This window comes from Ramlibacter sp. G4-7, from assembly GCF_057784995.1.
Map to the genome: position 1 here is coordinate 55,002 of NZ_JBYNTT010000004.1, position 56,378 is coordinate 111,379.

Here is a 56,378-nt window from a genome sequence, read left to right on the forward strand (position 1 = left end):
GGGGAGCCGCCCAGCCGCCGGTTGCGGCCGTCGAACCTGCCCTGTTCCCGCGATTGAAGGAGCGCATGGCCGCCACCTTCCGCCAACGCTGGGAAAACGAGTGGGGCTCCCGTCTGCCCACGCAGGGGCGCAATCCCGCTGCGGACGCCGTGCGCCTGGACGGCAACGACTACCTCGCGGTGACGGGCCACCCCGACATCGCGCAGGCGCAGGTCGATGCACTGCGCCACAACCGCGAGTTCGTGGTGCAGTCGGTGGTGTTCCAGCAGGACGGAAGCCCCAGCTCGCGGCTGGAGGCCGCGCTGGCGCAGTACCTGGGCAAGGAGCGCGCGATGCTGGCCCAGTCCGGCTACGCGGCCAACGTGGGCCTGATCCAGGTGATCGCCGACCCCGAGACGCCGGTGTACCTGGACAGCCTGGCCCACATGTCCCTGTGGGAAGGCGTGCGCGCGGCCGGCGCCACGGCCCACGCCTTCCGCCACAACGATCCCGAACACCTGGCGCGGCTCGCGCAGCGGCACGGGCCCGGGCTGGTGGTCGTCGACTCCGTGTACAGCACCACGGGTGCGGTGTGCCCGCTGGCGCGCATCGTGGAGGTGACCGAGCAGCAGGGTTGCATGCTACTGGTGGACGAGTCCCACTCGCTCGGCACGCATGGCCCGCAGGGCAGGGGACTGTGCGCGGAGCTGGGCCTCACCCACAGGGTGCACTTCATCACCGCCAGCCTGGCCAAGGCCTTCGCCGGCCGTGCCGGCGTGTTCACGGTGCCGGAGGTGCTGCGCCCTTTCATGGTGGCGCACAGCTTCCCCGGCATCTTCAGCTCCTGCCTGCTGCCGCACGACATCGCCGGCCTCGCCGCCACGCTGGAGGTGATCCGCGACCACAGCGACGTCGCCCGTGCGCGGCTGCACGCCAACACCCGGCGCCTGCGCGCGGCGATCGCCGAGGCGGGATATCCGATCCACCAGGGCAGCGAGCAGATCATCGCGCTGGAGGCGGGCACGGAAGTGGACATGCTGGCGCTGCGCGATGCGCTGGAAGCGCGCGGCGTGTTCGGCGCCGTGTTCTGCGCGCCGGCGACCAGCCGCAACCGCGCGATGGTGCGCCTGACGCTCAGTGCCGGCCTCACGGACGCGGAGATGGAGCACGTGGAGCACGTGCTGCGCGAGGTGGCGCCGCTGGTGAAACCCTGGGAGTGGCCCATCGCCCGGCGGGCACGCGCGCGGCGGACGGACCAGGCGGTCGCCAACCCGGGCGCGCCTCAGTCCTGCACGTAGCGCTTCGGCTGCCGGGACAACCAGCGGTTGTAGCTGTTGTCCGGGTCGGGACCGTTGGGCGTGTCGACCGGGAACACGGCGCCCAGCACGCTGCCCGGGTCGCCGACGGCGAAGGCATTGACCAGCGAGATCGGCTGCGTCGACGACAGCGCCTGGCGCAGTTCGATGTCGGCCAGCTTGGTGCCGGCACGGATCTCCTCCACGTCCGCGGGGGCGACGCCGGCGACCTCGGCCACCTCGGCGAGCGCGTGCAGGCCCTGGCGCGTCTCCAGCTGCAGCCAGGCGACCTTGCCGTTGGCGTCCATGCCCAGCACGCCGAAAGGCGCCCCGATCACCACGTGCTCCACCCAGTGCTTCTGCGTGAACGCGCCCAGCCAGGCGTCGACGCCGGGGGACCGCAGCAGGGCGTTCTGCTCCTGCGTCAGCGTGGAGCGCCAGGTCTGCGCATGCCGCGCATGGGAGGTGAAGAGCAGGTGCTCGACGGCCTCGCGCAGGCGCCGCGAGATGTCCTGGGTCTGTTTCGGGATGAACTGGTCGATGAGTCCGCGGTTGAACGCGCGCACGGCCACCTGTTCATCGGCCTGCCCCGTGAGGAGCACGCGCGCGCCCGGCCAGTCGCCGAGCTCAGAGAGCACCTGCAGGCCGTCCATGCCCGGCATGGAGAAGTCCACCACGCACACGCGCGAGAGCGCGTAGCGCTCCGTGTACCGCGACCAGTACGCCAGGATCTGCGGGATCAGCGGCTTGCCTTCGCGCCAGAGGCTGATCAGCTGCTGCTGGTTCCACGCGTCGGCCTCCCAGAACGGCGGCTCCTGCATCAGGTGGGCGATCGCGTCGGTGGGCCGCAGGAACAGCTTGAGGTGCCAGCTGCGCGGGAGCACCAGCGCCAGCATCTCGAGGTAGTCCGGGTCGTCGTCCAGGAAGACGACCGTCCCCGGACGGTGGAACAGGGGAAACGTCATGGGGGGCGGGCGATCCGGCATGGTCTAGGCGACGGGCAGCTCGATCGTGAAGACCGCGCCCTGGTGGGGCGCGCTCTTCGCGCGGATGGTGCCGTGGGCGCCCTGCACGACCCGCTGGCAGAACGCCAGGCCGAGGCCGTGGCCGGTACCGCGGTCGGTGGAGAAAAAGGGCTGGAAGATGCGCTTGCGCAGGTCTGCGTCCATCCCGACCCCGTTGTCGGTGAAGACGATGCGCCCGCGCTGGCCCTGGGCGCCGATCTCCACCAGGAGGTCGCCGGGCTGGGGCGAGGACGACGCGGCCGCGAGCGAGCGCAGCGCGTTCTTGGTCAGGTTGTCGATGACCTGGGTGAACATGTCGCGCGAGCCGAAGAACTGGAAATCGCTGTAGACCCGCAGCACGATCGCCTGGCGCTCGCGCGTGCTGCGATAAGGGTAGGCGTCGATCGCCTTGCGCACCAGGTCGGCGGCCGACAGGCGTTCGGGATTCCCGATCGGCCGCATCAGGCGCGCGTTGGTGATCTGCATGTCGATCTGGTGGTTCATGTTGCGCACCAGCGTGTTCAGTCGCGTTCCCAGCTGCATCAGGCGTTCACCGCTTTCGCCGGCATGCTGGGGCGCGTCGTTGCGCACGGCTTCGGCGATCAGCTGCATGGTGGCGAGCGGCGTGCGCAGTTCGTGCGCCATGATGCCCATGGTGCCCAGGGTGTAATTGAGCTGCTCCCGGCGCAGGTTCGACGACGACAGGCCGAGGACGACGCCGGTGTACCAGCAGAAGGCCAGCACCACGGAGTTCGTTAGCGCGAGTTCGTCGCTCATGGGCGGGGTCTGGGGCCCGAAGGCCTGGAAGGCGAGCCAGGCCACCACCATGCCGGTGGCCGCGCCCAGGGTGGCCAGGCGCCAGTCCGTCAGGTGGTAGTAGATCAGGAGCATGGCGCCCGTGCTGGCCAGCCAGACCGGGTTGCCACCGTTGCAGAAATACATCCAGAAGAAGAACCAGGGCAGGGTGAGCCAGAAGATCGCGAACGAAATCATCGCCGCGGACCGGCTCGGCGGCGTGGTGCCCAGGCTGGGGATGACCAGCAGCGCCAGCCCTCCCAGTGCCACCAGCACGCGCAGCACCAGGCTTTCGAAGGGCTGCGGCAGCAGGTGGGCCCAGATCAGGTAGAAGACCGGGTGGCCCAGGAGCATGGACACGCCGATGGCCCGGATGCGCCAGGGCGAGGGATGCAGCACCGGCTCCATGAGCGGCTGGATCACCTCCTTGGACGTCCAGAAACGCAGCCGATGCGACATCGACCCGAGCATTGCGCGGGGCGGCGTCGAATAGGGGACCCGGTGCAATTCCTCGCTCATGATTGGTGGCCTGAAGGTGATATTGTCACAGCCCGGCAGCCGTACGAACGAATGGGCATGGGGATCCCTGTTAACTTTGACAGTGTCAGCCTGGACGGGATCCTCAGCGACTGGGTGGCCGCGTTGCGCGAGTTCTCGGTCGAAGCCGTGGTGGTGCTGGGTCCGGACCCGTTCGGCGGCTCCGACGACCGACAGGTGGTCGCGGCCCATCCACCCCTGGTCGCCGAGGCTGCGGCAGCGTTGGCCGAAAGCCGCGACTTCGGCGCCCGCTGGCGCGACTCCGACGCGCCGCTCGTGGCCTGGCAGACCATCGCCAAGTCCGATCCGCTGCACACCAGCCGCTGGCGCCTGCTGTGGATGGCGCACGGTTACCAGACCGTCGTGCGGGTGGAGTTCTCGCTGCCGGCCGGCCGCGCCTTCGAATGCTTCATGTTCAGCCCGCGCGAGCTGACCGACCGCGCCGACGCCGCCCTGCTCGCCTGGTCCGCCCTGAACATCTGGCCGCTGGTCAAGCGCTCGATCGCCACCGCCCGCTCGCGCCTGAGCCCGCGCGAGCGCGAATGCCTGGAGCTGGCCTTCCAGGGCAAGACCGCACGCGAGACCGCGCAGCAGCTGCAATGCACCGAGCGCACCGTCAACTACCACCTGGCCAACGCGATGAACAAGCTGAAGGTGGACAACAAGATGGCCGCGATCCAGCGCGCGTGCTGGCTCGGCGCCATCTAGGGCTGGGCCGCGGCGCGCGCGCGGTTTACCATTGCCGCCCATGAGCCAACCCGACGATGACCGCACCGCGTCCCTCATGACGCCCGCCAGGCTGGCGCAGCTGAAGGACCGGCCTGCGACGGCGGCCTCGCCGGGCGCCTGGCTGGACCAGATGGCCTCGGATGCCGGAAGCGGCCACGTGCGCCGCCTGATGGAGCTGCGCCAGCAGCTCGAAGCGGAGGTTCGCGCGCGCGAAGGCGACTTCCGTCCGGTCGCGGCGACCTGCGCATCGTTGCATGGCGCGCTGGAGCAGCTGGACCTGTCCCTGGTGCAGCCGCGCGGCTGGCTGGCGCGCGCCACCGGCAAGGGCAAGGAGGCGGCGGCCGGCTTCTCGATGCAGCACGGCAAGGTCACCCACGGCGCCGAGGACCTGGGCGACGAGGTGCGCGGGCTGCAGAAGCAGCTCTCGGCGCAGGCGACCGCGCTGGACAAGCTGGCGCTGGAGATCGACGCCGAGGTCCGCGCGCTCGAGAAGATCATGGACCAGGGCGCGCGCTGGCTGCAGGACATGCGCAACCAGCTCAAGGCGCGGCAGGCGCCCGCCGACGACCCGGACGAGGCGCGTTGCCAGGTGCTGGTGGCCCGCCTGAAGGTGCTGCGCACCGTCGTCTCCGCCACCCAGCAGGCCGTCGAACGGTGCAAGGCGGCCGGCGCCCGGCGCACCAGCGTACTGGCCTCCTTGCAGCAGGTGCTGGACGAGGACTGGAAGTCGGCGCAGCAAAAGCTCGCGGCCGTGGCCGGCGGAGCCGAGGGAGGGGGCGCCGCCGTCGACGTCGTGGAACGCGCCGAGCGCGCCCGCGAGACGCTCAAGTTCGGCCTCCGGCAGGCCGAGCAGGATTGCACCAACGTGCAGGCGATGGAGCAGGCGGCCGCCGACGAAGTCGCCGCCCTGCAGGTGCCGCTGCAAGCCGCGGCCTGATCCGCACCGGCCGCATGAGCTTCCTCGCCGTCGACATCGGGAACACGCGCCTGAAATGGGCCGTGTACCCGCAGGCGGTGGTCGGCGCGCAGCCGGTCGCCAGCGGGGCGGAGTTCCTGGAGAACATCGACAAGCTCGCCGACGGCGAATGGGCAGAGCTCGCCGTGCCCCAGCGCATGCTGGGATGCTGCGTGGCCGGCGACGCGGTCAAGCGCCGCGTCGAGGAGCAGATGGAGGAGCTGTGGGTCGTGCAGTCGCACTGGGTCGTGCCCAGTGCGGCCGAAGCGGGGATCAGCAACGGCTACGACCATCCGACGCGCCTGGGTGCGGACCGCTGGGTCGCCATCATCGGCGCGCGCCAGCGCATGCTCGCGGCCGGTCCCGTGCGGCCGATGGTGGTGGTGATGGTGGGCACTGCCGTGACGGTGGAGGCGGTGGACGCCGAGGGCCACTTCCTCGGCGGCTTCATCCTGCCCGGCCACGGCATCATGTTGCGGGCCCTGGAAAGCGGCACCGCGGGACTGCACGTGCCGACCGGCGAAGTGTGCGAGTTCCCGACCAACACCAGCGACGCGCTCACCAGCGGCGGCACCTTCGCCATCGCCGGCGCGATCGAGCGCATGGTGCAGCACGTGCGCGAGCGCTGCGGCAGCGAGCCGGCCTGCTACATGACGGGCGGCGCCGGATGGAAGATGGCGCCGCACATGCTGGAGCGTTTCGAGCTGGTGGAAAGCCTGATCTTCGACGGCCTCCTGGTGATCGCCGAGTCGCGGGCCGCGGGCTGACGCGTTCGCTCAGGCCTTGGCGGCGAGCGGATCGCCGCGGGCAGCAGTGTCCAGGCGCGGCCCTGCTCGCGCGGCGGATTTGTCCACCCGGGACTGCCGGTAGCGGTCGAGGGGCGTGCCCACCAGCAAGACGATCAGCGTGGACAGCACGAGCGAGCCGAGTACCGGGTAGATGTTCCCGGGGCCGAAAGACCCGTTGCACATCGGGATGACGATCAGGTGAACCAGGTACACGGGATAGGACAGTTCGCCGGCCCAGCGGTCGACCCGGCTGGACCTTGACAGGTGGAACATGGCGGGGAGGGACATCGCGACGGCCAGCAGGAAGGCCAGCTGCCCCGACGCAAAGCCGGGAACGATCGAGGGCGCGGTCGGCAGCCCGCGATAGCCGATGGCCAAGCCCCAGACGATCGCGAGACAGGCCCAGCCGATGTAGCGGTTCGCGAGAAATCCCACCGACCTGTAGGCGCGGTAGGCCAGCCCGCCCAGGACGAACAGCGCGAGCTCGAAGGGGAAGAAGCGGTAGGTCCACGGGTCGTTGTCCAGGCCGTGCCGGTACGCGAAAGCCCGCGCCGCCGTGCTCGCGAGGACGATGGCCAGGAGCACGAGCCAGCTGCGCCGGAATACGAAAGGCGCGATCAGGTACACGGTGAGCTCCACCCCCAGAGTCCAGGCCTGGGGCACGAAGGCGAAGTCGGACGCGCGCGGCCGGTGGGCGAGGGCGTCGAGTGCCGGCCGCACGTGCGCGCCGTCGAAGCGCAGGAACTGGGCCCAATCCATGCCGAACAGGGAGAGGTTCGTGACGGCCAGATAAAGCTTTGCATCGAGCCCGAGCTTGTCGGACTGACCGGAAAAATTCGCGAGGACCCCCAGCGTATGGATCTCGGGTACGTCCCCTTCCAGCAGCGAGAGCAGGCAGGCGATCGCGAGGATCAACCAATAGATCGGGTAGATGCGCAGGAAGCGGTTCGAGTAGAACAGCTTCGTGCCGGCCGTTCCGCTCTGGTACTTCTCGTTGAGGATCAGCGAGATGTAGAAGCCGGAGATGACGTAGAAGGCCTGGACGGAGACCATCCCGCCGGTGAACGTCAGGCCGAGCAGCGGCGCGGAATGCGCGATGACGACGGCGATGGCGAGCAGCAGGCGAACAGACCCCAAACCGGCTCCTTGCAGGGGAAGACGGATTCTAGGCCTCGGTCAGGTCGTGGCTGTCGAGTGTGTCAGTCCTTTTACCGCCTGCAACAGCGCCTCGCGCGCCTGCGCCAGGATCCGAGCGCGCCACGCATCGGTGTCTGTATAGAACGCTTGCAGCATCCGCTTCCGGATCGCCGCCGCGAGCTGCGGTGGCGCGTCGGGATGGTTCGTGAGCCACTGCTCGCCGCGCAGGGCGTGGAACACGTCCATCACGGGCAGCGTGCCGTACTCCATCGCCATCCCCGTGTACTCCGCCTGCGGGCACTCGTCCTGGACGGCCCGGAACATCAGGCCGGTCAGCCGTGACGAGGAAGACGAGCCGTCGTAGAAGGACACGACAGGCGTGCGGCCCTCGCCTGCCCACCACTGCCGGGCGCGGGCGATGGCCACCGGGTCGTCTTCGCCGGCGTAGATGCGCTCCCCGACCCCGCTGGGGCCAAGGCCGGTGTGGATGTCGATCCAGGCGATGCGCCCGGCGCGCCGGCCATGCGTGCGCAGCACCTCGCGCAGCGCCAGGTTGCTCCACGTGGGTGCGCGGCCGCCGAAGTAAAGGCCATCCGGGAATTCGTACTGGCCGCCGGAGACCACTGCCTGGAAGCCCTTTTCCCCGTGGCGCGCCACGTAGCGCCCGATCTCCCTTTCGTTCTCCGGCGTGGGCGGCCACTCTGGCGGGACCAGCAGCGGGTGCAGCTCGCGGAAGGCCGTGTTCTGCGGCAGCGGCGCCGAGAAGTCGTGGAAGTTGCGGTTCAGGTCGACGTTTTCGTGCGTCGTGCGGCGGATGTGCGAGAAGCCGTAGGGATTGAGGGCGTGGACGTAGAGCACCGCCACGCCGCGCTCCGCCGCGCGCTGGCGGAAGCCGGCATCGCGCAGTGCCGAGACCTGCACGCCGCTGCCGCAGTAACCTTCCACGCCGTGGCAGGCGCTGCTTAGGACGAGCAGCCGGGCCGCACTGGGATGCCCCTCGCGCGCCACGTCCATGGCCAGCGGCTCGCTGGCGATGCCGGGCAGGGGGTGCGGCTTGGCTTCGACCTGCAGGCCGGCGTCGGCGGCCGCCTGGAGGAATTTCTGCCGTGCCTCGGCGTAGCTGCGCGAGAACGGGCTCGCGCCCGTCACGCCCGGCCCTTGGCCAGCCACTCCTCGGCCAGACGCACCCAGTACGTGGCGCCCAGCGGGATCAGGTCGTCGTTGAAGTCGTAGCTCGGGTTGTGCAGCATGCAGGGACCGGCGCCGTGACCGAACTCCCGGTGGGAGCCGTCGCCGTTGGCGATGAAGCAGTAGGCGCCCGGCTTGGCCTGCAGCATGAAGGCGAAGTCCTCGGCGCCCATGGTGGGCTCCTGCGGCAGCACGTTGTCCTCGCCGACGATGCTGGCCATCACCTTGCGGGCGAACTCCGCTTCGGGGGCCGAGTTGACTGTCGGCGGGTAGTTGCGGTGGAACTCGAACTCGCAGCGCGCGTCGTGCGCCACGCACAGGTTCTCGGCGATCTGGCGCATGCGTTTCTCGATCAGGTCCTGCACCTCGTCGCGGAAGGCGCGCACCGTGCCCTGCAGCTCGCAGCTGTCCGGGATCACGTTGGTGGCTTCACCCGCGTGGATCATGGTGACCGAGACGACACCAGCGTCGATCGGCTTGATGTTGCGGCTGACGATGGTCTGGAAGGCCTGGACGATCTGGCAGGCCACCGGCACCGGGTCGATGCCCAGGTGCGGCATGGCGCCGTGGCCTCCCTTGCCACGGATCGTGACCTTGAATTCGGCGGTGGACGCCATCACCGGGCCGGGGCCCACGGCAAAGCGGCCAACCTGGCCACCCGGCCAGTTGTGCATGCCGAAGACCGCTTCCATCGGGAACTTCTCGAAGAGGCCGTCCTTGATCATCTCGCGGGCGCCGCCGCCGCCTTCCTCGGCGGGCTGGAAGATCAGGTAGACGGTGCCGTCGAAGTGGCGGTTCTTCGCGAAATGTTTCGCCGCGGCGAGCAGCATGGCGACGTGGCCGTCGTGGCCGCAGGCGTGCATCTTGCCGGCGTGCTTGCTCGCGTGCGCGAAGGTGTTGAATTCCTGCATGGGCAGGGCGTCCATGTCCGCGCGCAGGCCGATCGCCCGGGTCGAGGTGCCGTTCTTGACGATGCCGACCACGCCGGTGCCGCCCAGGCCCCGGTGCACGGGGATGCCCCATTCGGTGAGCTTGGCCGCGACCAGGTCGGCGGTGCGCACCTCCTCGAAACATAGTTCGGGATGGGCGTGGATGTCGCGTCGAACGGCGACGATGGACGCGGCTTCGGTGACGATGGAGTCCAGGAGCTTCATGGTGATGCGCGGGTGTCCTGCAAGGGGCTGCCAGTCTAGCGAGCGGCGGCAGCCGTGCCTATGAGGGGAATTCCGTGACAATGCGGCGCATGGCTGCACCCCTTCCGGCCCCGCGCGCCCTGGACCTGGCGCGCACCCTGGTCGGCTTCAACACCGTCAGCGCGAATTCCAATCTCGCGCTCATCCACTGCATCCGCGACGAACTCGCCCGGCTGGGCGTCAAGAGCCGGCTGAGCTACAACGCGGACAAGACCAAGGCCAACCTGTTCGCGACGCTGGGCGAGGGCAAGCCCGCCGGCCTGATCCTGTCCGGGCACACGGACACCGTCCCCTGGGACGGGCAGGACTGGTCGGTCGACCCGCTGGGCGGCGTGGTGAAGGACGGGCGGCTGTACGGGCGCGGCTCCGCCGACATGAAGGGCTTCATCGCCACCGCCGTCGCGCACGCGGAGCTGTTCCTCAACAGCGCCGCGCCCTTCGCCATCCACTTCGCCTTCAGCTACGAGGAAGAGATCGGCTGCTTCGGGGTCAAGGAGCTGATCGCGGACCTGCGCGAAGCCGGCATCGCGCCGCTGGCCTGCATCGTGGGCGAGCCCACGAGCATGGTGCCCGCGATCGCCCACAAGGGGGTGTACCGCTACCGCTGTTGCGTGCGCGGCAAGGAGGCGCATTCCTCGCTGACCCCGCACTCGGTGAACGCCATCGAGATGGCCGCGCGCGTGGTCGGTCGCGTGCGCGACATGGCCGAAGGCCTGGAGCGCGAGGAGCCGCGCTACGCGGGGTTCGACGTGCCGTTCACCACGGCCAGCGTGGGGCAGTTCCACGGCGGCATCGCGGACAACGTGGTGCCACGCGACGCGGAGTTCCGCTACGAGTTCCGCGACCTTCCGACCGCCGACGCGCGCGCCCTGCAGGCGCAGGTGGTGGCCTATGCCCGCTCGCTGGAGCCGGCGATGCAGCAGGTCGCGCCCGACACCGGCTTCCGCTTCGACACCATCTGCGAGATCCCCAGCTTCCTGGGGTCCGAGCAGGACGGCGTGACGCAGCTGGCGATGCGCCTGGCCGGCGAGCCGCGCACCACCAACGTGGCCTTCGGCACGGAAGCCGGCATCTTCAAGAACGCCGGGATCCGCACGGTGGTGTGCGGCCCCGGCAGCATCGCCCAGGCGCACCAGCCGGACGAGTACGTCAGCCTGGAGCAGCTCGCGCGCTGCCAGGCGTTCATGGAGGGGCTGGGCGAGGTGCGGGCGATCGGGTGAGGATCAAGTCCGCACCTTCCCGTCCCCCGTCAGCATCGACAGCTCGACGAATTTCGACGCCACGTGGTCGTTCGGCGAGAACGACACGTTGAACCCGCCGAAGTCCTCGTTGCCCAGCGACTCCAGCCCGGCGACCAGGCCTTCGTGCGTGGGCTTGCCGCGGCGCAAGCCTTCGGCCAGCACCCGGGCCGCCAGGTAGCCCTCCATGCTGGAGAAGTTGGCCTGGTGCTCGCCGCCCGCCTTCTTCACCGCGGCGAGGAACTCGCGTGTGACCGGCCGCGCGGCGTTGTAGGGCGAGGGCACCACCTGCGTCACCACCACGCCGGTGGCGTCCTTGCCCAGTTCGTCGGCCAGCGCCTGCGTGCCCACGAAGGACACGTTGAAGAAGGTGCCGCCGAAGCCGGCGGCGCGCGCCTGGCGGATGAACGCGGCGCAGGCCTTGTAGGCGCCGATCTGCACGATGGCGTCCGGCTGCGCCGCCACCAGCGCCTTCACCGCAGGGCCGACCGCGACCGAGTTGCGTTCCACCGTCGCCTGTCCCACGGTCTTCATGTTGCGCGACTTCAGGGCGAGTTCCACGCCATCGAGGCCGGCTTTGCCGTAGGCGTCGTTCTGGTGGAAGACCGCGATCTTGTGCACGTTGAGAGAAGTCAGCTGCCGCACGATCAGCTCCGTCTCGTCGTTGTACGAGGCGCGGATGTGGAAGGCCCAGCGGTTCAGCGGCTGGCGCAGCGCCATGGCGCCGGTGAAGGGCGCAACGAAGGGGATCCTGGCCGCCGTGGCCAGCGGCAGCGCCGCGACGCTCGTCGGCGTCCCGATGTAGCCGAACAGGGCCAGCGGTTCGTCGGCGATCAGCTTGCGGGTGTTCTCCACGCAGCGGTCCGGTTCGTAGCCGTCGTCCATCTTCACCAGCTCGATGGCGCCGCGGTGCACTCCGCCCTGCGCGTTGAGCTGGTCGAAGTAGAGCCGGGCGCCCTGGTGGAACTGGATGCCCAGTTGGGCAGACGGGCCGGTGAAGGGCGCGGACTGGGCGAGCAGGATGCGGTCGCCCTGCGCGCGCAGGGCGGGCGCCGCGACCAGCGCCACGGCGGAAGCCGCAGCGCGGGTGAAGGTGCGTCGGTTGAGCATGCGCACGATTCTCGCGAGCGGCGCTTGCGATTCGCTGAAGCGCAGCCGAAGGTATTAAAGGCGCCGTGCCTGGGGTGCGACAGGGGCTTGGTTACCATGCGCAGTACTGCTCGCCCCGCTAGCCGACAATGAGCCCCATGCTGGATCCGGCCGCTGCTTCCCCCGCCCGCCAGGTGCTGGGCGCCTGCCCGCACGACTGCCCGGACACCTGCGCGCTGGTCACGACGGTGCAAGATGGCGTGGCGGTGCGCCTGCAGGGCAATCCGGCGCACCGGCCCACCGACGGCGTGCTCTGCAACAAGGTCTCGCACTACCTGGAGCGCACCTACCACCCGGAGCGCTTGCTGCAGCCCTTGCGCCGCGTGGGCCCCAAGGGCTCGGGCCGGTTCGAGCCCGTCTCCTGGGACGCCGCGCTGGACGACATCGCGCGGCGGCTGTCGGCGATCGCCGCGCGCGACCCGCAGGCCATCCTGCCCTACAGCTACTGCGGCACCATGGGCCTGGTGCAGGGCGAGGCCATGGCGGGCCGCTTCTTCCACCGGCTGGGCGCGTCGCTGCTGGATCGCACGATCTGCGCCTCCGCCGGTGCCGAGGCGCTGACCCAGACCCTGGGCGGCAAGGTCGGCATGAAGGTGGAGTTCTTCGCCGAGGCGGGCCTGATCCTCGTGTGGGGCAGCAACGCCATCACGAGCAGCGTGCACTTCTGGCGGCTGGCGCAGGAAGCCAAGCGGCGCGGCGCCAAGCTGGTGTGCATCGACCCGCGCCGCAGCGAGACGGCGGAGAAGTGCCACGAACACCTGCAGCTGCTGCCCGGCACCGACGCCGCGCTGGCCCTCGCCTTGATGCACGAGCTGGTGGTCAACGACTGGCTGGACCACGACTACATCGCGCAGCACACGCTGGGATGGGACGGCCTGCGCGAACGCGCCCTGCGCTGGACGCCCGAGCGGGCGGCCGACGTCTGCGGGATCCCGGCGCAGCAGATCCGCGGCCTGGCGCGTGACTACGGGACGATCCGGCCCGCGGCGATCCGCCTGAACTACGGCATGCAGCGCGTGCGCGGCGGCGGCAACGCGGTGCGCGCGGTCGCCTGCCTGCCTGCGCTCGTGGGCGCATGGCGGCATCGCGCCGGCGGCCTGCTGCTTTCCAGCTCCGGCTTCTTCCCCGCCGACCGCGAATGGCTGCAGCGGCCCGACCTGCTCGGGCAGCGCAACCCGCGCACGATCAACATGGTCACCATTGGCGACGACCTGCTGCGGCCCGCGTCGCCCGCGTTCGGCCCGGCCATCGAGGCGGTGGTCGTCTACAACAGCAACCCGCTGGCGGTGGCGCCGGAGTCGGGCAAGGTGGCGCGGGGCTTCGCGCGCGAGGACCTGTTCACGGTGGTGCTGGAGCAGTTCCACACCGACACCGTGGACTACGCCGACTACGTGCTGCCCGCCACGACGCAGCTGGAACACTGGGACATCCACACCACCTACGGCCACACCGACGTGATGCTGAACCGGCCGGCGATCGCGCCGGTGGGCGATGCACGGCCCAACACCCAGGTCTTTCGCGAGCTGGCCGCCCGCCTGGGCTTCGACGAGCCCTGCTTTCGCGACGGCGACGAGGCGCTGTGCCGCCGCGCTTTCGGCGACCAGGTCGATTTCGGGCAACTGCTGGAGCACGGGTTCGCCAGCCTGCGCGTGCCGGACGCTCCGTTCGCGCAAGGGCGCTTCCCCACGGCCTCGGGCCGCTGCGAGTTCTTCAGCGAGCGGCTCGCGCGCCAGGGACAGGACGGCTTGCCCGACCACGTGCCCAACTACGAGGCGGCGGGGAGCTCGCCGCGTTATCCGCTGGCGATGATCTCGCCGCCGGCGCGCAACTGGCTGAACTCCACCTTCGTCAACGTCCGCAGCCTGCGCGACATCGAGGGCGAGCCGCTGCTGGAGATGCACGCCGACGATGCCGCCGCGCGCGGCATCGCCGACCGCCAGCTGGTGCGCGTGTTCAACGACCGCGGCGAATACCACTGCCGCGCCCGCATCTCGAGGCGCGCGCGCCCCGGCGTCGTCAACGGCCTGGGCATCTGGTGGCGCAAGCTGGGAGCCAACGGCACCAACGTCAACGAGCTCACCAGCCAGCGCCTGACCGACATGGGCCGCGCGCCCGTGTTCTACGACTGCCTGGTCGACGTGCATCCCGCGTGAGGAAGAAGGCACTGTTCATGGGATTGGCAGGCGTGGCGGGACTGGCGGTGGCGGCGACGCTGTGCCTGACGGGGTGTTCCAACCTGGGCTACTACTGGCAGTCGGTGACCGGCCACATGAACATCATGGCGGCCGCCAAGCCGATCGACGAACTGCTGCAGGAGCCCCAGACCTCCGAGCGGCTGCGCCAGCGCCTGAAGCTGGCGCAGCGCATCCGCCGCTACGCGGTGACCGAACTCGGGCTGCCGGACAACGCGAGCTACCACCGCTACGCCGACCTGCACCGCACCGCGGCGGTCTGGAACGTCACCGCGGCGCCGGCCTATTCCCTGGAACTGAAGACCTGGTGCTTCCCCGTCACCGGCTGCGTGGGCTACCGCGGCTACTACGACGAGAAGCGCGCGCGCAGCGACGCCACGGACCTGGAGCAGCAGGGCTACGAGACGAACGTGTACCCCGTCACGGCCTATTCCACCCTGGGCTTCATGAACTGGGCCGGCGGCGACCCGCTGCTCAACACCTTCATCGGCTACCCCGAAGGCGAACTGGCGCGGCTGGTCTTCCACGAGCTGGCGCACCAGGTGATCTACGCCAAGAACGACACGACCTTCAACGAGTCCTTCGCCACCGCGGTGGAGCGGCTGGGCGGCGAGCGCTGGCTGCGCACGCAGGCCGACGAGAAGGCGCGGCAGGACTACGCGGCGTACGACGGCCGCAGGCGCGCGTTCCGCGAGGTTTCGCGCCGCACGCGCGAGGCGCTCAAGGCCCTCTACGAGACGCCGGGCATGACGCCGCAGGCCAAGGAAGATGGCAAGCAGAAGCTGATGGCGCAGTTCCGCGAGGACTATGCGCGGATGAAGGCCGGCGCCGGCGGCGAGCCCACCGCCTGGCGCGGCTACGACCGTTGGGTGCGCGAGGCGAACAATGCCTTCTTCGGCGCCCAGGCCGCCTACGACGAACTGGTGCCCGGCTTCGAGGCGCTGTTCCATGCGCAGGGCGACGACTGGACGCGCTTCTACGCTGCTGCCAGGCAACTTGCCACCCTCCCCAAGGAGGAGCGGCACCAGAAACTCAAGGAGGCCGCCGGTGGCTGAAATCCGTATCGTGCGCGAGCACGCCCTGGGTCTGGAGCAGGCGCGCAAGCTCGCGAGGCGCTGGATGGAGGTCGCCGAGGCGAAGCTGGCCCTGGAGTGCAGGTACGAAGAGGGCAAAAGCCATGACCGGGTGCGCTTCGAGCGGCCCGGCGCGCAAGGCGCTCTGGAAGTCAGCGCAGACAAGTTCCAGCTGCATGCCAGGCTGGGCCTGCTGCTGGGCGTCTTCCGCACGAAGATCGAGACCGAGATCGTCAAGAACCTCGACGAGCTGCTGGCGCACCAGGATCCGCTGCATGCCTTCGAGCAGGGGCTCGCCAAGCACGAAGCCAGGCGCGCCGCCAAGCACGCGAAGCCGCATGGGGAGTTGCACAAGCCCGCTGCCAAGGTCGCGGCGAAAGCGCCGGCCAAGACGCCCGTGCGAAAGAAACACTGAGGATGTCATCCCGGCCCCGGAGCCGGGATCCACGGGGCGCCAGGGCGAGGTCCATGATTGCGGGTCCAGCCCGCAATGACAGGATTCCCGTCAGCTCAGGGACTGGATCAGCTCGATGTACTGCCGCTTGGCGTCATCGCTTTCCGTGCCCTTGCAGCCGTTCCACGCATCCCACTTCGCGCGGCCGATCATGTCGCCGAAGCCGGGCTTCTTCTCGGTGACGTCGCCGCTGGTGGCCTGCTTGTACAGGCCGTAGATCTTCAGCAGCGTGGCGTTGTCCGGCCGCTGCGACAGCTTCCTGGAATTGGCGACGGCGGCTTCGAAGTCGGCGTTGAGGTCGGCCATGGGGTCTCCTGCGGGTTCTTTGGGGGCGCTATCTTAAGTGCAGCGCTCCGCTGCGCACCGGACCGGACGTGCCGGTGCGGACCTCACGCTTCCTGCTTGATGCGAAGCGTCATGAACTCCGCCTCGTAGTCGCGCCCGAGTTGCGTCTTCTGCTCCTCGCTGAGCACCTCGCCAGCCTGCGGGAAGAACTTCTGCTCCTCCTCGTTCAGGTGGTGCTCGATCTTGTCGCACAGCTTCTGGCAGCATTCCAGCCATTCCGCGGCGTGCGGATCGAGCTCGTCGAGGTGCTCGACCATCTCGTCCATCTCGTGGTGTTCCGCGATCGCGTGGCGCGAGAGGTCCACCGACTGGTCGAACTCGAACAGGGGGACGTAGAAGCAGCGCTCCTCCGCCGTCTCGTGCGCGGCCAGTTCGGCCTTGAGCTCCTCGAAGACGTGCTGCCCCTCCGGCGTGGTGGGCTGGCTTTCGAGCAGGCGCGCCGCCAGTTCGCGCTGGGTGCGGTGACTCACGAGGAGTGCCTGGAAGATGTTCTGTGGCTCCATCCGCCGGGATTCTTCCGCACGGACGAGACTGCGCCTGTAGTCTGGCGTCGCCAGCGCCCGTAGGGCGCTGCTAGGGCCCCCGCTAGACCTTGAGCTCTTCGCGGGCCATTTCCACGTCCAGCCATTCCTTGGCGTCCAGCGGCTCCATGGCGGCCGCCTGCTGGTACAGGCGCGTCGCCTCCTTCATCTTCTTCTCGCCTTCGAGCATGACGAGGCCGTTGGCGTATTCGATCAGCGCGATGGGCGAGCGGGCGTGCAGGCGCAGGCCCTCCTGGAACAGCTGCAGCCCCGCCTCCTTCTTCGCGCCGTAGGTCATGCCGCCGATCAGGGTCCCGACCTTGTCGATCACCTCCGCATGGAAGGCGCCCAGCGCCACGTGCGCATCCGCATGCTGCGGCTGCAAGGCGATGGTGCGCTCCAGGCTGGCCTTGACCTTGCTCCCAAGGCCCTGTGCCAGCGCCTTGGCCACGCTGATGGCCTGGCTGTAGCGTCCCAGGGCATAGGCGTGCCAGTACCAGGCGTTGGCGTTGCCCGGGTCGTCCTGCGACTGGCGCTCCGCGCGCTGCGCCGCCTCCTGGAACAGGTCGAGCCGGTTCTTTTCCTTCTTCTCCAGGTAGTTGGCGTAGATGCAGGCCGCCTTGTTGGCCACGGTCAGGCCCGCGCCGCCGGCGGCCAGCCCGGCCTCCACCGCCTGCTGGAACTCCCCGTTGTGGAACAGCACCCAGGCGGCGAGCACCCTGGGGTCGGACGGCAAGGGCTCGGCGTCGCCTCCGTGCAGGCGCGGCCACTCGCGGCTCACGCTGGCGGCGTCGTGCCGGTAGCTGCCCGGCTGTGGGAAGGCCGTCCACTTGCCCATCTCGTCTTGCCCTTCTGGCCCTGCGTTCGCGCCGCGGCCGGTTCCCCCTGGGCGCCGGCCGCTCGCAGCAGGTGCGTGCCTGGCGCAGGTTCCGGATAGCGTACCAGCAGATGGAGCAGGCGGTTTGCGCTTCGCAGCAAGCCAGGCCACTGCGCCGCCTCCGGCCTCGCGCGGGGCCCCTGGGAGGCGATGCGATAATTGCCGGGCAAAGAGAAGGGCCTCGCAGTGATTCTCGTGACTGGAGGAGCCGGCTTCATCGGCTCGAATTTCGTGCTTGACTGGCTGGGGGCCGGCAACGAGCCCGTCCTGAACCTGGACAAGCTCACGTACGCCGGCAACCGCGAGAACCTGCGTTCGCTGGATGGCGATGCGCGGCACGTGTTCGTGCAGGGCGACATCGGCGACCAGGCGCTGGTGGAGAGCCTGCTGGCCAGGCACCGGGTGCGGGCCGTCGTCAACTTCGCCGCCGAGTCGCATGTCGATCGCTCCATCCATGCGCCGGGCACCTTCATCGAAACCAACGTGGTGGGCACCTTCCGGCTGCTGGAAGCCGTGCGTGCCTACTGGTCGGGCCTGCAGGGGGCCGAGCGCGAGGCCTTCCGCTTCCTCCACGTCTCGACCGACGAGGTCTACGGTTCGCTCGCGCCCACCGACCCGGCCTTCACCGAGGACCACAAGTACGAGCCGAACAGCCCGTACTCCGCGAGCAAGGCAGCGAGCGATCATCTGGTGCGTGCGTACCACCACACCTACGGGCTGCCGGTGCTGACCACCAACTGCTCGAACAACTACGGGCCCTACCACTTCCCGGAGAAGCTGATCCCGTTGATGATCGTCAACGCGCTCGCGGGCAAGCCGCTGCCGGTGTACGGTGACGGGCAGCAGGTGCGCGACTGGCTTTACGTCACCGACCACTGCAGCGCGATCCGGCGCGTGCTGGACAAGGGCCGCCTGGGCGAGACCTACAACGTCGGCGGCTGGAACGAGAAGCCCAACCTGGAGATCGTGCATACGGTCTGCGCCCTGCTGGACGAACTGCGTCCCCGCGCCGACCAGCGCAGCTACCAGGAGCAGATCACCTTCGTGACGGACCGCCCCGGCCACGATCGGCGCTACGCGATCGACGCGCGCAAGCTCGAGCGCGAGCTGGGCTGGAAGCCGGCGGAAACCTTCGAGACCGGCATCCGCAAGACCGTGCAGTGGTACCTCGCGAACGGCGAGTGGGTGCAGCGCGTGCAGAGCGGCGCGTACCGGGAGTGGATCTCCCGCCAGTACGCCAGCGCCGCTTGAGCGTGAAGATCCTCCTGTTCGGCCGCAATGGCCAGGTGGGCTGGGAACTCCAGCGCAGCCTCGCCCCTCTGGGGCAGGTGATCGCCCTGGACCGCGCGGGCGAGGGCGGGCTATGCGGCGACCTGACGGATGCCGCGGGCGTGGCGCGCACCGTCGGGGCGGTGCGGCCCGATGTCATCGTGAATGCGGCGGCCTATACGGCGGTCGACAAGGCCGAGACCGAACAAGGCCTGGCCGAAGCGGTCAACGCGGTCGCGCCCGGCGCCATCGCGCAAGCGGCCCGGCGCGTCGGCGCCGCGCTCGTCCACTTTTCCACGGATTACGTTTTCGACGGCAGCGGCACGCGGCCCTGGCAGGAGACCGACCCCACCGGGCCGCTGGGCGTGTACGGCGCCACCAAGCTGGAAGGCGAGCAGCGCATCGCCGCCGCGCTGCCGCGGCACCTGATCCTGCGCACCAGCTGGGTCTATGCGGCGCGCGGCGGCAACTTCGCCAGGACCATGCTGCGCCTGGCCCGGGAGCGCACGGAGCTGAAGGTGGTGGACGACCAGGTGGGCGCGCCCACCGGTGCGGACCTGCTGGCGGACGTCACGGCGCAGGCGCTGCGTCCCTTCCTGGAGGGAACGGCGCCCGCCGGCATCTATCACCTGGCGGCGGCCGGAGAGACCAGCTGGCACGGGTATGCCCGCTTCGTCGTCGGGGCTGCACAGGCAGCGGGCGCCGAGCTGAAGGCAGGACCGGAGCAGGTGTTGCCGATTCCCACCAGTGCATTTCCGACCCCGGCGCGGCGCCCACATAATTCCCGGCTGGACACCACCCGGCTGCGGACCGCGTTCGGGCTTGCGCTGCCGCCGTGGCAGCAGGGCGTGGCCCGCATGCTGCAGGAAATCCTCTGAACACCATGACCCGACGCAAAGGCATCATCCTCGCCGGCGGCTCCGGCACGCGCCTGCACCCGGCCACGCTGGCCCTGAGCAAGCAGCTCCTGCCGGTGTACGACAAGCCGATGATCTACTACCCGCTCAGCACGCTCATGCTGGGCGGCCTGCGCGACGTGCTCGTCATCAGCACCCCGCAGGACACCCCGCGCTTCCAGCAGCTGCTGGGCGACGGTGCGAACTGGGGCCTGAACATCCAGTACGCGGTGCAGCCCAGCCCCGATGGCCTGGCCCAGGCCTTCCTGATCGGCGAGCGCTTCATCGCCAACGACCCGAGCGCTCTGGTGCTGGGCGACAACATCTTCTACGGCCACGACTTCCAGCCCATGCTGCGCGAAGCGGGTGGGCAGCAGGACGGGGCAACGGTCTTCGCCTACCACGTGCAGGATCCCCAGCGCTACGGGGTGGTGGACTTCGACGCCGCCGGCAAGGCCAGCAGCATCGAGGAAAAGCCGGCCCAGCCGCGCAGCAACTACGCGGTGACCGGCCTGTACTTCTACGACAACGCGGTGGTGGACATCGCCAAGTCCGTGAAACCCAGCGCCCGCGGCGAGCTGGAGATCACGGCGGTGAACCAGGCCTACCTGGAGCGGGGGCAGCTTTCCGTGCAGATCCTCAAACGGGGCTACGCGTGGCTGGATACCGGCACGCACGAGAGCCTGCTGGAGGCCGGCCAGTTCATCGCCACGCTGGAAAACCGCCAGGGCCTGAAGATCGCCTGCCCGGAAGAGATCGCGTGGCGGGCGGGCTTCATCGACGACGCGCAGCTGGAACGGCTGGCCGAGCCGCTGAAGAAGAACGGGTACGGCCGCTACCTGCTGAACCTCCTGCGCGACGGAAAGCAGGCCGCATGAAAGTCGCGCGGACCGCGATTGCAGACGTGCTGGTGCTGGAGCCCAGGGTGTTCGGCGATGCGCGTGGTTTCTTCCTGGAAAGCTACAACCAGCGTGCCTTTCACGAAGCAACCGGGACGGACCCGGTGTTCGTGCAGGACAACCATTCCCGTTCCGGCAAGGGCGTGCTGCGCGGCCTGCACTACCAGGTACGCCAGCCGCAGGGCAAGCTGGTGCGGGTGGCGCGGGGCAGGGTGCTGGACGTGGCCGTCGACATCCGCCGCTCCTCACCGACCTTCGGCCGCTGGGTGTCCGCCGAACTGTCCGAGGAGAACCAGCGCCAGATCTGGATCCCGCCTGGGCTGGCGCACGGTTTCTTGGTCCTGAGCGACTCCGCCGACTTCCTTTACAAGACGACCGACTACTACGCGCCGGAGCACGAACGCTGCATCGCCTGGGACGATCCCGCCATCGGGGTCGACTGGGGGCTTGCGGCAGCGGGGATCGAGGAGCCGCTGTTGTCGGCCAAGGACCGCGCGGGACTCTTGTTGTCCCGTGCCGAATTGTTTCCATAAAGCCCGTGCCGAAGCCGGGCTGACTGGCGGAAACGATAAAATAGCGCCCGACCTGCCGCAGAGCTGGCAAAAGCGTTCCCGCCCCGGCCCAGCCTGGCCCGGCCCGACGTGCCGCCGAAACGCGCGATCCGCTCGCATCCCTGTCGGCGGCCGTCGTGGTTGAACTTTCCTCCGACAGGTTTCCTGACCCCCAAGGTCTCCAGCATGACCAAGAAAATCGCATTGATCACCGGCGTGACCGGCCAGGACGGCGCCTACCTCGCCGAAATGCTGCTCGGCAAGGGCTACGAGGTGCACGGCATCAAGCGCCGCACCTCGCTGTTCAACACGGACCGCATCGACCACCTGTTCCAGGATCCGCACGTCTCCGACGGGCGCTTCGTGCTGCACCACGGCGACATGACCGATTCGTCCAGCCTCATCCACATCATCGGCAAGGTGCGGCCGGACGAGATCTACAACCTGGCCGCGCAAAGCCACGTCGCGGTGTCCTTCGAGGAGCCGGAGTACACGGCCAACTCGGACGGGCTGGGTGCGCTGCGCATCCTGGAGGCCATCCGCATCCTGGGCCTGGAGAAGAAGACGCGCTTCTACCAGGCCTCGACCTCCGAGCTGTACGGCCTGGTGCAGGAAGTGCCGCAGAAGGAGACGACGCCCTTCTATCCCCGCAGCCCGTACGCGGTGGCGAAGCTGTACGCGTACTGGATCACCATCAACTACCGCGAGGCGTACGGCCTGTACGCCTGCAACGGCATCCTGTTCAACCACGAGTCGCCGCTGCGGGGCGAGACCTTCGTCACGCGCAAGATCACGCGCGCGCTGGCCCGCATCAAGCTGGGCCTGCAGGAGCGCCTGTACCTGGGCAACATGGACTCGCTGCGCGACTGGGGCCATGCCCGCGACTACGTCGAGATGCAGTGGCTGATGCTGCAGCAGGACAAGCCCGAGGACTTCGTGATCGCGACCGGGGTGCAGTACAGCGTGCGCCAGTTCGTGGACGAGGCGGCCGCCGTGTTGGGCATGAAGCTCTCCTGGAAGGGCAAGGGCGTCGACGAGAAGGCGTTCGACGCGCAAGGCCGCTGCGTGGTGGAAGTCGATCCCCGCTACTTCCGTCCGACGGAGGTCGAGACCCTCCTGGGCGATGCGAGCAAGGCGCGCCAGAAGCTGGGGTGGACCCCGCGCATCACCTTCAAGGAACTGGTGCGCGAGATGGCCGAAGCCGACCTCGAACTGGCGAAGATCGACCAAGAGGTCTACAAGCGCGGCCACAAGGCACTGCGCAACCAGGGCTGACATGGTGGCGGCGAAAGGCACCGTGTTGCTCACGGGCGGCAGCGGCATGGTGGGACGCAACGTGGCCGAATTTCCGGCCGCGGCGGGGTGGGAGCTGGTGGCACCGACCAGCCGCGAGCTGGACCTGCGCGATGCACAGGCCACCGCCGATTACGTGTGCAAGCTCAAGCCCGACGTGGTGATCCACGCGGCCGGCCGCGTGGGGGGCATCCAGGCGAACATCGCGGCACCCGTGGACTTCCTGGTGACCAACCTGGACCTCGGGCGCAACATCGTGATGGCGGCGCGCGCCGCCGGCGTGCCCCGCCTGCTGAACCTGGGCAGCTCCTGCATGTACCCGCGCGAAGCGCAGAACCCGCTGGTGGAAAGCTCCGTGCTCCACGGCGAACTGGAGCCCACCAACGAGGGCTACGCGCTGGCCAAGATCGCCGTGGCGCGCCTGTGCCAGTACGTCACGCGGGAGCAACCCGCCCTGTCGTACAAGACGCTGATCCCCTGCAACCTGTACGGGCCGCACGACAAGTTCGATCCGAGGCATTCGCACCTGGTCCCGGCGATCATCCACAAGGTGCACGTCGCGAAGACCCAGGGCCAATCCGAGGTCGAGATCTGGGGCGACGGCACGGCGCGCCGGGAATTCATGTTCGCGCCGGACCTCGCGGACGCCATCTGGCGCGCGCTGGAACGCTTCGACACCCTGCCGCAGATGATGAACGTCGGGGTCGGCCAGGACCACTCCGTGAACGACTACTACCGCATCGCCGCGCAGGTGATCGGCTGGAACGGTCGCTTCGTGCACGACACGAGCAAGCCGGCCGGCATGAAACAGAAGCTCGTGTCCACCGAGCGGCAGGAGGCCTGGGGCTGGGGCCCCTCCACCAGCCTCGAAGCCGGCATCGCCGCTACCTACCAACATTACCTCAGGCTGAACCCGACATGAGCAAACCGTACCCGCTCGCCACCACCACGTGGGACCAGAAGGAGCTCGATGCGATCCAGTCGGTGATCGCCTCCGGCATGTACTCCATGGGCCCGCGCGTCGCCGCTTTCGAGCGCGAGTTCGCTGCCTATGTCGGCAGCAAGTTCTGCGTGATGTGCAACTCGGGGTCCTCGGCCAACCTGCTGATGGTGGCTGCGCTGCGCTTCCGCAAGGACAATCCCCTGGTTCCCGGTGACGAGATCATCGTCCCGGCCGTGTCCTGGAGCACGACGTACCACCCGCTGCAGCAGTACGGCCTGAAGCTGAAGTTCGTCGACGTGGACCGCGACACGCTCAACTACGACCTCGAAGCGCTGCAGGCGGCCGTGGGGAGCGCGACGCGCGCGATCATGGTGGTGAACCTGCTCGGCAACCCCAACGACTTCGCGCGGATCGAGCGCATCGTCGGCGGTCGCAACATCGTCGTGATCGAGGACAACTGCGAATCGCTGGGCGCGCGCGTCGGCGGCAAGCAAGCCGGAACCTTCGGCGCGATGGGCAGCTACAGCGCCTTCTTCAGCCACCACATCTCCACGATGGAAGGCGGCATGGTCGTCACCGACGACGAGGAGCTGTACCACATCATGTTGTCGGTGCGTGCCCATGGCTGGACGCGCAACCTGCCGAAGAACAACAAGGTGACGGGCACCAAGAGCGACGACGCCTTCGTGGAGTCCTTCAAGTTCGTGCTGCCCGGCTACAACCTGCGCCCGCTGGAAATGAGCGGCGCCATCGGCACGGAGCAGCTGAAGAAGCTGCCCGGGATGGTCGAAGACCGGCGCCGCAACGCGCGGAAATTCCTCGAATTGCTCAAGGGCTATCCGCAACTGCGCACCCAGAAGGAGATCGGCGAGAGCAGCTGGTTCGGCTTCAGCATGATCATCCAGCCGGATGCAGGCTTCAGGCGGGAGGACGTCGTGCGGGTCTTCACGAAGCACGGAATCGACGTGCGCCCGATCGTGGCGGGCAACTTCGCCAAGAACGAGGTGCTGCGCTGGTTCGACTACACGGTGCACGGAAAGCTGACCAACGCCGACGACCTCGACGCGAACGGCCTGTTCATCGGCAACCACCACTACGGGCTGGACGAGGAATTCCGGACGCTTCGTACGGCGCTGGACGAGCTGACCGGCTCCTTCCGCCAATGAGCGCGATCCCGGTGCGCAGTGCTCCCGGCAAGGATCCGGACACGCTGCCGATCCTCACCATCACGCCGGTTGCCGACGGTTCGCAGTACTGGCGTGAGCTGTGGCTGCGCCGCGGGCTGCTCGCCATGATGGTGTGGCGCGACATCGTGGTTCGCTACAAGCAGACGGCCATGGGCCTGAGCTGGGCGCTGATGCGCCCGGTCGCAACCATGCTGGTGTTCACCTTCGTCTTCGGCAAGCTGGCGAACCTGCCGTCCAATGGCGCGCCCTATGCCTTGCTGGTGTTCTCGGGGCTGCTGCCCTGGCTGTTCTTCTCGGCGAGCTTTTCCGACGCGAGCAACAGCGTCATCGGCAACGGCAATCTCGTCTCCAAGGTCTACTTCCCGCGGCTCATCATCCCGGTCACCTCGGTGCTCGTCGGACTCGTGGACTTCCTGGTCGCCCTGGTGGTGTACTCCGTGCTCGCACTGGTGTACGGCCACGCGCCCGGGTGGCAGATCCTGGCGCTGCCGCTGTTCCTCCTCCACTTGTGCCTGCTGATCCTGGGCTGCAGCCTGTGGGTGTCCGCCCTGGGCGTGTGGTACCGCGATTTCCGCCACCTGCTGCCGGTGGTCCTGCAACTGGGGGCCTATCTTTCACCCGTCGGCTTCGCCAGCTCCGTGCTGCCCGAGAAGTGGTTCCTGCTGTATTCGCTCAATCCCATGGTCGGCATCATCGACGGTTTCCGCTGGTCCCTTCTCGGCGCGGGGCAGCCCTTGCATCTGTCCGCCATCGGCATCTCGCTGGGCATCACCCTGCTGCTGCTGCTCCCCGGCCTGCGGTTCTTCCGCCGCAGCGAGCCCCATTTCGCCGACGCCCTGTAGATCGTGAGCAAAGCCATCATCGTCGAGGGTGTCTCCAAGCGATTCACCCTGCACCACGAAAAGGAACGTGCCGCCGCCCGCGGCCGCCTGGCGCGCGTCGCCGGCATGTTCCGGCAGACAACCCCCGAACCCGACGAGGTGTTCTGGGCCCTGCGCGACATCAGCTTCGAGGTGGAGCAGGGCCAGCGCATGGCCATCGTGGGCCGCAACGGCGCGGGAAAGTCGACGCTGCTGAAAATCCTTTCGCGCGTCATGAGCCCCACGGAAGGGCGCATCCAGATCCGCGGCCGGCTGAGCAGCCTGCTGGAAGTCGGCACGGGCTTCCACCCGGACCTGACCGGCCGCGAGAACATCTACCTCAATGGCGCGGTGCTGGGCATGCCGCGCGCGGAGGTGCGGCGCAAGTTCGACGCGATGGTGGACTTCGCCGAGGTCGAGGCCTTCCTGGACACGCCCGTCAAGCACTACTCCAGCGGCATGTACGTGCGGCTGGCGTTCTCGGTCAGCGCCTTCCTGGAACCGGACATCGTCATCCTCGACGAAGTGCTGTCCGTCGGCGATGCAGGCTTCCAGAAGAAGAGCATGCGCAAGCTGCGCGAGATCACGTCCGAGGGCCGGACGGTGATCCTCGTGAGCCACAGCATGCCCGCCGTGCGCGACTTCTGCAACCGCGCGCTGATGATCGAGAACGGCCGCACGCGCGGCATCATCGACGTGGAGGAGGCGGTCGCCGAGTACGCCGCCGAGAACCGTGTCGAGGAGCCCATCGAGCTGACGACCCGGTGGGTCGCCCCGCCGCACGACGGCAGCGCCGTCGACCATGGTCGGCTGGTCCAGGTGCGTCTCACCGACGCGAGGGGCGACGACGTCGGGACGGAGTTTTCGTTCGACCAGCGCCTGTGGGTCGAGATCGGCGTGGACATCCACGAGCCGTCCGAGGAACTGACCGTCGGTTTCGCGCTGTACGACGAGATGGACACCGTCATCTTCTGGAGCTTCCACGTGGACGGTTCGGCGGACATCCAGCGCCAGCAGGTCCGCGGCCTGAACGTGTTCCGCACGGAGCTGCCGATGGCGGTCCTGAACAACGGCATCCTGCGGCTGAAGACGCTGGTCGGCGTGTACAACAAGCGCTGGATCGTATCGCCCGACGACCGCCTCGGGCAACTGATGTTCTCGCTGGGTGGCCGCCTGAGCGACTCGCCGTTCTGGGTGCTGAAGCGCCCGGGCGTCGTCGCCCCGCGCCTGGAATGGACCGCGACACCGGGAGCCGCGGGTGCCTGAGCCCACCATCTCGGTTGTCATGCCGAACCTCAACGGGGCAAAGTATCTCCGGCGAGCGCTCGACTCCTTCCTCGCCGAGAAGTACGAGGCGAAGGAGCTGATCGTCGTGGACGGCAAGTCCACCGACGGCTCCCACGCGCTGCTGGCCGAGTACGCCGGCCGCCACCCGAACGTCCGCTGGCTGGAAGTCCCCGACCGCGGCATCTCCGATGCGATCAACATCGCGCTGGAGGTCGCGCGCGGTGACGTCATCGGTTACCTGGGCAGCGACGACCTGCTGGCGGGCGAGGTGTTCCGCACCATCGCGCGCTGGGAACCTTTCATCGACTTCGACGCGATCTTCTTCAACTCGTACACGTACTACGTGCAGGAGCGGCGCATCGTGCTGCAGAAGCCGTCGGTCGCGGATATCACCTTCGAGAACCTGCTCGCGAAGGGCACGATCGTCGGGTTGCAGAACACGTTCTATCGCAGACGCGTCTTCGACGAACTGAAGTTCAACGTCGACAATCGCTATTCGATGGACTACGAGATGCTGCTCGAGGTGGCGCAGCGCAAGGGCATGTTCTTCTACGTCGACGACGTGGCAACCCTGAACTACTTTGACGGCAACATTTCCCACAACAACCATGCGCAGGCGATGGAGGCGGCATACGTGGCGCGCCGTTTTTGCGGGGACTACCAGGGGCCGTTGTTCGGGGAAGAGTGGCTGCCTGAACAGGACCGGCGCGGATGGCAGCCGCCTGCCGAGGTCGGGGCATCCGCCGAAACGCAGCAGGATGCCGTCGGAACGCAGGAAGGTGCGAACGTCCCCGGCGCGGTCCAGGCACCTTGCGAGGCGACCGCAACAGCGGCCGTGGCCGCTGAGACGCCGCCTGCGGAGGCGCCGCTGGCGGAAGGGGAGACCCCGGCGGAGCCGTCTGCGGAAGGCTGGAAAGCCAGGCTGTCGTCTCTGGGCCGCAGTCTTGGTGGGACCCGTCGACCGTAGTGGCGCTGTTCGATGGATGCCCCACGCGGGCGTAACTTTTTTGAATTGGCAATGATCGTCAGTCGACTCATCGGGGGCTTGGGCAATCAGATGTTCCAGTACGCGGCCGCGCGGGCGCTTGCGGACCGCAGGGGCAGCGACGTAGTGCTGGACGTGAGTGCGTTCGCGGACTACTCGGTGCACCAGTTCGCCCTGGATGCCATGCGCGTGCGGGCGCAGCTGCGCACCGAGGTTCCCGCCGTCGAGGTGAAGGAGCGCGGTCCGCTGGCTCGCAAGGTGCAGTCGCTGTGGCGGCGCGTCGCGGCTTCCGCGCCGGCGGCCGTGCCTACGTACCGCGAGCACTCGTTTGCCTACGACTCGGGCGTGCACCAGCAGCGCGCCCCGGTGGAGCTCGAAGGCTACTGGCAAAGCGAGAAATACTTCAGCGACGACGCCGATGCGATCCGCCGCGACTTCACGCCCGTGGAGGCGCCGGATGCGGCCAACCGTGCCATGCTGGATCGCATGCAGGGGACGTGCGCCGTGTCGCTGCACGTGCGCCGCGGCGACTACGTGACCAACCCGAACGCCGCGGCCTACCACGGGTCCTGCTCGCCGGACTACTACCGGCGGGCAGTGGACCACATCGCCGAGCGTGCCGGCCCGCTCACGCTGTTCGTCTTCTCCGACGACCAGGACTGGGTGCGCGCGAACATGCATTTCGCCCACCCCTGCGTGCACGTGGATTGCAACCCGCCCGCGCGCGGCGTATGGGACATGCACCTGATGAAGAACTGCCGCCACCACGTCGTGGCGAACAGCTCCTTCAGCTGGTGGGGCGCGTGGCTGAATCCTTCGTCGGACAAGATGGTGGTGGCGCCTCGCCAGTGGTTCACCGACCCGAAGATCGACACCTCCGACCTGATCCCTCCGACGTGGGTCCGGGTGTGAGCAGGAGGCGACCATGAGCTCCCCACCGATCACCGTTCTCATGCCCGTGTACAACGGGGCGGACTACCTCGCGGAATCGATCGAGACCATCCTCGCGCAAACCTTTCGCGACTTCGAGTTCCTGATCATCAATGACGGCTCGAAGGACGGATCGCAGGCGATCCTGGACGACTATGCGGCCAAGGATGCGCGCATACGCCTGGTGCGGCAGGTGAACATGGGCCTCGCCGCGACGCTGAACAAGGGCCTCGGCCTCGCGCAGGGCGCACTGGTGGCGCGCCAGGACCAGGACGACCTCTCCGCGCCCGACCGGCTGGCGCACCAGATCGCGTACATGCAGGCGCACCCGGACTGTGTCCTGCTCGGCACGCGCGCGAGCATCCTCGAGGACCGCACGCCGACGCAACGCGCCCACGACCACCCCGTGGAGAACACGGTGCTCAAGCTGGACCTGCTGTTCAACAACCCTTTCGTGCACAGCTCCGTGATGGTGCGGCGCGACCGCGTGCTGCAGCTCGGCGGCTATACCACCGACCGCAACCGCCAGCCGCCGGAGGACTACGAGTTGTGGGCGCGCATCGGTCGTGGCGCCCGGGTGGCGAACCTTCCAGACCGCCTGCTCGTGTACCGCGAAGCCGCGCAGAGCATGTCACGCACTGGGCACAACCCGTTCCAGTCCAAGCTGCTGGTCCTGTCCGCGGAAAACCTGGCCCTCACCGCCGGCCTGGCCGAGCCGGACCGGAACTGCAAGGACATCGCGGCGCTCATCCACCAGGCACCGGCGCAGCTGTCAGAACGTCCCGAACTCGCGGCCATGGAAGCCGTGCTGCAGCGGTGCGTGGAACGCATTGCGCCGGAAGTCGAGTCCGCCGAGGAGCAGCGCGCCTTCCAGGAACGCGCCGCCTTCTGGATGGAGAACTTGCGGCACCACCACCGGGTCCAAGTGGCGTCGAGGCCGCAAGCGCCCGCCGAGGCCGCGCTGTGGCGCGCCCGGACCTTTACCGGCCAGTTGCCGGACAAGCCCGAGGTGACGGTGCTCATGCCGGTGTACAACGGCGCGGCGCAGGTGGCCGATGCGATCGAAAGTATCCTGGGCCAGACATTCGCCGAGTTCGAGTTCCTGATCGTCAACGACGGTTCGCAGGACGGCACGCAGGCCGTCCTCGAGAAGTACGCGGCGCGCGATCGGCGGATCCGTGTCGTGCAGCAGGCCAACATGGGGCTGGCCGCCACGCTCAACGTGGGCCTGGAGCTCGCGCGGGGCGAGTTCGTCGCGCGGCAGGACCATGACGACCTGGCTGCGCCGCAGCGCCTGGAGAAGCAGCTTGCATGGATGCGTGCGCATCCGGACTGCGTCCTGCTGGGAACGCGCGCTTCCATTGCGGCCAATGGCGCGGCGACCGAACGCGTCCACGACCACGCCTTGTCCAACGCCGCGCTCCAGGCGGATCTGCTGATCGACAATCCCTTCGTCCACAGCACGGTGATGTTGCGCCGTGAAACCGTGCTCGCCCTGGGTGGCTACACCACGGACCCGGCCCGGCAGCCTCCGGAGGATTACGAGCTGTGGGCGCGCATGGCGCGCGCTGGCCGCGTGGCCAACCTGCCCGAGCGCCTGCTGGTCTACAACGAGGTGCCGGGCAGCCTCTCGCGCGCCGGAGAACATCCGTTCCGCGCCAGGCTGGTCCGGCTTTCGGCCGAGAACCTGGCGATCGCGAGCGGCTTGTCCGCACCCGACGTGCACTGCACCGACGTGGCGGCCCTCCTGCACCAGTTGCCGCAAGCACGGTCGCCGCGCCCGGACCTGCGCGCGATGCAGCGCGTGTTGCAGCGCTGCTTCCGCGCCGTCGAGGCCGCGATCGAGTCGGACGAGGAACGTCGCGAGTTCGAGGCGCGCTGCGGCCTGTGGACCGCGAGCCTGAGGTTCAGGTACCTGCACGAGGTCCTGCCGCCAGTGTGGGTGCGGCCGCTGGCGGCGGGCTATCGCCGCGCGCGCTCCGTGCTGCGCAGAGTGAAGTCCATGGCGAGAAGGGTGGTGGGGTGATGAAGCTCCTGTTCGCGTGCGAGTTTTATTCGCCCAGCGTGGGCGGCGTCCAGGAAGTGATGAAGCAGCTGGCCGAACGCATGGTGCAGTTCGGCCACCAGGTGACCGTCGCCACCACACGGCTGGCCGAGCGCGAGTTCAGCTCGCTCAACGGCGTCGAGATCGTCGGCTTCGACATCGCCGGCAACGCGACGCGCGGCATGGTGGGCGAGGTGGACCGGTACCGCGAGTTCGTGCGCAACTTCCCGTGCGACGCGCTGATGGTCAAGGCCGCGCAGCAGTGGACGTTCGACGCGCTCTGGCCGGTGCTCGACGACATCCGGTGCCGCAAGGTGTTCATCCCGTGCGGTTTCTCGGGCTTGTATGAGCCGATGTACCAGCAGTACTTCAGGGACCTGCCGGCCATCATGCGCAAGTGGGACCACCTGATCTTCTACGCCGAGTGCTACCGCGACGTGGACTTCGCGCGCGCACACGGGATGGAGCACTACACCATCCTGCCCAACGGGGCGAGCGAGATCGAGTTCGGCGTCGAGGCGGACCCGACGTTCCGGCGCCGCCACGGCATCCGGGAAGACAGCCTGCTGCTGCTCACCGTGGGCAGCCTCACGGGCGTGAAGGGACATCGCGAGATCGCAGAGGCCTTCGCGCGCCTGCAACTGCCGGGTGGGCAGCACGCCACGCTGATGCTGAACGCCAATCCGCCGCCCAAGCCGCCCGTGGCGCCGGCGCCGGCACCCGTACCGCCTCCCGTGGCCGCGCCAATGCCACCGGCCGCGCCCCCACCGCCGCCACCGCCCCCGCCGCCGCGGGACGTCGGCGTGCTGGGCCGCGCGCAGCGCGTCTACCGGCAGGAAGGCATGGCGGGCGTGCGCGAGCGCTTCCGCAAGTACCTCATGCGTCCGGTCCGCCTGGGCATGGAGGCGGCGCACTATTCGACCAAGATCGGCAGCGCCCTGCGCGAGCAGGGCATCGGCGCGACGGCAGACAAGGTGCATCGCGGCGTGTACGAACGTACGCGGCACATGCCGGTATGGAAGTACGTGCCGGATCGATTCCACCCTCGCCACGTCTACTCGCTGAACCAGTGGCTGGCGGCGGCGAATCGCGCGCCGAACCGACTGGCGCTGCACACCGACTTCGGGCGGGAAGAGCTGGTGCAGGCCTACATGGCCGCGGACCTGTTCGTCTTCGCATCGAACATCGAGTATTCGCCGCTGGTGCTGTACGAGTCTGCAGCGGCCGGAACCCCGTTCCTCACCGTGCCCGTCGGACATGCCGACGAGATCGCCCTCTGGACGGGCGCCGGCGTCATGTGCCCGGCGCCGAAGGACGATCGCGGCTACACCCGCGTCGACCCGGAGCAGCTCGCGCGCTCGATTTCCGAGCTCGCGCGAGACCGCGACCGCCTGCGAGTCCTGGGCGAGACCGGCCGGCGGCGCTGGCGCTCCAACTTCACGTGGCAGGCCATCGCGCACCGATACGAGGGCATCCTCAAGGGCGAGACACCGCCTTGCCACGGGATGGTGCTCAAGGAGGATGCATGACGTGCTGCCTGGTGGGCGGGGGCGGGTTCATCGGCCGGGCGCTCGCCCGGCTGCTCGCCGAGAGCGGGCGCGACGTGCGCGTCCTCGACCGCGCGCCACGGCGGCCGGAGGCCCTCGACCCGCGGGCCGACTACATGCATTGCGACGTCAGCGATGCGGCACACCTGGTGACGGCGCTGGGCGGGGCCACCGAGCTGGTGGACCTGTCGTATGCCAGCCCGGCCCGGGCGACGTTCTCGAACCCGCTGGCCGAGGTGCTGGCCAACGTGCCGGTGTCCGTCGGCGTCATGCAGGCGGCGGTGGAGCAGCACCTGCGCCGCTACGTCTACGTGTCCTCCGGCGGCACGGTGTACGGCGAGCAAGGCGCTGCGCCGATCAACGAGCAGGCGGTGCCTACGCCGGTCTCGCCCTACGGCATCACCAAGCTCACGATCGAGCGCTATGCCTTCCTGATGCACCACCACCACCAGCTGCCCGCCGTGGCGGTTCGGCCAGGCAACGCATACGGGCCGGAGCAGCTGCCGTTCACCGGCCAGGGTTTCATCGCGACCGCGGTGGGCTCGGTGCTGGCGAACAAGCCGGTCACGGTGTTCGGCGAGCGCGGCACCGTGCGCGACTACGTCCACGTGGACGACGTCGCCTCGGGGATCGTCGCCGCGCTGGACCACGGCGTGCCGGGCAGCGCCTACAACATCGGCACCGGCGTGGGCCTCGACAACATGGACATCCTGGAGCTGATCCGCGCGGCGGCCGCATCTTCGGGTTTCGAGGTGAAAGTCGACCGCGCGCCGGCGCGTCCAGCCGACGTGTCGGTCAACGTGCTCGACGCCTCCGCGCTGCACCACGTGTCCGGCTGGAGGCCTCGCATCGCGTGCGCCGAGGGCGTGCACCAGGTCTGGCAGGCGCAGCTCGCCGCTCACCGGGGACTGGAGGCGTCGTGACGGTGCCGAGTCCGGCGTTCGACGCCACGCGTGCGGCGCCGGCACTGTCCGTCCTCCTGCCCGTGCGTAATGGCGCGGCCTCGCTGCCGCAGGCGATCGCATCGGTGCTCGGGCAGACATCGAGCGATTTCGAACTCCTCCTTCTCGACGATGGTTCGAGTGACGGCAGCCCCGAAATCGCGCGCGCATTCGGCGACCCGCGCATCCGCGTGATCGAGGACGGCAAGCTCCTGGGCCTTTCGGCCCGCCTCAACCAGGGCGTACAGCTCGCGCGCGCCGACCTCGTCGCGCGCATGGACGCGGACGACCTGTGCCTGCCACGCCGTTTCGAACTGCAGCGTGCCTTCCTTTCCGCGCACCCCGAGGTCGACCTCGTCGGCTGCCGCGCCGCCGTGTTCCGCGGCGACGAGGTGCTGGGCCTTCTGCCGTACGCCAAGGACCACGAGGCGCTCGTCGCCAGGCCGTGGCACACGATTCCGCTGCCGCATCCCACGTGGATGGGACGCCGCGCCTGGTTCCTGAAGCATCCCTATCGCACGCCGGAGGTGAGGCGGGCCGAGGACCAGGAACTGCTGATCCGCGCGGCGCCCACGAGCCGCTATGCCTGCCTGCCCGACGTGCTGCTTGCGTATCGGCTGGGCGCACCGGACCTGCGCAAGACGCTGGTCGCGCGACGCACCCAGTGGCTGGCCCAGTTCCGGCTGCTCGCGGGGCGGGGCGACTGGCGTGGTGCCGGCCTGTCCTGCGCTTATGGCGCGCTCAAGGTGGGCCGCGATCTCGCCACCGCGGCCGCGCGCCGCTCTGGTTACCGCGTCGAGGCGGACACCCATGACCAGCTCGACGTGGCGACGCGCCGCGCCCTGGCCGAGGCGCTCGCGTGCCAGGCATGAAGCGCCTCCTGTTCTTCGTCCCGGAGGACAAGTTCTTCCTGTCGCACTTCCTCGCGCGGGGCCGCGCGGCGCAGGCGGCGGGCTATGACGTCGTGGTGCTCGGGCGCGAGGGCGAGCAGGCCGATGCGATCCGGGCGGAGGGGATGCGTTTCGTCGGGCTTCCACTGCGGCGCGACCGGCTGAACCCCGTGCGTGAGTTCTTCCGGGTCTTCCTGCCCGTGCTGAAGGTGTACCGCCAGGAGCGGCCGGACGTGCTGCACCACATCGCCATCCGCCCCATCTTCCACGGCAGCCTGGCGGCACGGCTGCTGCGCTTGCCGGGGGTGATCAACGCGCCGGTCGGCATGGGCTACGTGTTCAGTTCCAACCAGCTCAAGGCCAGGCTGCTGCGTCCCGTGGTGCGCACGCTGCTGCGCCTGTTGCTGCATCCGCCCGGTGCGCGCGTGGTCTTCGAGAACCCCGACGACCTGCGCGCGAACGCGCGGCTCGGTGCCGTGCGCGAGGAGGAATGCGTGCTGATCCGCGGAGCCGGCGTCGACGTCGACACGCTCCGCCCACACGCGCCGCATGGCGGCACGGTGGTCGTCACGCTGGCCGCGCGCATGTTGCGCGACAAGGGCGTCAGGGAGTTCGCCGAGGCGGCGCGCATCCTGAAGGCACGCGGTGTCGCTGCCCGTTTCGTGCTCGCCGGTGGCCTGGATTCCACCAATCCGACCAGCATCCCCGAATCGCAACTGCGCGTCTGGCAGGAAGAGGGCACGGTCGAATGGCTCGGCCACTGCAGCGACATGCCCGCCGTCTGGGGGCAGACCGACATCGCCTGCCTGCCTTCCTACCGCGAAGGTCTGCCCAAGGCGCTGCTGGAGGCGCTGGCCTGCGGACTGCCCATCGTGGCGACGGACGTGCCCGGCTGCCGCGAGACGGTGGAGCCGGGGGTGAACGGCTTCCTCGTTCCTGCACGCGACGGCGCGGCGCTCGCCGAAGCGCTGGAGCAGCTGATTGCCTCGCCCGAGCTGCGCGAGCGATTCGGACGGCGCAGCCGCGAGAAGGCGGTCGCGGAGTTCGCCGACGCGGTCGTCGTGAACGCGACACTGCATCTCTACGCGGAGGCAGCCCGCCGTCCCGCCGGGGCGCGCTGAGCCCGGTGCGCTAGCATTCCCCATTCCTACGTTGAGCAGATACCGATGACCCTCTCCGTCCAGCCTGTCGTTCTGTGTGGCGGCTCGGGCACGCGCTTGTGGCCCCTCTCGCGCAAGGCCTACCCGAAGCAGTTCGTCCCGCTCGTGGGCGACAAGAGCCTGCTCGCGCTGACGCTGCAGCGCGTGGGCCTGCTCGCCGATGCGACCCGTGGCGTGATGTGCGTCGGCTCCGAGGAACACCGCTTCATGGTGCGCGACGCCATGAAGGGCGAGGGCCTGGCCGGCACGATCGTGCTCGAGCCGGTCGCCCGCAACACCGCGGCGGCCATGTCCCTGGCCGCCCTGCAGGCCGCGGACCCGCGGCAGCTGCTCCTTTTCTGCCCGTCGGACCACCACGTGCCCGACGCGCAGGCTTTCGCGGCGATGGTGCGCCAGGGCGCCGAAAGCGCCGCGGGCGGCGCCATCGTCACTTTCGGTGTCGTGCCCTCCTTTCCGAGCACCGCCTACGGCTACCTGGAAAAAGGGGCGCCGCGCGGCGCCGGTGCGTTTGCCGTCGCGCGCTTCATCGAAAAGCCCGATGCGCCCCGCGCCGCGCAGCTCCTGCTGGCCGGCAACGTGCTCTGGAACGCCGGGATCTTCTTGTGCCAGGCCGACGTGCTGCTGCGGGCCATGGAGCAGCACGCGCCGGACATCCTGGCGCGCTGCCGCGAAGCGATGGCGGGTGCGACCCGGGACGCCGAGTTCGTGCGGCCGGCCGCCGCGCCGCTGGAAGCCTGCCGCTCGGAGAGCATCGACTTCGCCGTCATGGAACACCAGCGCGACCTGGTCGTCGTGCCCTTCACCGGCGCGTGGAGCGACGTGGGCAGCTGGAACGCCGTCGCCGAGCTCTACCCGGCCGACGCGCAGGGCAACCGCCTCCATGGCAATGCCGTGGCCGTGCAGTCCCGCAACAACTTCGTGCACGCCCCGCATCGCTGCGTCGTCACGCTCGGTGTCGACGACCTGCTGATCATCGACACCCCGGATGCCGTGCTGGTGACCCGCCGCGAGGCGGCCGAACAGGTCAAGGGCGTGGTCGCCGAACTGGACCGGCGCGGCCAGCGCGAGTCGGTCCAGCACCGCAAGGTGCTTCGGCCCTGGGGCTCCTACGACAGCATCGAGAACGGCGACCGCTTCCAGGTCAAGCGCATCATCGTCAACCCCGGCGCCTCCCTGAGCTTGCAGAAGCATTTCCATCGCGCCGAGCACTGGATCGTGGTGTGCGGCACGGCCGAAGTCACGCGCGGGCAGGAAACCTTCCTCGTGAGCGAGAACGAGTCCACCTACATCCCCCTGGGCGAGGTGCATCGCTTGCGCAACCCGGGGCGGGTGCCGCTGGAGATGATCGAGGTGCAGTCCGGGAGCTACCTCGGCGAAGACGACATCGTCCGCATGGACGACGCCTACGGACGCAAATGATCGGGATCCTGGTGCTGTGCGCCGTGCTGGCCGCACTCGGCTGCGGCCTGTTGCTGCGCCTCGGAGAGGAGAGCGCCCGCCGCTATGGCGATTTCATGCCGCAACGCTTCCACATCGGGCACGTGCCGCGGCTCGGCGGCGCCGCCATGTTCGTCGCGTGCGTGGGGGGCTGGGCCTGGCTGGCCGGCGCCGAGCATTTCGGCGTCGTGCACGGGATTCCGTTCGACGCATTGCATGCCGCAACCTGGTGCCTGGTGGGCGTCGTCGGCGTCGCCGCAGGAGTGATCGAAGACCTGACGCACCAGCTGCGGGCACGGTCGCGTTTCGTCAGCACCGGCCTGGCGGCGATCCTGGCCGTGGTGCTGTTCGGGCTCGCGGTGCCACGTACCGGCGTGCCGCTGCTGGATGCCGCCTGGACGCAGGTCCCCTGGCTGCAGATGGCCGCCGCGGTGTTCGTCCTGGCCGGACTGCCCCACGCGTTCAACATCATCGACGGCTACAACGGGCTGGCCGGCACGGTCGCCCTGATCTGCTGCGCCGCCCTGGCCCACGTCGCCCTGCAGCTCGGGGACCGCCAGCTCGGGGCGTCCCTGCTGGTGCTCGCCGGCGCGACGATCGGCTTCCTGCTCTGGAACTATCCGCGCGGCCTCATCTTCGCCGGCGACGGCGGCGCCTATCTCTGGGGCATCGTGCTCGGGATCTGCAGCATCCTGCTGGTCCAGCGCCACCCGCAGGTCTCGCCCTGGTTTCCCATCCTGCTGCTGATCTACCCGACCTGGGAGACGCTGTTCTCGATCTACCGCAAGGTGGCACGCGGCCAGTCGCCCAGCCTGGCCGACGCGCTGCACTTCCACCAGTTGATTTACCGGCGCGTCGTGCGGCAGGTGTTCCACGACGACGAGACGCGGCGCATGCTGATCCGCAACAACCGCACCTCGCCCTGGCTCTGGGGCTTCACGGTCCTCACGGTGGTGCCCGCGGTGCTGTTCTGGCGCAGCACCCCCATCCTCGCGGCATTCACGCTCCTGTTCGTGGTGAGCTACCTGTGGGCCTATCACAGCATCGTCCGCTTCCGGATGCAGCGCTGGCTGCGCCGGGCACGGCGCCTGTATCCCCGCTGACGGGAGCCTGGCGACCTGCGGCAAAATGGCGGCAACCCCCCAGTCTTCGCCCATGAACGACGTCACCCACATCGCCCCGCGCGACAAGGCCGAAATCCTGGCCCAGGCGCTGCCCTACATCCGCAACTTCCATGGCAAGACCATGGTGATCAAGTACGGGGGCAACGCGATGACCGACCCCGAGCTGCAGGCCGACTTCGCCGAGGACGTGGTGCTGCTCAAGCTCGTGGGCATCAACCCCGTGGTCGTGCACGGCGGCGGGCCGCAGATCGAACAGGCGCTCAACCGCCTGGGCAAGAAGGGCGAGTTCATCCAGGGCATGCGCGTCACCGACGCGGAGACCATGGAAGTGGTCGAATGGGTCCTGGCCGGTGAAGTGCAGCAGGACATCGTCGGCTTCATCCACAAGGCCGGCGGCCAGGCCGTGGGCCTCACCGGCCGCGACGGCGGCATGATCCGCGCCCGCAAGCTCAAGATGGTGGACACCAAGGACCCGTCCAAGGAACACGACGTGGGCCAGGTCGGCGACATCGTGGAGATCAACCCGGGCGTGCTCAAGGCGCTGCTGGAGGACAACTTCATTCCCGTGGTCAGCCCCATCGGCTTCGGCGACGAGAACGAGAGCTACAACATCAACGCCGACGTGGTGGCGGCCAAGCTGGCCGAGGTGCTGCGCGCAGAGAAGCTGGTGCTCCTCACCAACACGCCGGGTGTCCTGGACAAGTCCGGCAGGCTCCTCACCGAGCTGTCGGCGCAGGAGATCGATGCCCTCTTCGCCGACGGCACGATCTCCGGCGGCATGCTGCCCAAGATCAGCGGCGCGCTCGACGCGGCGAGGGCCGGCGTGAACGCGGTCCACATCATCGACGGCCGCGTGCCGCACGCCATGCTGCTCGAGATCCTCACGGACCAGGCGTACGGCACCATGATCCGCGCGAATTGACCCACCCCCGAAGCGCCTGCGGCGCCTCCCCCTCAAGGGGGCGCCTCCAGCGGCCCGGCAAAGCCGGTTCCGCGGCGGCACTGGAAAGAGTTCAAGACATATGAGGCTGCTGTTGGTCGAAGACGATGTGATGGTGGCCAGCGGCATCAAGCTGGGCCTCGCCAATGCCGGCTACGCGGTCGACTGGGTCGGCAGCGGCGAGCGGGCCGAGGAGGTGTTGCGCGGCGAGGTGTTCGACGCGGCCATCATCGACATCGGCCTGCCCAACATGGACGGCCTGGAGCTCACGCGCCGCCTGCGCCGGCCCGAGATGGCCAGCCAGCACATGCCGGTGCTGATCCTCACCGCGCGCGACGCGCTGCACGACCGCGTGCAGGGCCTCGATCTGGGCGCGGACGACTACATGATCAAGCCCTTCGAGCTGCCGGAGCTGCTCGCGCGCCTGCGCGCGCTGCTGCGCCGCTCGCAGGCGGCCACTTCCGCGGTGCTGAGCTTCGGGCCGATCGAGCTGGACACGGCCAACCGGCGCGCCAGTGCCCAGCGCAACGGCCAGGCCGTGGCCATCGAGCTCGGGCCGCGCGAGTGGACGGTGATGGAATACCTCCTGATCAACGCGCCCAAGCCGGCCAGCAAGGACAAGCTGCTGCAGGCCCTCACCGGCTGGGACAAGGAGATCACGCCCAACGCGGTGGAGGTCTACATCTCGCGGCTGCGCGGCAAGCTGGAGCCCTACGGCGTGGCCCTGCGCTCCATCCGTGGCTTCGGCTACCGGCTGGAACTGCGGCCGGCCGAAGCCGAGTGAAGCTCTCGCTCCTTCCCGCGGCTCCTGCCGCCGGAAGTCGCCGCACCAGGCCGATCCGCGGCGTCACCTCGGGCCTGCGCCGCCGCCTGCTGGTGATGCTGATCGCGCCGCTTACCGTGCTGGCGATCGTCAATGCCTGGCTCGAGTACCGATCCGCCGACAACGTGGCCACCCAGCAGGACCAGCGCCTGCTGTCCCTCGTGCCCCTGGTGGCGGATTCGGTGATCGGCGAAGCGTCCGAGCGGCCGCTGCTGATGCTGGCGCCGCCGCTCGAGGAGTTCCTCAAGGAGCGGCCCGGCTCCGCCACCTACGCGATCCTCGATGCCGACGGCAAGGTGCTGCACGGCGACGCCTGGCTGGAAGGCCTGCCACCCTCGGACAGCACGGCCGAAGTGCACAGCGAGGAGCGCTACGGCACCACCTGGCGCATCGTGCGCCAGCGCCAGCCCACGGTGCTGGGCGAGGTGGTGGTCGCCGTCGCCGACAGCTCCGACCCGCGCCAGCAGTGGGCACGCTCCATCCTGTTTCGCGTCCTGCTGCCGAACTTCGTGCTCATCGCGGCGGCCGCCTTCGCCGTGCGCTGGGCGGTGCAGCAGGCGCTCAAGCCGCTGCTGTCCCTCAAGGAGGCGGTGGAACACCGGTCGCCGCGCGACCTGAGCGCGATCGACGAAGGCGCCTCGCCCGAGGAGGTACGCCCGCTCGTGGATTCGCTCAACCGCCTGTTCGGGCTGGTGAACGCGCAGGCGGAAAGCCAGCGCCGCTTCGTGGCCGACGCCGCCCACCAGTTGCGCACCCCGATCGCCGGCCTGCAGTCGCAGGTCGAGGCCTGGGCCCAGGCGGCCAGCGCCGCCCCGCAAGGCGCGACCCTGGCGCTGCCCACCGAGCAGGTCTACAAGCTGCGCAACGCCACGCGCCGCACTTCGCAGCTGGCCAACCAGTTGCTGGCCCTGTCGCGGGCCGACGCGCGCGGCATGCTCTCGCAGCCGGAGCAGCGCTTGGACCTCAAGGCGATGTGCGAGGACACGCTGGAGTCGCACCTGGATGCCGCCACCGCCCGCGGCATCGACCTGGGCCTGGACGCCTTGCCGGTGCAGGTCATGGGCCACGAGTGGCTGTTGCGCGAGCTGCTGTCCAACCTGGTCGACAACGCCGTGAAATACAGCCACGAAGGCGGCACGGTGACGATTCGTTGCGGGCGGCGGGGCAGCACCCCCTTCCTGGAGGTCGAGGACGACGGTCCGGGGGTGGCCGCTTCCGAACGCCCCCGCATTCTGGAGCGCTTCTACCGGGTGCAGGGCACCCGCGGCGAGGGCAACGGGCTGGGCCTGGCGATCGCGGAGGAGATCGCCCGCGTCCACGGCAGCCACCTGCAATTGCAGCCCGGAAGCCTGGGACGTGGCTTGAAAGTCACACTTCCGCTGCCTGGGTGAGCGCCTGCTCGCGCAGCAATCCCGTCCGGCGGATGGGCTGGCGAGTGCTCACGCTCGGCTATGCGAGAATCATTTTGCAACCGCTGACCCAGGCACCCATGTCCCACGCCGAGTTCGATACCCCCGATCCGACACCTTCCGGTGGCGAAACGCCGGCCGTGGCGCGCAAGCGTCCCAAGCCCGGCGAGCGGCGGGTCCAGATCCTCCAGGCCCTGGCGACCATGCTGGAGCAGCCGGGGGCCGAGCGCATCACCACGGCCGCCCTGGCGGCGCGCCTGGAAGTGAGCGAGGCGGCGCTGTACCGCCACTTCGCGAGCAAGGCGCAGATGTTCGAAGGCCTGATCGAGTTCATCGAGCAGAGCGTCTTCACCCTGATCAACCAGATCACCGAGCGCGAGGCCGCCGGTGCCGGCCAGGCCGGACGCATCGTCGCGATGCTGATCCAGTTCGCCGAGAAGAACCCGGGCATGACCCGCGTGATGGTCGGCGACGCGCTGGTGTTCGAGAACGATCGCCTGCAGCAGCGCATGAATCAGTTCTTCGACAAGGTGGAGTCCTCGCTCAAGCAGTGCCTGCGCACGCCCGACGGCGCCACGCCCACGGTCGACGCCCAGGTCCGCGCCTCGGTGCTCACCGCGTTCATCGTGGGCCGCCTGCAGCGCTTCGCCCGCTCCGGCTTCAAGCGCGTGCCTTCGGAGCACCTGGAGCAGGCGCTCGCGCGCATGATGTAATCGCGGCGGTTCGCACCGCCGGCCGTGCCCCCGCAGGGGTTGCGCAGGTGAGCGCCTGCGAACCCCACCGTCGTCATCTCCATGCTGAGAATCCGCCTGGCCGGCCAGGATGCGCTGCTGCATCCCACCGGCGCCCTCTATCTTTCCGCCGAACGCACCCTGCTGGTGGCCGACGCCCACTTCGGCAAGGCCGTGAGCTTCCGCAAGCTGGGCGTGCCCGTGCCGAGCGGCACCACCAGCGAGACGCTGGCCCGGCTCGATGCGGCCGTCGCGGACACCGGCGCGGCCCACGTCGTCTTCCTCGGCGACTTCCTGCATTCCGTGCGCTCCCACAGCGCCGGCACGCAAGCCGTGCTGCGCGCCTGGCGGGAAGCGCACGCCGACCTGCAGCTCACTCTCGTGCGCGGCAACCACGACGACCGCGCCGGGGACCCGCCCGCGCAGCTGCGCTTCCGCGTGGTCGACGAACCGCTGAGGCTGGGCCCCTTCGCGTTGTGCCACCACCCGCGGCCGGTGCCCGATGCCTACGTGCTCGCCGGCCACTGGCATCCCTGCATCAGCATTGCCGGCCGCGCCTTCGAACGCCTGCGCCTGCCGTGCTTCTGGCTCGGCGACGACAGCGGCCAATTGCCGCGCCAGGCGGTGGGCATCCTGCCGGCCTTCGGCAGTTTCACCGGCATGCACCGCATCGAGCCGCGCGCCGGCGACCGCATCTTCCCGATCGCGGGCGACACCGTGCGGGCGCTGCCGGCGCTGCCTGTGCCGTAAAGGCCGCGTCGGTGCCGCACTGACGCGCAGCAGCGCGCCTGTCCGGCGGAGCGCCTCGGTGCCTTCCCTTGGAATGGAGGCCATCAAGGGAGATTCCAGATGAAGAAGATTGCTTTCGTTGCCTCCGCCTGCCTGCTGGCCGCTTCCGCATTCGCGCAGGGCTCCGTGTCCTCGTCCTCCGGCGTCACCGTGACCTCCGGCACCGGTGTCGTCGTGACGCCCGGCGCGCCGAGCGCGAGCGTCACCGTGATGCCGTCGACCACCGCCACTGCCATGCCGCAGCCCCACCTGCTGCCGGGCGGCACCATGGTGCAGCGCAGTTCCACCACCGTCCTCGGCGGTCCGGCGCCCGGGATTTCGGGCTCGAAGACCGAGGTGACGACCTACTGGGCGAACGTGCCGGCCGATGCCGGTCGTGACGACAGCTTCCGTCGCTGGCAGGCGCTGAAATAAGGTCGCTGGCGCGCGTCAGTCGACGCGCGCGCCCACCTTGGCGCCGGCCGCGACGATCTCCGCCCAGGTCTGGTCGTCCAGCGCGATGCCTGCCGCTTCGCGCTCGCGCCGCGCCTTGCGCTCGGGCTCGCCGGCCAGTTGCACGCCCTCGCTTCCGGGCGCGGGCGGGCTTTGCCGCAGCCAGTCGACGAAGGCGAGCGCCTCGCGCTCGAAGCTCGCCTGCGTGCCGAGTTTGCGCGGGTCCACGACCACGGTGAACATGCCGTTGATCACCGCACGCTTGTCGTCGGCGGGCCGGTGCCAGGTGCCGCTGCCGGTGAGCGCGCCCCCGAGCAGCTCGCAAGCCACCGCCATGCCGTAGCCCTTGTGCTCGCCGAAGGCGAGCAGCGCGCCGAACATGCCGCCGGGCTGCGGCACCACCACCACGCCGGGGTTGGTCGTCGGGCGGCCCTTCTCGTCGATCAGGTAGCCGGGCTCGACCTGCCGGCCCTCGTTGTGCGCGACGCGCATCTTGCCCTGGGCCACGCGGCTGGTGGCGAAGTCCAGCACGAAGGGCGCGCGGCCGTCCAGCGGGATGCCGACGCAGAAGGGGTTGGTGCCGTAGCGGCCGTCACCGCCGCCGAAAGGCGCGACCACGGGACGCGACTGCACGTTGACGAAGTGGATGGACACCAGCCCGCGTTCCACCGCCATCTCGGCGAAGTGGCCGATGCGGCCCAGGTGGTGTGCGTTGGCCAGCGTCATGACGCAGCTGCCGCCTTGCTGGGCCCGCTCGATCGCGCGCTGCATCGCCTGCTCGCCCACCACCTGGCCGTAGCCGCGGCGGCCGTCCAGCGCCAGCAGGCTGCCGCCGTCGAACTTCACCTCGATGCTGGAATTGGGCTTCAGGCCGCCTTCCAGCACCGCGTCGACGTAGCGAGGCACCATGCCCACGCCGTGCGAGTCGTGTCCGCTCAGGTTGGCGAGCACCAGGTTGTCCGCGACGGCCTGCGCCTCCTCGGGCGAGCTGCCCGCGGCGCTGACGATGGCCGAGACGGTGGCACGCAGCTGCGCGGCCGTGAACTTTCTTGTCATGCGTTTGCTCCCTTACATCACCGCGCCCACTTGCCAGGGCACGAATTCGTTCTGGCCGTAGCCATGCTGTTCGCTCTTGCTGTGCTCGCCCGAGGCGGTCGCCAGCACGAGCCGGAAGATGCGCTCGCCCATCTCCTGGATGGACGCCTTGCCGTCGATGATCTCGCCGCAGTTGATGTCCATGTCCTCCTCCTGCCGCTGCCACAGGACGGTGTTGGTGGCGAGCTTGAGCGAAGGGGAGGGCGCGCAGCCGTAGGCGGAGCCGCGGCCGGTGGTGAAGCAGATCATGTTGGCGCCGCCGGCCACCTGCCCCGTGGCGCTGACGGGGTCGTAGCCGGGCGTGTCCATGTAGACGAAGCCGTGCGCCGTCACCGGCTCCGCGTACTCGTACACGGCCTGCAGGTTGGTGGTGCCGCCCTTGGCCACGGCGCCGAGCGACTTTTCCAGGATGGTGGTGAGCCCGCCGGCCTTGTTGCCCGGCGACGGGTTGTTGTTCATCTCGCCCTCGTTCACCTTCGTGTAGTGCTCCCACCAGCGGATGCGCGAGAGCAGCTTCTCGCCCACCTCGCGCCGCACGGCGCGCCGCGTGAGCAGGTGTTCGGCGCCGTAGATCTCCGGCGTCTCGGACAGGATGGCCGTGCCGCCGTGGGCGACGAGCAGGTCGACCGCTGCGCCGAGCGCGGGGTTGGCGCTGATGCCGGAATAGCCGTCGGAGCCGCCGCACTGCAGGCCGATGGTGATGTGCGCGGCGCTGCAGGGCTCCCGCCTGACGCGGTTGGCCGCGGGCAGCATTTCCCGGACCAGTGCGATGCCTTTTTCCACCGTCTTGCGGGTGCCCCCGGTGTCCTGGATGTTGAACACCTGCAGCGTCTCGCCCTCGCGCAGGCTGCTGTGGGCCAGCCAGGCGTTGATCTGGTTGGCCTCGCAGCCCAGGCCCACGACGACGACCGCGGCGAAGTTGGCGTGGGTGGCATAGCCGGCGAGCGTGCGCTCCAGGATCTGCATGCCCAGGCCTTCGGTGTCCATGCCGCAGCCGGTGCCGTGCGTGAGCGCGACCACGCCGTCGACGTTGGGGTAGGCCTCCAGCGCGCGCGGATTGGCCTGGCGCGAGAAGTGGTCGGCGATCGCGCGCGCGGCGGTCGCCGAGCAGTTCACGCTGGAGAGGATGCCGATGTAGTTGCGCGTGGCGACGCGCCCGTCGGCTCTCTTGATGCCCATGAAGGTCGCTTCGCGCCGTGCGGGCTCCGCCTTCGCGTCGGCGCCGAAGGCGTAGTCGCGTTCGAAGTCGCCCATCACCAGGTTGTGGGTATGCACGTGCTCGCCGGCGGCGATGGGCTTGCTCGCGAAACCGATGATCTGGTTGTAGCGGCGCACCGGCTGGCCGGCGGCGATGTCGCGCATGGCGATCTTGTGCCCGGGCGGGATGAGCCCGCGGGCGGTCACGTTCTCGACCTGCGCACCGCCCACGAGCTGGGTGCGGGCGATGAGGACGTCGTCGTTGGGGTGGAGGCGGATGAAGGGGGTCATGGTTCGCTTCTCTGGGATTTGCTGCGCGCACCGCCAGCCTACAGGATGCTCACTGGCTGTTCGCGCGTTTCCAGCTCGCGCTGTAGCGGGCCGTTGCTCTCTTCAGGTGTTGCCGCATGGCTTCGCGCGCGCCCTCGGCGTCGCGCCCGCGGATCGCGGCCAGCACCGCGCCGTGCTCGCCCATGGCCGCGTGCCAGGACGCAGGCGTGTCGAAATAGTCCCCGAGCCGCTCGAACAGCGGCCCGTGGCGCGCGCTCCAGTAGCTGCGCACCGTGTCCCCCAGCACCTCGTTGCCGCAGGCCTGGGCGACGGCGTCGTGGAAGGCCTCGTCGCCCTCGCGCGGCTCGACGTTGGCGGCAATGTCCTCGCCCATCCGTTGCAGCGCGGCCGCCATGGCCGCGATGTGCGCCTTGCGGCCGTTGCGCGCGGCGAGCGCCGCTACCTCGGCTTCCACCAGCTCGCGCGCCTGCATCACCTGCAACGGGCCCCAGTCCGCCCCTGGCGCACCGGCCGGCCGGGTGGCGATGGTCCCGACGCGGCGGCGCGCCTCCTGCACGTAGATGCCGGAACCGGTGCGCACCTCGACCCAGCCTTCGACCTCGAGCGCGATGATGGCCTCGCGCACCGAAGGGCGGCTGACGCCGAGCTGCCGGGCGAGATCGCGCTCGGCCGGCAGGCGCGTGCCCGCGCCGAACTCGCCGCCCGCGATGAGCCCGCGCAACTGCTCGGCGATCTGGCGGTACAGGCGGCTGCTCTCGACGGTCTGCAAGGGCATGGAGGATGATTAGGGTTGCTGCTGACTGGCCAAGTGGTCAGGCCAATTAATATCGGCGCCACCCGGGACCCGGCGCATCCGGCAAAACCCGCGCCGCGAGGAGAAAGCACATGCGACTGCAAGGCAAGACCGCGCTCGTCACCGCGGCCGGACAGGGCATCGGCCGCGCGAGCGCGCTGGCGCTGGCGGCGCAAGGCGCGCAGGTGTGGGCCACTGACGTCAACCCGCGCCTGCTGGCCAGCTACGAGGGCGTGGCCGGCGTGCGCTGCGTCCAGCTCGACGTGCTGGACAAGGACGCGATCGGCCGCGTCATCGGCTCCATGCCCGCCATCGACGTCCTGTTCAACTGCGCGGGCTTCGTGCACAGCGGCACGGTGCTGCAGGCCTCCGACGAGGAATGGAACTTCGCGCTGAACCTGAACGTGCGCGCGCAGTTCTGGGCCATCCAGGCCGCGCTGCCGCGCATGCTGCAGAACAAGGGCGGGCAGGGCGCCGGCAGCATCATCAACATGGCCAGCGTGTGCAGCAGCATCAAGGGCCTGCCCAACCGCTTCATCTACGGCACGACCAAGGCGGCCGTCATCGGCCTGACCAAGAGCGTGGCGGCGGACTACGTGGCCAACGGCATCCGCTGCAATGCGATCTGCCCCGGCACGGTGGACACCCCCTCGCTGCAGGACCGCATCAACGCCAACGACGATCCGGTCGCGGCGCGCCAGGCTTTCATCGCGCGCCAGCCCATGGGCCGGCTCGCGACGGCGGAGGAGATCGCGCCGCTCGTGCTCTATCTCGCCAGCGACGAGTCCGTGTTCGTCACCGGCCAGGCCTATGCGGTGGACGGGGGAATCACCATATGAACCAGCTCGACTTCGAAGGCCGGCACGCGGTCGTGACCGGTGGTGCCGCGGGCCTGGGACTCGCCATCGCGCAGCGCCTGGTGGCCTCGGGCGGCACGGTGGCCCTGTGGGACCGAGACCTGGCGGCAGGGCGGCAGGCGGCCGAAAAGATCGGCGCGGGCGCCAGCTTCGTGCAGGTCGACGTCGCCGACGAGACCTCGGTGCGCGAGGCGCTGCAGTCCACCGTGCGCCGCAGCCAGCGCATCGACGCGCTGGTCAACAGCGCCGGCATCACCGGTCCGAACACGAAGTTGTGGGAATACCCGGCGGGCTCCTGGCGGCACGTGATCGACGTGAACCTCACCGGCGTGTTCCTGTGTTGCCGCGAGGTGGTGCCCGTCATGCGCGAGGCGAACTACGGACGCATCGTCAACATCGCCTCCGTCGCCGGCAAGGACGGCAACCCGAACGCCAGCGCCTACAGCGCCAGCAAGGCGGCCGTGATCGCGCTGACCAAGTCGCTCGGCAAGGAACTTGCCGACGGCGGCGTGCGCGTGAACTGCGTGACGCCCGCGGCCGTGAAGACCGCGATCTTCGACCAGATGAGCGAGGAGCACATCGCCTTCATGCTGGCGAAGATCCCCATGGGCCGCTTCGGCACGCCGGAAGAGATCGCGGCGATGGTGGCCTGGCTGTGCACCGAGGAGTGCTCTTTCTCCACCGGCGCGGTGTTCGACCTTTCCGGCGGCCGGGCGACGTATTGACCCACCCCCGAAGCGCCTGCGGCGCCTCCCCCTCAAGGGGGCGCCCTCAGCGGCCCGGCAAAGCCGGTTCCGCGGCGGCACTGGAGCAATCCCTTCAATAACTGAAAAGGAAGAACAATGAAACTGGTTCGCTATGGCAACCCCGGCCGCGAGAAGCCGGGCCTGATCGATGCCGAGGGCAAGCTGCGCGACCTGAGCAGCGTGGTCCCCGACATCGGCCCGGAACAGCTCGGGCAGGTGGGCCTGGCCCGCCTTCGCAAGGCCAATCCCGCCAAGCTGCCGCTCGTGCGCGGCAATCCGCGCTTCGCCTGCCCGGTGGCGCACGTGCCCAAGTTCGTGGCGATCGGCCTGAACTATTCGGACCACGCCGCCGAGTCCAACATGCCGATCCCGGCCGAGCCCATCGTGTTCATGAAGGCCACCAGCTGCATCCAGGGCGCCAACGACCCGGTGATGCTGCCGCGCGGCTCGGTCAAGACCGACTGGGAGGTGGAACTGGGCGTGGTGATCGGCACCCGCGCGCGCTACGTGCCGTCCAGCAAGGCGCTGTCGTACGTGGCCGGCTACACGGTCGTCAACGACGTGAGCGAGCGCGAGTACCAGCTGGAGCGCGGCTCGCAGTGGGACAAGGGCAAGGGCTGCGACACCTTCGGCCCCATCGGCCCCTGGCTGGTGACGGCCGACGAGATCATCAACGTGCAGCGCCTGGGCATGTGGCTGGACGTGAACGGCCAGCGCATGCAGACCGGCAACACCAAGACAATGATCTTCAACGTCGCGAAGATCGTCAGCTACTGCAGCCACTTCATGACCCTGGAGCCCGGCGACGTGATCACCACCGGCACGCCGCCCGGCGTGGGTCTCGGCATGAAGCCGCCGAAGTTCCTGAAGAAGGGCGACGTGATGACGCTCGGCATCGAAGGGCTGGGCGAGCAGCGGCAGATGGTCGTGGCGTACAAGGCTTCGCCCTGAGCCGGACGGCACGCGGCTGAGCGGCCGCCGCGCCATTGCGGCGCGGCGCGGCCGGTGCGATGCTGCGGCCTTCCCCCGGAAGTCCGCATGACCGAAGCCCGCGACGCCTCCCCGATGTTTTCCGGCATAGGTCCTGGCCGGCAGCAGCAGGCCTTTCCCGTCCTCACGGCCGCCGAGATGGCCCGCATCGAGCGCTTCGGGCAGCCGGTGGGTTTCCGCAAGGGCGAGCGGCTCTACGTCGCCGGCGAGCCGAGTCCCGGCATGTTCCTGGTGCGCAAGGGCGCGGTGCTGGCCGTGCCGCGCGACGGCCTGGGTGCCCACGCGCAGGTTGCCCGCCACGCGGCGGGACAGTTCACCGGCGAAGTGGGCCAGCTGTCGGGCGGACCGGCACTGGTCGACGGCATCGCCGAAGAGGACGTCGAGGCGCTGCTGCTGCCGCCTGACCAGCTGCGCGCGCTGCTGGTGGCCGAGGCCGACCTCGGCGAGCGCATCGTGCGTGCGCTGATCCTGCGGCGCGTCGCGCTGCTGCAGCAAGGCGCCACCGGGGTCGTGCTGGTGGGCAATCCGCGTGCGGCCGGTGTGCTGCGGCTGGAAAGCTTCCTGGACCGCAACGGCTTCCCCAACCATGTGCTGGACACCACCCGGGAGCGCGAGGCGATGGCGCTGCACCAGCAGTACGGCGCCGCGCCCGACGACGTGCTCGCGGTGTGCGCTGACGGCACCGTGCTGCGCAATCCGAGCGAGACCGAACTGGCGCGTTGCATCGGCATGGTGGACAGCGCGGCGCACGAGGAACTGTTCGACGTGTTGGTCGTGGGCGCCGGGCCGGCGGGGCTCGCGACCGCTGTGTATGCAGCGTCGGAAGGTCTGCGGGTGATGGTGCTGGACCGGCGGGCCTTCGGCGGCCAGGCCGGCGCCAGCGCGCGCATCGAGAACTACCTCGGGTTTCCCACCGGCATCTCGGGCCAGGCCCTGGCCGGCCGCGCTTTCGTGCAGGCGCAGAAGTTCGGCGCGCAATTCCTGATCCCGGCCGAGGTCGCTTCGCTCGATTGCAGCGCGCAGGCGAGCCGCGGCGAACTCGGCTTGCTGCTGGCGGACGGCCGCCGCCTGCGCGGCCGCGCCGTGGTGGCGGCCAGCGGTGCGCGTTACCGTCGCCCCGACGTGCCGCGCGTGGGGGAGTTCGAAGGGCGCGGCATCTGGTACTGGGCCTCCGCGCTGGAGGCGCAGATGTGCAGCGGCTCCGAAGTGGCGCTGGTGGGCGGCGGCAACTCCGCCGGGCAGGCCGCCGTCTTCCTGGCCGGGCACGCGGCGCGGGTGCACATGCTGGTGCGCGGCCCGGGCCTGGCCGCCAGCATGTCGCGGTACCTGATCGACCGCATCGCTGCCATCCCCAACATCGTCTTGCGGCCGCACACCGAAGTGTGTGAACTGCAGGGCGACCCGGTGGAAGGCCTGACCGCCGTGCGCTGGCGGCACCGCATCGAAGGCGAGCAGCAGGCGCCGGTGCGCAACCTGTTCCTCTTCCTCGGCGCCGAGCCTGACAGCGACTGGCTGCGCGCTTGCGGCGTGGCGCTGGACGCGCAGGGTTTCGTGCGCACCGGTGACGCGGTCGCCCCGCCGGGCGAGCCACGCGCCGCGCTGGAGGCGAGCGTGCCCGGCGTCTTCGCCGTCGGCGACGTGCGCAGCGGCTCGGTCAAGCGCGTGGGCGGCGCGATCGGCGAAGGGGCCGCGGCGGTGGCCATGATCCACCAGCGGCTGGCCGCCTCGCGCGTGCCCTGACGCCGCCGGGGCGGCCCGCCAATTCAAGTATTCTGGGCGGATGGACAACCACGAGACGGTGCGGGCGCTGGCCGCGCACTGCTGACACGGCAAGTGCCGGGAGCATTGCCGCGCCGGCTGTTGGCGGAATTCCTCGGGACCCTCCTGCTGCTCACGGCGGTGATCGGCTCCGGCATCATGGGCGAGAGGCTGGCCGCCGGGAACGCCGCCGTGGCGCTGCTGGCGAACACGCTCGCCACGGTCTTCGCCCTGTTCGTCCTCATCGAGGTGCTGGGCCCCGTCAGCGGCGCCCACTTCAACCCGCTGGTCACGCTGGCGTTCGGCAGGCAGGCCGGGCTGGGCGCCCTGGCGCGCGGCCTTTATGTGCTCGTGCAACTGGCCGGCGCGGCGGCAGGCGCGATGCTGGCCAACGCCATGTTCGACCTGCCCGTGCTGCAATGGGCGGCGAAGGCCCGCGGCGGCTTCGGGCAGTGGCTGGCCGAAGTGGTCGCGACCGCCGGTCTCGTGCTGGTCATCGGCCGGGCCGGGCCGGGCGCCCGCGCTGGTCGCCGCCTACATCGGCGCGGCGTACTGGTTCACTTCCTCGACCTCCTTCGCCAATCCGGCCGCCGCCTTCGGCCGGACGTTCAGCGACACCTTCGCCGGCATCGCACCGGCGAGCCTGGCGGCCTTCGTGGCTGCGCAAGCCATCGGTGCGGGCATCGGCTGGTGCCTGGCGCGCTGGCTGGGTCAGTCCGTCGACTGATCGCGCGGCCGGAACCGCCAGGCGCTTTCCGGTTTTTTTTGGCAGGCGGCCGGCGCGGGCCATACCCTTTGCCGGTTTTTCCTGCAGAATAGCACGGTCGTTCTTTTTTTATCTCCAGGAATGTCCGTCACCGACCTGCCCGTCAAGTCCGCCCGCGCGCGGGAGCGCAAGGCCTTGCACAAAGGCCAGCAGACCAAGGCCGCCATCGTGGACGCCGCCCTCGGGCTGGCCACCCAGATCGGGCTGGAAGGCCTGTCCATCGGCGCGCTCGCGGAAGTGACGGCCATGAGCAAGTCGGGCGTCTTCGCCCACTTCGGCTCGCGCGAGGAGCTGCAGATCTCGGTGGTGCGCGAGTACCACCAGCGCTTCGAGCAGCAGGTGTTCTACCCCTCGCTGAGCGAGCCGCGCGGCCTGCCGCGCCTGCGCGCCATGTTCGCCAACTGGATGAAGCTGACCTCGGTGGAGATCGACTCGGGCTGCATCTATATCAGCGGGGCGGTGGAGTTCGACGACCGTCCCGGCCCCGTGCGCGACGCCCTGGCCTGGTCCGTGCAGACCTGGCACGAAGCCATGAAGCGCGCCATCGCCATGGGCAAGGAGGAAGGCCACCTGGACGCATCCACCGACGAGGAGCAGATGCTGTTCGAGATCCACGGCCTCATCCTGGCGCTGCACTACGAGGCCCGCTTCCTCAAGAACCCCGGTTCCATCGCCCGCGCCAACGCGGGCTTCGAGCACATCCTGCAGCGTTACGGCGCTGCCGTGTCCCCCCGACCGACCAAGAGCGCCCGCGCGGCCAAGAGCACCAAGGAGTAAACCCATGCCCGTCTACAACCCGCCCCTGCGCGACATGCAGTTCGTGATCCACGAGCTGTTCAACGCCGTCGAGGAGCTCAAGGCCATCCCGAAGCACGCGGACATCGATGCAGAGACGATGAACGCCGTGCTGGAGGAAGGTGGCAAGTTCGCCGCCGAAGTGACCTTTCCGCTCAATCGCATCGGCGACGAGCAGGGCTGCAAGCTCGATCAGGCCACGCACGAGGTCAAGACGCCGGACGGCTTCAAGGATGCGTACGCGAAGTACGTCGAAGGCGGCTGGCCGGCCTTGTCCTGCGACCCCGACTACGGCGGCCAGGGCCTGCCCTTCGTGCTGAACCAGTGCCTCTACGAGATGCTGAACAGCGCCAACCAGGCCTGGACGATGTATCCCGGCCTGTCGCACGGCGCCTATGAAGCGCTGCACGCGCACGGCACCGAGGCGCAGAAGAAGACCTTCCTGCCCAAGCTGGTCTCCGGCGAGTGGACCGGCACCATGTGCCTGACCGAGCCGCACTGCGGCACCGACCTGGGCCTGCTGCGCACCAAGGCCGAACCGCAGGCCGACGGAACGTACCGGATCACCGGCAACAAGATCTTCATCTCCGCCGGCGAGCACGACATGGCGCAGAACATCATCCACCTGGTGCTGGCCCGCCTGCCGGACGCGCCGCAGGGCAGCAAGGGCATCTCGCTGTTTCTCGTTCCCAAGTACCACGTGAACGCGGACGGCTCGCTGGGCCAGCGCAACGGCATCCACTGCGGCGGCCTGGAGCACAAGATGGGCATCCACGGCAACGCCACCGCGCAGCTGGTGCTCGATGGCGCCGTGGGCACGCTGGTGGGCGAGCCGAACAAGGGCCTGCCGGCGATGTTCGTGATGATGAACGCCGCCCGCCTGGGCGTGGGCAACCAGTCGCTGGGCCTGACCGAAGTCGCTTACCAGAACGCGCTGGCCTACGCGAAGGACCGCCTGCAGATGCGCTCGCTGTCCGGCGTGAAGGCCAAGGACAAGCCGGCCGACCCGATCATCGTGCACCCCGACGTGCGCAAGATGCTGCTGACGGCCAAGGCCTATGCCGAAGGGGGACGCGCCCTCGCGGTGTTCTGCACCCTGCTGATCGACAAGGAGCTGTACCACCCCGACGAGAAGGTGCGCAAGGACAGCGGCGAACTGGTCGCGCTGCTCACCCCCATCGTCAAGGCCTTCCTCACGGACAACGGCCACGTCGCCACCAATGCCTGCATGCAGGTCTTCGGCGGCCACGGCTACATCGCCGAGTGGGGCATGGAGCAGTTCGTGCGCGACAACCGCATCAACATGATCTACGAAGGCACGAACACCGTGCAGTCGCTGGACCTGCTGGGGCGCAAGGTGCTGGGCAACAACGGCGCGACGCTGAAGAAGTTCGGCAAGCTGGTGGCGCAGCTGGTGGAGGAAGAAGGCGTCAACGAGAAGATGGCGGAGTTCATCAACCCGATCGCCTACCTCGGCGACCAGATGACCAAGTTCACCACCGAGCTGGGCTTCAAGGGCTTCCAGAACCCGGACGAAGTGGGCGCCGCCGCGGTGGACTATCTGCGCGTGCTGGGGCACCTGGTGTTCGGCTACCTGTTTGCCCGCATGGCGCAGGTGGCGCTCCGGCAGATCGAAGCGGGCAACACGGATCCCTTCTACCAGGCCAAGCTGCAGACGGCGCGCTTCTACTTCGCGCGGCTGTTCCCCGAGACGGCGACGCTGATGCGCACCGCCCGTGCGGGCGTGGCGAACCTGCTGGATACGGACGCGGCGCTGGCGTCATGACCCACCCCCGAAGCGCCTTCGGCGCCTCCCCCTCAAGGGGGCGCCCCCAGCGGCCCGGCAAAGCCGGTTCCGCGGCGGCACTGGGATGGATCCTTTGCCTTTTCGCGGCATCGGGGTCCGCCTTCGCGCAATCGACCCCCGTGGGTCTGTGGCGCAACGTCGACGACAAGACGGGCGAGGCGAAGGCGGAGATCCGCATCGTCGAGAGCGCCGGCGTGCTCACGGGCCGCATCGAGAAGTCGCTCAAGAAGGACAGCAAGCCCGACGCCGTCTGCGAGGAGTGCAAGGACGAGCGCAGGGGCAAGCCCATCGCGGGCCTGGAGATCATCCGCGGCGCGAAGAAGGCCGAGGGCCAGGACGTGTGGGAGCAGGGCAAGATCCTCGACCCGGAGAACGGCAAGGAATACACGCTGCGGCTCGCGCCGGTCGAAGGCGGGCAGAAGCTGCAGGTGCGCGGCTACCTGGGTCCCTTCTACCGCACGCAGACCTGGGTGCGGGTGCAGTAAGGAAAACGCAATCACCATGTACAAAGACCAAGACGAACAGGCCGCGGTGCAGGCCGCCGCCGTGCCCTCGGGCGCCAGCCGCTTCCTGGTGAAGAAGGTGGCCGTGCTCGGCGCCGGCGTGATGGGTGCCCAGATCGCCGCCCATCTCGTGAACGTGAAGGTGCCGGTGGTGCTGTTCGACCTGCCGGCCAAGGAAGGCCCGAAGAACGGCATCGTCGGCAAGGCCATCGAAGGCCTGAAGAAGCTCAAGCCCTCGCCGCTGGGCGTGCCCGAGGACGCCGCGCTGATCCAGCAGGCGAACTACGAGGAGCATCTCTCGCTGCTGGGCGAATGCGACCTGGTGATCGAGGCGATCGCCGAGCGCATGGACTGGAAGCTGGACCTGTACAGGAAGATCGCGCCGCACCTGGCGGCGCACGCGATCGTCGCCTCCAACACCTCGGGGCTGTCGATCACGAAGCTGTCGGAGGCGCTGCCGGAGAAGATCAAGCCGCGTTTTTGCGGCATCCACTTCTTCAATCCGCCGCGCTACATGTACCTGGTGGAGTTGATCGCCACGCCGACGACGAAGCCGGAGGTCCTGGACCAGCTCGAGACCTTCGTGACCTCGGGCCTCGGCAAGGGTGTGGTGCGGGCCAAGGACACGCCCAACTTCATCGCCAACCGCGTGGGCATCGCCGGCATGCTGGGCACCATGCGCGAAGTGGAGAAGTTCGGCCTGGGCTTCGACGTGGTGGACGACCTCACGGGCAAGAAGCTGGGGCGTGCCTCCAGCGGCACCTTCCGCACCGCCGACGTCGTGGGCCTGGACACCATGGCGCACGTCATCAAGACGCTGCAGGACACGCTCTCGGCCGACACCGACCCCTTCTACGGCAGCTTCGGGACGCCCGAGGTGCTCAGGAAGCTGCTGGAACTGGGCAACCTGGGCCAGAAGACCAAGGCCGGCTTCTACAAGAAGGTGGGCCGCGACATCCTGCGCTTCGACCTGAAGTCGGGCGAGTACGTGCCCGGCGGCCAGAAGGCCGACGAGGTCTACGGCCGCATGCTGAAGAAGCCGGCCGGCGAGCGCCTGAAGCTGCTGCGCAATGCGACCGGCGCGCAGGGCCAGTTCCTCTGGTCCATTCTGCGAAACAGCTTCCATTACGCGGCCGTGCACCTGGCCAGCATCGCCGAGACGGCGCGTGACGTGGACCAGGCGATGCGTTGGGGCTTCGGCATGAAGCAGGGCCCTTTCGAGCTGTGGCAGGAAGCGGGCTGGCTGCAGGTGGCCAGGTGGATCCAGGAAGACATCGACGCCGGCAAGGCGCTCTCGAAGGCGCCGCTGCCGAAGTGGGTGTTCGAAGGTCCAGTGGCTGAAGCGGGTGGCGTGCACACGGAGCAGGGCTCGTTCAACCCGACGACGGGCAAGTTCCAGCCGCGGCGCGTGCTGCCGGTGTACCAGCGCCAACTGTTCCCCGAGCTCCTGCGCGGCGAAGCGGGTCCGCGCTTCGAGACGGCGGGCACGACGCTGCACGAGGACAAGAACCTGCGCCTGTGGACGCTGGACCACGAGGTGCTGATCGCCAGTCTCAAGACCAAGATGCACACCATCAGCCCGGAAGTGTGCGAGGGTCTGCAGCAGGCGATCGAACTGGCCGAGAAGGACTACCAGGGGCTGGTGGTCTGGTCGGGCGACGAGCCTTTCAGCGCCGGCGCCGACCTGGAGTCGACGCTGCCCGCGTTCATCGCGGTGGGTGTGGCGGCGATCGAGGACGCGGAGGGGTTCATGCAGCAGACGATGCTGCGCCTGCGCTATGCCAGCGTGCCGGTGGTGTCGGCGATCCGCGGGCTGGCCCTGGGCGGTGGCTGCGAGCTGGGGCTGTACTCTGCCAAGCGCGTGCTGCACATGGAGAGCTACGTCGGACTGGTGGAGGTCGGCGTCGGCCTCGTGCCCGGTGCGGGCGGGCTGACCTACATCGCACGCCGCGCGGCGGAGAACG

52 protein-coding genes and 1 pseudogene (2 of these 53 cut by a window edge) are annotated in these 56,378 nt (G+C 69.2%); 41 read left to right on the top strand and 12 right to left on the bottom strand.

Going from position 1 to position 56,378, the window contains the following annotated elements; translation table 11 throughout:
• A protein-coding gene (gene cqsA, locus AC3EGR_RS06920) for an alpha-hydroxyketone-type quorum-sensing autoinducer synthase (protein ID WP_488545720.1) crosses the window boundary here: on the top strand, window positions 1-1,277 show its 3' portion. The gene continues 28 nt to the left of window position 1, outside the view; only the last 1,277 of its 1,305 coding nucleotides appear in the window; its start codon lies beyond the left edge, outside the window; it ends in the stop codon at window positions 1,275-1,277.
• On the opposite strand, the gene AC3EGR_RS06925 is transcribed toward cqsA, so the two are convergent.
• Both AC3EGR_RS06925 and AC3EGR_RS06930 read right to left on the bottom strand, forming a co-directional pair.
• Complete coding sequence (locus tag AC3EGR_RS06925) at window positions 1,262-2,239, bottom strand: response regulator (RefSeq protein ID WP_488545721.1); 978 nt, start codon at window positions 2,237-2,239, stop codon at window positions 1,262-1,264. The two genes, cqsA and AC3EGR_RS06925, sit on opposite strands and share 16 nt — an antisense overlap.
• Window positions 2,240-2,263: 24 nt before the next feature.
• A complete protein-coding gene (locus tag AC3EGR_RS06930; protein WP_488545722.1) occupies window positions 2,264-3,532 on the bottom strand; it encodes a sensor histidine kinase in 1,269 nt (422 codons plus the stop codon).
• Between the two features lie 117 nt (window positions 3,533-3,649).
• Between AC3EGR_RS06930 and AC3EGR_RS06935 the strand changes: the two genes are divergently transcribed.
• The 3 genes from AC3EGR_RS06935 to AC3EGR_RS06945 are packed head-to-tail and all read left to right on the top strand — an operon-like array spanning window position 3,650 to window position 6,061.
• Complete coding sequence (locus AC3EGR_RS06935; protein WP_488545723.1) at window positions 3,650-4,318, top strand: helix-turn-helix transcriptional regulator; 669 nt, start codon at window positions 3,650-3,652, stop codon at window positions 4,316-4,318.
• 40 nt (window positions 4,319-4,358) lie between these two features.
• Window positions 4,359-5,276: a hypothetical protein gene (locus tag AC3EGR_RS06940; RefSeq protein WP_488545724.1), complete on the top strand. Its 918-nt coding sequence runs from the start codon at window positions 4,359-4,361 to the stop codon at window positions 5,274-5,276.
• Window positions 5,277-5,290: 14 nt separating this feature from the next.
• The gene (locus AC3EGR_RS06945; RefSeq protein WP_488545725.1) at window positions 5,291-6,061 is read left to right on the top strand and encodes a type III pantothenate kinase; all 771 of its coding nucleotides are present in this window, start codon (window positions 5,291-5,293) and stop codon (window positions 6,059-6,061) included.
• 9 nt (window positions 6,062-6,070) lie between these two features.
• Here AC3EGR_RS06945 and AC3EGR_RS06950 read toward each other — a convergent pair whose 3' ends face one another.
• From AC3EGR_RS06950 to AC3EGR_RS06960, 3 genes are read right to left on the bottom strand one after another with little or no spacing between them, the layout of a single operon-like run.
• Complete coding sequence (locus AC3EGR_RS06950) at window positions 6,071-7,219, bottom strand: acyltransferase family protein (RefSeq protein ID WP_488545726.1); 1,149 nt, start codon at window positions 7,217-7,219, stop codon at window positions 6,071-6,073.
• Between the two features lie 39 nt (window positions 7,220-7,258).
• Entirely contained in the window at window positions 7,259-8,368 is a 1,110-nt protein-coding gene (locus AC3EGR_RS06955) for a M14 family metallopeptidase (RefSeq protein WP_488545727.1), read from the bottom strand.
• Window positions 8,365-9,561 carry a M20 aminoacylase family protein gene (locus AC3EGR_RS06960; RefSeq protein ID WP_488545728.1) on the bottom strand — a complete coding sequence of 399 codons (1,197 nt, stop codon included), beginning with the start codon at window positions 9,559-9,561 and terminating at the stop codon, window positions 8,365-8,367. Before AC3EGR_RS06960 ends, AC3EGR_RS06955 begins: the two co-directional genes overlap by 4 nt.
• Window positions 9,562-9,650: 89 nt before the next feature.
• Here AC3EGR_RS06960 and argE point away from each other — a divergent pair, with 89 nt between their 5' ends.
• Window positions 9,651-10,820, top strand: coding sequence for an acetylornithine deacetylase (gene argE, locus AC3EGR_RS06965; RefSeq protein WP_488545729.1), 1,170 nt, complete (start codon window positions 9,651-9,653; stop codon window positions 10,818-10,820).
• A 3-nt stretch (window positions 10,821-10,823) separates the two neighbouring features.
• On the opposite strand, the gene AC3EGR_RS06970 is transcribed toward argE, so the two are convergent.
• Complete coding sequence (locus AC3EGR_RS06970; protein WP_488545730.1) at window positions 10,824-11,948, bottom strand: ABC transporter substrate-binding protein; 1,125 nt, start codon at window positions 11,946-11,948, stop codon at window positions 10,824-10,826.
• 137 nt (window positions 11,949-12,085) lie between these two features.
• Here AC3EGR_RS06970 and AC3EGR_RS06975 point away from each other — a divergent pair, with 137 nt between their 5' ends.
• The 3 genes from AC3EGR_RS06975 to AC3EGR_RS06985 are packed head-to-tail and all read left to right on the top strand — an operon-like array spanning window position 12,086 to window position 15,667.
• Complete coding sequence (locus AC3EGR_RS06975) at window positions 12,086-14,140, top strand: molybdopterin-containing oxidoreductase family protein (protein WP_488545731.1); 2,055 nt, start codon at window positions 12,086-12,088, stop codon at window positions 14,138-14,140.
• Window positions 14,141-14,157: 17 nt separating this feature from the next.
• Window positions 14,158-15,234, top strand: coding sequence for an aminopeptidase (locus tag AC3EGR_RS06980; RefSeq protein WP_488545958.1), 1,077 nt, complete (start codon window positions 14,158-14,160; stop codon window positions 15,232-15,234).
• The gene (locus AC3EGR_RS06985) at window positions 15,227-15,667 is read left to right on the top strand and encodes a polyhydroxyalkanoic acid system family protein (protein WP_488545732.1); all 441 of its coding nucleotides are present in this window, start codon (window positions 15,227-15,229) and stop codon (window positions 15,665-15,667) included. The genes AC3EGR_RS06980 and AC3EGR_RS06985 overlap by 8 nt, the downstream gene beginning before the upstream one ends.
• Before the next feature lie 90 nt (window positions 15,668-15,757).
• Here the strand turns inward: AC3EGR_RS06985 and AC3EGR_RS06990 are convergent, their stop codons facing one another.
• The 3 genes from AC3EGR_RS06990 to AC3EGR_RS07000 all read right to left on the bottom strand — a co-directional run bounded on the left by AC3EGR_RS06990 (window position 15,758) and on the right by AC3EGR_RS07000 (window position 17,410).
• A complete protein-coding gene (locus AC3EGR_RS06990; RefSeq protein WP_488545733.1) occupies window positions 15,758-16,012 on the bottom strand; it encodes an acyl-CoA-binding protein in 255 nt (84 codons plus the stop codon).
• Window positions 16,013-16,095: 83 nt separating this feature from the next.
• Window positions 16,096-16,554, bottom strand: a complete 459-nt coding sequence (locus tag AC3EGR_RS06995) for a hemerythrin domain-containing protein (protein ID WP_488545734.1) — start codon at window positions 16,552-16,554, stop codon at window positions 16,096-16,098.
• A gap of 82 nt (window positions 16,555-16,636) precedes the next feature.
• Complete coding sequence (locus AC3EGR_RS07000) at window positions 16,637-17,410, bottom strand: hypothetical protein (RefSeq protein ID WP_488545735.1); 774 nt, start codon at window positions 17,408-17,410, stop codon at window positions 16,637-16,639.
• Between the two features lie 225 nt (window positions 17,411-17,635).
• On the opposite strand from AC3EGR_RS07000, the gene rfbB reads away from it, so the two are divergent.
• From rfbB to AC3EGR_RS07120, 24 genes are all read left to right on the top strand, one after another.
• Complete coding sequence (rfbB, locus tag AC3EGR_RS07005; RefSeq protein WP_488545736.1) at window positions 17,636-18,700, top strand: dTDP-glucose 4,6-dehydratase; 1,065 nt, start codon at window positions 17,636-17,638, stop codon at window positions 18,698-18,700.
• A gap of 2 nt (window positions 18,701-18,702) precedes the next feature.
• Window positions 18,703-19,596, top strand: coding sequence for a dTDP-4-dehydrorhamnose reductase (gene rfbD, locus AC3EGR_RS07010; protein ID WP_488545959.1), 894 nt, complete (start codon window positions 18,703-18,705; stop codon window positions 19,594-19,596).
• Between the two features lie 5 nt (window positions 19,597-19,601).
• Window positions 19,602-20,492 carry a glucose-1-phosphate thymidylyltransferase RfbA gene (rfbA, locus tag AC3EGR_RS07015; RefSeq protein ID WP_488545737.1) on the top strand — a complete coding sequence of 297 codons (891 nt, stop codon included), beginning with the start codon at window positions 19,602-19,604 and terminating at the stop codon, window positions 20,490-20,492.
• Entirely contained in the window at window positions 20,489-21,046 is a 558-nt protein-coding gene (gene rfbC / locus AC3EGR_RS07020) for a dTDP-4-dehydrorhamnose 3,5-epimerase (protein ID WP_488545738.1), read from the top strand. The genes rfbA and rfbC overlap by 4 nt, the downstream gene beginning before the upstream one ends.
• 204 nt (window positions 21,047-21,250) lie before the next feature.
• Complete coding sequence (gene gmd, locus AC3EGR_RS07025) at window positions 21,251-22,339, top strand: GDP-mannose 4,6-dehydratase (protein ID WP_488545739.1); 1,089 nt, start codon at window positions 21,251-21,253, stop codon at window positions 22,337-22,339.
• 1 nt (window position 22,340) lies between these two features.
• Complete coding sequence (locus AC3EGR_RS07030) at window positions 22,341-23,279, top strand: GDP-L-fucose synthase family protein (RefSeq protein WP_488545740.1); 939 nt, start codon at window positions 22,341-22,343, stop codon at window positions 23,277-23,279.
• Window positions 23,276-24,466 (top strand): DegT/DnrJ/EryC1/StrS family aminotransferase, encoded by a 1,191-nt coding sequence (locus tag AC3EGR_RS07035; RefSeq protein ID WP_488545741.1) that lies wholly within the window; start codon window positions 23,276-23,278, stop codon window positions 24,464-24,466. Before AC3EGR_RS07030 ends, AC3EGR_RS07035 begins: the two co-directional genes overlap by 4 nt.
• Entirely contained in the window at window positions 24,463-25,329 is an 867-nt protein-coding gene (locus AC3EGR_RS07040; protein WP_488545742.1) for an ABC transporter permease, read from the top strand. Before AC3EGR_RS07035 ends, AC3EGR_RS07040 begins: the two co-directional genes overlap by 4 nt.
• Before the next feature lie 3 nt (window positions 25,330-25,332).
• Complete coding sequence (locus AC3EGR_RS07045) at window positions 25,333-26,613, top strand: ABC transporter ATP-binding protein (protein ID WP_488545743.1); 1,281 nt, start codon at window positions 25,333-25,335, stop codon at window positions 26,611-26,613.
• The gene (locus tag AC3EGR_RS07050) at window positions 26,606-27,601 is read left to right on the top strand and encodes a glycosyltransferase (RefSeq protein WP_488545744.1); all 996 of its coding nucleotides are present in this window, start codon (window positions 26,606-26,608) and stop codon (window positions 27,599-27,601) included. The genes AC3EGR_RS07045 and AC3EGR_RS07050 overlap by 8 nt, the downstream gene beginning before the upstream one ends.
• Before the next feature lie 78 nt (window positions 27,602-27,679).
• Complete coding sequence (locus AC3EGR_RS07055) at window positions 27,680-28,531, top strand: alpha-1,2-fucosyltransferase (RefSeq protein WP_488545745.1); 852 nt, start codon at window positions 27,680-27,682, stop codon at window positions 28,529-28,531.
• A gap of 13 nt (window positions 28,532-28,544) precedes the next feature.
• Complete coding sequence (locus tag AC3EGR_RS07060; protein ID WP_488545746.1) at window positions 28,545-30,575, top strand: glycosyltransferase family 2 protein; 2,031 nt, start codon at window positions 28,545-28,547, stop codon at window positions 30,573-30,575.
• On the top strand, window positions 30,575-32,122 hold the full coding sequence (locus AC3EGR_RS07065; RefSeq protein WP_488545747.1) for a glycosyltransferase family 4 protein: 1,548 nt from the start codon (window positions 30,575-30,577) through the stop codon (window positions 32,120-32,122). The genes AC3EGR_RS07060 and AC3EGR_RS07065 overlap by 1 nt, the downstream gene beginning before the upstream one ends.
• The gene (locus AC3EGR_RS07070) at window positions 32,119-33,063 is read left to right on the top strand and encodes an NAD-dependent epimerase/dehydratase family protein (RefSeq protein WP_488545748.1); all 945 of its coding nucleotides are present in this window, start codon (window positions 32,119-32,121) and stop codon (window positions 33,061-33,063) included. The genes AC3EGR_RS07065 and AC3EGR_RS07070 overlap by 4 nt, the downstream gene beginning before the upstream one ends.
• A complete protein-coding gene (locus AC3EGR_RS07075; protein WP_488545749.1) occupies window positions 33,060-33,953 on the top strand; it encodes a glycosyltransferase family 2 protein in 894 nt (297 codons plus the stop codon). The genes AC3EGR_RS07070 and AC3EGR_RS07075 overlap by 4 nt, the downstream gene beginning before the upstream one ends.
• Window positions 33,950-35,092: a glycosyltransferase family 4 protein gene (locus AC3EGR_RS07080; protein WP_488545750.1), complete on the top strand. Its 1,143-nt coding sequence runs from the start codon at window positions 33,950-33,952 to the stop codon at window positions 35,090-35,092. The genes AC3EGR_RS07075 and AC3EGR_RS07080 overlap by 4 nt, the downstream gene beginning before the upstream one ends.
• A 45-nt stretch (window positions 35,093-35,137) precedes the next feature.
• Window positions 35,138-36,550 (top strand): mannose-1-phosphate guanylyltransferase/mannose-6-phosphate isomerase, encoded by a 1,413-nt coding sequence (locus AC3EGR_RS07085; RefSeq protein WP_488545751.1) that lies wholly within the window; start codon window positions 35,138-35,140, stop codon window positions 36,548-36,550.
• Window positions 36,547-37,671, top strand: a complete 1,125-nt coding sequence (locus AC3EGR_RS07090; RefSeq protein WP_488545752.1) for a glycosyltransferase family 4 protein — start codon at window positions 36,547-36,549, stop codon at window positions 37,669-37,671. Before AC3EGR_RS07085 ends, AC3EGR_RS07090 begins: the two co-directional genes overlap by 4 nt.
• A 52-nt stretch (window positions 37,672-37,723) precedes the next feature.
• The gene (argB, locus tag AC3EGR_RS07095; RefSeq protein ID WP_488545753.1) at window positions 37,724-38,614 is read left to right on the top strand and encodes an acetylglutamate kinase; all 891 of its coding nucleotides are present in this window, start codon (window positions 37,724-37,726) and stop codon (window positions 38,612-38,614) included.
• Between the two features lie 100 nt (window positions 38,615-38,714).
• The gene (locus AC3EGR_RS07100) at window positions 38,715-39,416 is read left to right on the top strand and encodes a response regulator transcription factor (RefSeq protein ID WP_488545754.1); all 702 of its coding nucleotides are present in this window, start codon (window positions 38,715-38,717) and stop codon (window positions 39,414-39,416) included.
• A gap of 95 nt (window positions 39,417-39,511) precedes the next feature.
• Window positions 39,512-40,846: an ATP-binding protein gene (locus AC3EGR_RS07105; RefSeq protein WP_488545960.1), complete on the top strand. Its 1,335-nt coding sequence runs from the start codon at window positions 39,512-39,514 to the stop codon at window positions 40,844-40,846.
• A gap of 98 nt (window positions 40,847-40,944) precedes the next feature.
• Window positions 40,945-41,577 (top strand): nucleoid occlusion factor SlmA, encoded by a 633-nt coding sequence (slmA, locus tag AC3EGR_RS07110; protein WP_488545755.1) that lies wholly within the window; start codon window positions 40,945-40,947, stop codon window positions 41,575-41,577.
• An 81-nt stretch (window positions 41,578-41,658) separates the two neighbouring features.
• The gene (gene pdeM / locus AC3EGR_RS07115; protein WP_488545756.1) at window positions 41,659-42,345 is read left to right on the top strand and encodes a ligase-associated DNA damage response endonuclease PdeM; all 687 of its coding nucleotides are present in this window, start codon (window positions 41,659-41,661) and stop codon (window positions 42,343-42,345) included.
• Window positions 42,346-42,444: 99 nt separating this feature from the next.
• Window positions 42,445-42,798, top strand: a complete 354-nt coding sequence (locus AC3EGR_RS07120) for a hypothetical protein (protein ID WP_488545757.1) — start codon at window positions 42,445-42,447, stop codon at window positions 42,796-42,798.
• 15 nt (window positions 42,799-42,813) lie between these two features.
• Here AC3EGR_RS07120 and AC3EGR_RS07125 read toward each other — a convergent pair whose 3' ends face one another.
• From AC3EGR_RS07125 to AC3EGR_RS07135, 3 genes are read right to left on the bottom strand one after another with little or no spacing between them, the layout of a single operon-like run.
• Window positions 42,814-43,872, bottom strand: coding sequence for a malate/lactate/ureidoglycolate dehydrogenase (locus AC3EGR_RS07125; protein ID WP_488545758.1), 1,059 nt, complete (start codon window positions 43,870-43,872; stop codon window positions 42,814-42,816).
• A 12-nt stretch (window positions 43,873-43,884) separates the two neighbouring features.
• The gene (locus tag AC3EGR_RS07130; protein ID WP_488545759.1) at window positions 43,885-45,399 is read right to left on the bottom strand and encodes a UxaA family hydrolase; all 1,515 of its coding nucleotides are present in this window, start codon (window positions 45,397-45,399) and stop codon (window positions 43,885-43,887) included.
• Window positions 45,400-45,448: 49 nt separating this feature from the next.
• Window positions 45,449-46,174, bottom strand: coding sequence for a FadR/GntR family transcriptional regulator (locus AC3EGR_RS07135; protein ID WP_488545760.1), 726 nt, complete (start codon window positions 46,172-46,174; stop codon window positions 45,449-45,451).
• Between the two features lie 110 nt (window positions 46,175-46,284).
• On the opposite strand from AC3EGR_RS07135, the gene AC3EGR_RS07140 reads away from it, so the two are divergent.
• From AC3EGR_RS07140 to AC3EGR_RS07180, 9 genes and pseudogenes are all read left to right on the top strand, one after another.
• Entirely contained in the window at window positions 46,285-47,031 is a 747-nt protein-coding gene (locus tag AC3EGR_RS07140) for an SDR family oxidoreductase (RefSeq protein ID WP_488545761.1), read from the top strand.
• Window positions 47,028-47,774, top strand: a complete 747-nt coding sequence (locus AC3EGR_RS07145) for an SDR family NAD(P)-dependent oxidoreductase (protein WP_488545762.1) — start codon at window positions 47,028-47,030, stop codon at window positions 47,772-47,774. The genes AC3EGR_RS07140 and AC3EGR_RS07145 overlap by 4 nt, the downstream gene beginning before the upstream one ends.
• Window positions 47,775-47,891: 117 nt before the next feature.
• Window positions 47,892-48,746, top strand: a complete 855-nt coding sequence (locus AC3EGR_RS07150; RefSeq protein ID WP_488545763.1) for a fumarylacetoacetate hydrolase family protein — start codon at window positions 47,892-47,894, stop codon at window positions 48,744-48,746.
• A gap of 87 nt (window positions 48,747-48,833) precedes the next feature.
• Window positions 48,834-50,525: an FAD-dependent oxidoreductase gene (locus AC3EGR_RS07155; RefSeq protein WP_488545764.1), complete on the top strand. Its 1,692-nt coding sequence runs from the start codon at window positions 48,834-48,836 to the stop codon at window positions 50,523-50,525.
• Window positions 50,526-50,630: 105 nt separating this feature from the next.
• Window positions 50,631-51,270: pseudogene (locus AC3EGR_RS07160) on the top strand (aquaporin).
• A 120-nt stretch (window positions 51,271-51,390) separates the two neighbouring features.
• Complete coding sequence (locus tag AC3EGR_RS07165) at window positions 51,391-52,086, top strand: TetR/AcrR family transcriptional regulator (RefSeq protein ID WP_488545765.1); 696 nt, start codon at window positions 51,391-51,393, stop codon at window positions 52,084-52,086.
• Window positions 52,087-52,090: 4 nt separating this feature from the next.
• Complete coding sequence (locus AC3EGR_RS07170) at window positions 52,091-53,890, top strand: acyl-CoA dehydrogenase C-terminal domain-containing protein (protein WP_488545766.1); 1,800 nt, start codon at window positions 52,091-52,093, stop codon at window positions 53,888-53,890.
• Between the two features lie 80 nt (window positions 53,891-53,970).
• Entirely contained in the window at window positions 53,971-54,396 is a 426-nt protein-coding gene (locus tag AC3EGR_RS07175) for a DUF2147 domain-containing protein (protein WP_488545961.1), read from the top strand.
• 16 nt (window positions 54,397-54,412) lie between these two features.
• Window positions 54,413-56,378 carry the 5' portion of a 3-hydroxyacyl-CoA dehydrogenase/enoyl-CoA hydratase family protein gene (locus AC3EGR_RS07180; protein ID WP_488545767.1) on the top strand. It continues 491 nt past the right edge of the window, so only the first 1,966 of its 2,457 coding nucleotides appear in the window; its start codon is at window positions 54,413-54,415; its stop codon lies off the right edge, out of view.

Coding starts and splice junctions, on each gene's coding strand:
- AC3EGR_RS07135 (WP_488545760.1), bottom strand. CDS start 46,174: ATGCCCTTGCAGACCGTCGAGAGCAGCCGCCTGTACCGCCAGATCGCC.
- AC3EGR_RS07150 (WP_488545763.1), top strand. CDS start 47,892: ATGAAACTGGTTCGCTATGGCAACCCCGGCCGCGAGAAGCCGGGCCTG.
- AC3EGR_RS07125 (WP_488545758.1), bottom strand. CDS start 43,872: ATGACAAGAAAGTTCACGGCCGCGCAGCTGCGTGCCACCGTCTCGGCC.
- AC3EGR_RS06930 (WP_488545722.1), bottom strand. CDS start 3,532: ATGTCGCATCGGCTGCGTTTCTGGACGTCCAAGGAGGTGATCCAGCCG.
- AC3EGR_RS06975 (WP_488545731.1), top strand. CDS start 12,086: ATGCTGGATCCGGCCGCTGCTTCCCCCGCCCGCCAGGTGCTGGGCGCC.
- AC3EGR_RS07130 (WP_488545759.1), bottom strand. CDS start 45,399: ATGACCCCCTTCATCCGCCTCCACCCCAACGACGACGTCCTCATCGCC.
- AC3EGR_RS07040 (WP_488545742.1), top strand. CDS start 24,463: ATGAGCGCGATCCCGGTGCGCAGTGCTCCCGGCAAGGATCCGGACACG.
- AC3EGR_RS07065 (WP_488545747.1), top strand. CDS start 30,575: ATGAAGCTCCTGTTCGCGTGCGAGTTTTATTCGCCCAGCGTGGGCGGC.
- argE (WP_488545729.1), top strand. CDS start 9,651: ATGGCTGCACCCCTTCCGGCCCCGCGCGCCCTGGACCTGGCGCGCACC.
- AC3EGR_RS07070 (WP_488545748.1), top strand. CDS start 32,119: ATGACGTGCTGCCTGGTGGGCGGGGGCGGGTTCATCGGCCGGGCGCTC.
- AC3EGR_RS07170 (WP_488545766.1), top strand. CDS start 52,091: ATGCCCGTCTACAACCCGCCCCTGCGCGACATGCAGTTCGTGATCCAC.
- AC3EGR_RS07080 (WP_488545750.1), top strand. CDS start 33,950: ATGAAGCGCCTCCTGTTCTTCGTCCCGGAGGACAAGTTCTTCCTGTCG.
- AC3EGR_RS06980 (WP_488545958.1), top strand. CDS start 14,158: ATGGGATTGGCAGGCGTGGCGGGACTGGCGGTGGCGGCGACGCTGTGC.
- AC3EGR_RS06940 (WP_488545724.1), top strand. CDS start 4,359: ATGAGCCAACCCGACGATGACCGCACCGCGTCCCTCATGACGCCCGCC.
- AC3EGR_RS07165 (WP_488545765.1), top strand. CDS start 51,391: ATGTCCGTCACCGACCTGCCCGTCAAGTCCGCCCGCGCGCGGGAGCGC.
- AC3EGR_RS06995 (WP_488545734.1), bottom strand. CDS start 16,554: ATGGAGCCACAGAACATCTTCCAGGCACTCCTCGTGAGTCACCGCACC.
- gmd (WP_488545739.1), top strand. CDS start 21,251: ATGACCAAGAAAATCGCATTGATCACCGGCGTGACCGGCCAGGACGGC.
- AC3EGR_RS07155 (WP_488545764.1), top strand. CDS start 48,834: ATGACCGAAGCCCGCGACGCCTCCCCGATGTTTTCCGGCATAGGTCCT.
- AC3EGR_RS07120 (WP_488545757.1), top strand. CDS start 42,445: ATGAAGAAGATTGCTTTCGTTGCCTCCGCCTGCCTGCTGGCCGCTTCC.
- AC3EGR_RS06970 (WP_488545730.1), bottom strand. CDS start 11,948: ATGCTCAACCGACGCACCTTCACCCGCGCTGCGGCTTCCGCCGTGGCG.
- AC3EGR_RS07030 (WP_488545740.1), top strand. CDS start 22,341: ATGGTGGCGGCGAAAGGCACCGTGTTGCTCACGGGCGGCAGCGGCATG.
- pdeM (WP_488545756.1), top strand. CDS start 41,659: ATGCTGAGAATCCGCCTGGCCGGCCAGGATGCGCTGCTGCATCCCACC.
- AC3EGR_RS07090 (WP_488545752.1), top strand. CDS start 36,547: ATGATCGGGATCCTGGTGCTGTGCGCCGTGCTGGCCGCACTCGGCTGC.
- AC3EGR_RS07140 (WP_488545761.1), top strand. CDS start 46,285: ATGCGACTGCAAGGCAAGACCGCGCTCGTCACCGCGGCCGGACAGGGC.
- AC3EGR_RS06925 (WP_488545721.1), bottom strand. CDS start 2,239: ATGACGTTTCCCCTGTTCCACCGTCCGGGGACGGTCGTCTTCCTGGAC.
- AC3EGR_RS06935 (WP_488545723.1), top strand. CDS start 3,650: ATGGGGATCCCTGTTAACTTTGACAGTGTCAGCCTGGACGGGATCCTC.
- AC3EGR_RS06945 (WP_488545725.1), top strand. CDS start 5,291: ATGAGCTTCCTCGCCGTCGACATCGGGAACACGCGCCTGAAATGGGCC.
- AC3EGR_RS07060 (WP_488545746.1), top strand. CDS start 28,545: ATGAGCTCCCCACCGATCACCGTTCTCATGCCCGTGTACAACGGGGCG.
- AC3EGR_RS07145 (WP_488545762.1), top strand. CDS start 47,028: ATGAACCAGCTCGACTTCGAAGGCCGGCACGCGGTCGTGACCGGTGGT.
- slmA (WP_488545755.1), top strand. CDS start 40,945: ATGTCCCACGCCGAGTTCGATACCCCCGATCCGACACCTTCCGGTGGC.
- AC3EGR_RS07000 (WP_488545735.1), bottom strand. CDS start 17,410: ATGGGCAAGTGGACGGCCTTCCCACAGCCGGGCAGCTACCGGCACGAC.
- AC3EGR_RS06960 (WP_488545728.1), bottom strand. CDS start 9,561: ATGAAGCTCCTGGACTCCATCGTCACCGAAGCCGCGTCCATCGTCGCC.
- AC3EGR_RS07105 (WP_488545960.1), top strand. CDS start 39,512: ATGCTGATCGCGCCGCTTACCGTGCTGGCGATCGTCAATGCCTGGCTC.
- AC3EGR_RS07100 (WP_488545754.1), top strand. CDS start 38,715: ATGAGGCTGCTGTTGGTCGAAGACGATGTGATGGTGGCCAGCGGCATC.
- AC3EGR_RS07035 (WP_488545741.1), top strand. CDS start 23,276: ATGAGCAAACCGTACCCGCTCGCCACCACCACGTGGGACCAGAAGGAG.
- rfbC (WP_488545738.1), top strand. CDS start 20,489: ATGAAAGTCGCGCGGACCGCGATTGCAGACGTGCTGGTGCTGGAGCCC.
- argB (WP_488545753.1), top strand. CDS start 37,724: ATGAACGACGTCACCCACATCGCCCCGCGCGACAAGGCCGAAATCCTG.
- AC3EGR_RS06990 (WP_488545733.1), bottom strand. CDS start 16,012: ATGGCCGACCTCAACGCCGACTTCGAAGCCGCCGTCGCCAATTCCAGG.
- AC3EGR_RS07085 (WP_488545751.1), top strand. CDS start 35,138: ATGACCCTCTCCGTCCAGCCTGTCGTTCTGTGTGGCGGCTCGGGCACG.
- rfbA (WP_488545737.1), top strand. CDS start 19,602: ATGACCCGACGCAAAGGCATCATCCTCGCCGGCGGCTCCGGCACGCGC.